Genomic DNA, 56848 nt, shown 5'->3' on the forward strand with positions numbered 1-56848 from the left:
AACCTCGATGTCGCCGAACAGGAAGTCCAGGCGGCGATCAACACCGCGCAGAGCCTGCTGCCCAAGGACCTGCCGAACCAACCGGTGTACAGCAAGGTCAACCCGGCCGATGCGCCCATCCTGACCCTGGCGGTGATGTCGCCGGACATGCCGCTGCCGAAGATCCAGGACCTGGTCGACACCCGCCTGGCGCAGAAGATTTCGCAGATTTCCGGCGTCGGCCTGGTCAGCATCAGCGGCGGCCAGCGCCCGGCCGTGCGCATCCGTGCCAACCCTTCGGCGCTGGCGGCGGCGGGGCTGAGCCTCAGCGACCTGCAGACCACCATCACCAACAACAACCTCAATGGCCCGAAAGGCAGCTTCGACGGTCCGACGCGCTCCTCGACCCTGGACGCCAACGACCAGCTGAAATCGGCGAGCGCGTACCGCGACCTGATCGTCGCCTACAAGAACGGCTCGCCGCTGCGCGTGCGCGACGTGGCCAGCGTCGAGGACGATGCCGAGAACGTGCGCCTGGCCGCCTGGGCCAACGACGCGCCGGCGGTGGTGCTGAACATCCAGCGCCAGCCGGGCGCCAACGTCATCGAAGTGGTCGACAGCATCAAGAAGATGCTGCCGCAGTTGCAGGCGAGCCTGCCGGGCAACCTCGAAGTCACGGTGCTGACCGACCGCACCACGACCATCCGCGCCTCGGTGAAGGACGTGCAGTTCGAACTGTTCCTCGCCGTCTGCCTGGTGGTGATGGTCACCTTCCTGTTCCTGCGCAACCTCTCGGCGACCCTGATCCCCAGCTTCGCCGTGCCGCTGTCGCTGATCGGCACCTTCGGCGTCATGTACCTGGCCGGTTTCTCGATCAACAACCTGACGCTGATGGCGCTGACCATCGCGACCGGTTTCGTGGTCGACGACGCCATCGTCATGGTGGAGAACATCGCGCGTTACCTGGAGCAGGGTGACTCCCCGCTGGAAGCTGCGCTCAAGGGCTCGAAGCAGATCGGCTTCACCATCATCTCGCTGACCTTCTCGCTGATCGCCGTGCTGATCCCGCTGCTGTTCATGGGTGACGTGGCCGGCCGGCTGTTCCGCGAGTTCGCCATCACCCTGGCGGTGGCCATCCTGATTTCCGGCTTCGTCTCGCTGACGCTCACACCGATGCTCAGCGCCAAGCTGCTGCGCCACATCGAGCCGGAGCAGGAGGGCCGCTTCGCCCGCGCTGCCGGCCGCTTCATCGAACGCATGATCGAGCGCTATGCCGCTGCCTTGCGTGTGGTCCTGCGCCACCAGGGGCTGACCCTGCTGGTGGCCGTCGGCACGCTGGTGGTGACCGCCGCGCTGTACGTGTTCATGCCCAAGGGCTTCTTCCCGGTGCAGGACACCGGGGTGATCCAGGGCATCGCCGAAGCGCCGCAGTCGATCTCCTTCCAGGCCATGGCCAACCGTCAGCAGGAGCTGGCCAAGGTGGTGCTGGCCGACCCGGACGTGGCGAGCCTGTCGTCCTTCATCGGCGTCGACGGCACCAACGCCACGCTCAACACCGGGCGCCTGCTGATCAACCTCAAGCCGCACGCCGAGCGCGACCTGTCCGTCAGCGAAGTGATCCGCCGCCTGCAGCCGCAACTGGACAAGGTGCCGGGCATCAAGCTTTACCTGCAGCCGGTGCAGGACCTGACCATCGAAGACCGCATCGCCCGCACCCAGTACCAGTTCACCTTGCAGGACGCCGACCCCGACGTGCTCGCCGAGTGGGTACCGAAACTGCTCGACCGGCTACAGCAGTTGCCGCAGTTGGCGGACGTTGCCAGCGACTGGCAGGACAAGGGCCTGCAGGCCTACATCGATATCGACCGCGACACCGCCTCGCGCCTGGGCGTGAGCCTGTCGAACATCGACAGCGTGCTCTACAGCGCCTTCGGCCAGCGGCTGGTCTCGACCATCTTCACCCAGGCCACGCAGTACCGCGTGGTATTGGAGGTGGCGCCGGACTTCCAGATCGGCCCGCAGTCCCTGGAGAACCTCTACGTGCCGGCCAGCGACGGCACCCAGGTGCGCCTGTCGAGCCTGGCGAAGGTGGAGGAGCGCCACACCCTGCTGGCGATCAACCACATCGCCCAGTTCCCGGCGGCGACCCTGTCGTTCAACCTGGCCAAGGGCGTGTCCCTCGGCGAGGCGGTGCAGGCGATCCGCGACGTCGAGGCGCAAATGAACATGCCGGCGAGCCTGGAGGGCAACTTCCGTGGCGCGGCCTCGGCCTTCGAGGCGTCGCTGTCCAACACCCTGCTCCTGGTGCTGGCCTCGATCGTCACCATGTACATCGTGCTGGGCATCCTCTACGAGAGCTTCATCCACCCGGTGACCATCCTTTCCACGCTGCCCTCTGCAGGTGTGGGCGCATTGCTGGCTCTGATGCTGGCGGGGCAGGACATCGGCATCGTGGCGATCATCGGCATCATCCTGCTGATCGGCATCGTCAAGAAGAACGCGATCATGATGATCGACTTCGCCCTGGACGCCGAACGCAACGAGGGCAAGCCGCCCCATGAGGCGATCTACCAGGCGTGCCTGCTGCGCTTCCGGCCGATCCTGATGACCACCATGGCCGCGCTGCTCGGTGCCTTGCCGCTGATGCTCGCCGGCGGTGCCGGCGCCGAATTGCGCCAGCCGCTGGGCGTGACCATGGTCGGCGGCCTGCTGCTGAGCCAGCTGCTGACGTTGTTCACCACCCCGGTGATCTACCTGTACTTCGACCGCCTGGCGCGGCGCTGGGCGGCCTGGCGGCTGCGCCACGGGCTCGATGTGAACACCCCCGACGAAGGCGCGGAGCGCGGCTGATGAACCTTTCGCGCCCGTTCATCCTGCGCCCGGTGGCGACCATCCTGCTGACCCTGGCATTGCTTCTTGCCGGCGGAATGTCGTTTGGATTGCTGCCGGTGGCACCGCTGCCCAACGTCGATTTCCCGACGATCATGGTGCAGGCGTCGCTGCCCGGTGCCAGCCCCGAGACGATGGCGTCCACCGTGGCGACGCCGCTGGAGCGTTCGCTGGGCCGGATCGCCGGGATCACCGACATGACTTCCAGCAGCTCGCTGGGCAGCACTACGATCATCGTCCAGTTCGACCTGTCGAAGGACATCGACGGAGCGGCCCGCGAAGTGCAATCGGCGATCAACGCGGCCATGAGCCTGTTGCCCACCGGCATGCCGAACAACCCGACGTACCGGAAGGCGAACCCGTCGGACATGCCGATCATGATCCTCACGCTCACCTCCGACACCTACACCCGCGGCGAGCTGTACGACCTGGCCTCGACCATCGTCTCGCCCAAGCTTTCCCAGGTGAAGGGCGTCGGCCAGGTGAGCATCGGCGGCTCCTCGCTGCCGGCGGTGCGGGTCGACGTCAACCCGGACCAGCTCAGCCACTACGGCATCTCCCTCGACACGCTGCGCACGGCAATCGCCAACACCAACTCCGACGGGCCCAAGGGCGCCCTGGAGCTCGGCGACCGGCACTGGCAGGTGGACGCCAACGACCAACTGCGCAAGGCCAGCGAGTACGCGCCGCTGATCGTCCACTACAACGCCCAGACCGGTGCGGCGGTGCGCCTGAAGGACGTGGCCAAGGTCAGCGACTCGGTGGAAGACGTGCGCAACGCCGGCTTCTCCGACAACCTGCCGGCGGTGCTGCTCATCGTCACGCGCCAGCCCGGCGCCAACATCATCGAGGCCACCGACGCCATCCACGCGCAGTTGCCGGTGATCCAGGACGTACTCGGTCCGCAGGTCAAACTCAGGGTGATGGACGACCGCAGCCCTTCGATCCGCGCCTCGCTGGACGAGGCCGAGCTGACCCTGGTGATCTCCGTGCTGCTGGTGATCCTGGTGGTCTACCTGTTCCTGCGCAACGGCCGCGCCACGCTGATCCCCAGCCTGGCGGTGCCGGTGTCGCTGGTCGGCACCTTCGCCGTCATGTACCTGTGCGGCTTCTCGCTGAACAACCTGTCGCTGATGGCGCTGATCATCGCCACCGGCTTCGTGGTCGACGACGCCATCGTGGTGGTGGAGAACATCGCCCGGCGCATCGAGGAGGGCGACAAGCCGATCCCCGCGGCGATCCGCGGCGCCCGCGAGGTGAGTTTCACGGTGCTGTCGATGACCCTGTCGCTGGTAGCCGTGTTCATCCCGTTGCTGCTCATGGGCGGCATCACCGGGCGCCTGTTCCGCGAGTTTTCGGTGACCCTGGCGGCGGCCATCCTGGTTTCGCTGATCGTGTCCCTGACCCTGACGCCGATGCTCTGCGCGCGCCTGTTGCGCCCCGTCGGCCGGCCGCAGAAGGCATCGGTGGCGCGGCAGACCAACCGCTATTTCGTCGCTTTCATGCTGCGCTACCGCGCCAGCCTTAGCTGGGCGCTGGAGCATTCGCGGCTGATGGTGGTGATCATGCTCGGCTGCATCGCGCTGAACTTCTACCTGTTCGCCATCGTGCCCAAGGGCTTCCTGCCGCAGCAGGACTCCGGGCGCCTGCGCGGCTTCGCGGTGGCCGACCAGAGCATTTCGTTCCAGGCCCTGAGCCGCAAGATGGCCGAGTACCGCACCATCCTTTCTGCAGACCCGGCGGTGGAGAACGTGCTCGGGTTCGTCGGTGGCGGCAAGTGGCAGTCGAGCAACACCGGTTCCTTCTTCGTCACCCTGAAGCCGATTACCGAGCGTGACTCGGGCGAGGTGATTGTCGCGCGGCTGCGCAAGAAGCTGGCGCAGATTCCCGGCGCCACCCTCTACCTGCAGGCGGGCCAGGACGTGCGCATCGGCGGACGGCAGAGCAACGCGCAGTACGAGTTCACCCTGCGCAGCGACGACCTGACCCTGCTGCGCGACTGGGCGCCGAAGGTCGAGGCGGTGCTGAACAAGATCCCGCAGCTGGTCGACGTCAACAGCGATGCCCAGGACAAGGGCGTGCAGAGCCGCCTGGTGATCGACCGCGACCGCGCCGCCAGCCTGGGCGTGGATGTTGCGGCGGTGGACGCGGTGCTGAACAACTCCTACGGCCAGCGCCAGGTCTCGACCATCTTCAACCCGCTGAACCAGTACCACGTGGTGATGGAGGTTGATCAGCCGTACCAGGAGACCCCGGAAGAGCTGCGCCAGGTCTACGTGATCGGCAGCGATGGGCAGCAGGTGCCGTTGTCGGCCTTCACCCACGTCGAGCCCAGCCGCGCACCGCTGACGGTGAACCACCAGGGCCAGTTCGCCGCGACCACCTTCTCCTTCAACCTGGCGCCCGGCGCGCTCATCGGGCCGGCGCGCGATGCGGTGATGGCGGCTCTGGAACCGCTGCACCTGCCACTGGACATCCAGGCGACCTTCGAGGGCAACGCCGGTGCGGTGCAGGACACGCAGAACAACATGCCCTGGCTGATCCTGCTGGCGCTGGTGGCGGTCTACATCGTCCTCGGCATTCTCTACGAGAGCTACGTACACCCGCTGACCATCCTCTCCACGCTGCCCTCGGCGGGCGTGGGGGCGCTGCTCACGCTGATGCTGTTCCGCACCGAGCTGTCGCTGATCGCGCTGATTGGCGTGATCCTGCTGATCGGCATCGTCAAGAAGAACGCGATCATGATGATCGACTTCGCCCTGGACGCCGAACGCACCCTCGGCCTGACCCCGCGCGAGGCGATCCTCGAAGCCTGCATGAAGCGCTTCCGGCCGATCATGATGACCACCCTGGCCGCCATCCTCGGCGCGCTGCCGCTGATCTTCGGCATCGGCAGCGACGCCGCGCTGCGCCGCCCGCTGGGCATGACCATCGTCGGCGGCCTGATCGGCAGCCAGCTGCTGACCCTCTACACGACCCCCGTGGTCTACCTCTATCTCGACCGCCTGCGCCACTGGGTCAACAAGAAGCGCGGCGTGCGCACCGACGGCGCCCTGGAGACACCGCTATGAACCGCCCGAACCTTTCCCCCGGCCTGCTCGCCCTGGCGCTCTGCGCCGCGCTTGCCGGCTGCGCCGTCGGCCCCGACTACAAGCGTCCGCAGGTCGCGGTGCCGGCCGCCTTCAAGGAAGGCGAGGGCTGGCGCATGGCGCAACCGGCCGATCTGCAGAACCACGGGCAGTGGTGGTCGCTGTACAGCGACCCGATCCTGAACGACCTGCAGCAGCGCCTGCTCAAGGCCAACCAGACCCTGGCCGAGTCCGAGGCCTCGTACCGGCAGTCCGTGGCGTTGGTGAAGGGCGCGCGCGCGTCCTTCTTCCCGAGCGTGACCGGCAACGTCGACAAGACCCGTTCCGGGCAGGGCGGCAGTAGCAGCAACGTGCGCCTGGCCGATGGCTCCACGGTGTCCAGCGGCGGCAGCGGCGGGGTGAGCAACAGCTATTCGGCGAGCCTCGGCGTGAGCTGGGAGCTGGACCTGTGGGGCAAGCTGCGCCGCCAACTGGAAGCCGACAGCGCCACCCGTGACGCCAGCGCTGCGGACCTCGCCGCTTCGCGCCTGTCCCTGCAGTCGCAACTGGCGCAGAACTACCTGCAGCTGCGCGTGATGGACCAGCAGATCAAGCTGCTCAACGACACCGTCGAGGCCTATCAGCGTTCGCTGAAACTCACCGAGAACCAGTACAGCGCCGGCATCGTCACCAAGGCCGACGTGGCCCAGGCGCGTACCCAGCTGAAGAGCACCGAGGCCCAGGCCATCGACCTCAAGTACCAGCGCGCCCAGCTCGAACACGCTATCGCGGTGCTGGTCGGCCTGCCGCCGGCGCAGTTCAGCCTCGCCGCCAACGGCCAGGTGCCCAGGCTGCCGGAACTGCCTGCGCTGGTGCCGTCGCAGTTGCTGGAGCGGCGCCCGGACATTGCCTCCGCCGAGCGCAAGGTGATCTCCGCCAACGCGCAGATCGGCGTGGCCAAGGCCGCCTGGTTCCCCGACCTGACCCTGAGCGCCACCGGCGGCTACCGCAGCGGCAGCTTCCAGAACTGGATCGAGACGCCGAACCGCTACTGGTCGATCGGCCCGCAGTTCGCCATGACCCTGTTCGACGGCGGGCTGATCGCCTCGCAGGTGGAGCAGGCCGAAGCCAGCTACGACCAGACCGTGGCGACCTATCGGCAGACCGTGCTCGACGGCTTCCGAGAGGTGGAGGACTACATGGTCCAGCTCAAGGTGCTGGAAGAGGAGAGCGGGGCGCAGAAGGAAGCCCTGGACGCCGCCCGCGAAGCGCTGCGCCTGACCACCAACCAGTACAAGGCCGGCACCGTCGACTACAACAACGTGGTCACCACCCAGGCCACGGCGCTGTCCAACGAGCGCAGCGTGCTCACCCTCTACGGCAACCGCCTGGTCGCCAGTGTGCAGCTGATCGCCGCCATGGGGGGTGGCTGGGACAGCGCGCAGATCGCCAGCGAAGGGCAGAAGGCCAAGACGCCGTAAAGCTCGGATATCTCCGCGTCGGAGTTCCCTTTTGGGAGCCCGGCCTTGTGCCGCGCTCTCGCGCCATTGACGATGGTGCGTTTACAGGGTGCGGAAGCGCCGCGCGGTGCGGTAATGCCGCTTCCAGTAGCCGTTGTCCAGCGAATCGATACGCACGGTCTTGCCGGTGCTCGGCGCATGGATGAAGCGGCCGTCGCCCAGGTACAGGCCGACATGGCTGGCGCGCTGGCTGCCGTTGTGGCTGAAGAACACCGCGTCGCCTGGCTTCAGCGCCTGGCGCGACACCTGGCGATGACGCTGGCGGATCATGCCGTGGGTGCTGCGCGGCAGCTCCATCCCGGCGTCCTGGCGGAACAGGTAGACCAGCAGGCCGCTGCAATCGAAACCGGTGCGTTCCGACGCGCCGCCCCAACGGTAGGGCATGCCCTGCAACTGCTGGGCGTGCCGGAGCAGCCGGTTCAGCTTTTGCCGTTCCTTGGCCGAACGCTGCCATCCCCCTGACGGAGGTCGCTCAGCGCGAGAGGCAGTCACCTTGGTGGTGGAAGCATGGCGTTCTGCGGCGCCGGCCTGGCCGGTGGCCAGGCTGGGCAGCAGGATGAGGAAGAGCAGCAGGAAGATTTGCACGACGGAAAACCACGGGCTGTTCGGAAAGCGCGGACATGCTAGATGCCGCACCTTGTGCGATCAGTCGGAAATTCCTTAATTAACGTGTGGGAATTGTCCTAATCAAAAGGCGCCCGTGACTCGCAAAACAGCAAGAACGTTCAAGGCGCCCGCCGCCATTTCTGCCAAGCTCGCCCGACCTGATCCTCAAGCCGTCTTCCCCATGTCCCACGATCTGCTTCCCGCCCGCGCCTTCCTGCGCGGTGCCATCGCCATCATGCCGCTGTCCATCGCGGTCCTGCCCTGGGGCCTGCTCGCCGGCTCCCTGGCCATCGAGGCCGGCCTTTCGCCGCTGCACGGCCAGGGCCTGTCGGCCATCGTCTTCGCCGGCGCCGCGCAACTGGTGGCGATCGGCATGCTCAAGGGCGGTGCCGGGTTCCTCTCGATCATGCTGACCACGCTGCTACTGACCTCGCAGCACCTGCTCTACGGCATGAGCATGCGCCCGGTGATCGCCGACCTGCCGGGGCGCTGGCGCGTCGGCCTGGGCTTCCTGCTCACCGACGAGTTCTTCGCCCTGACCAGCCAACACGACCGCGAAGCCTTCAACCGCTGGTACGCCCTGGGCGTCGGGTTGACCTTCTACATCGCCTGGAACCTCTTCACCCTGGCCGGCGTGCTGCTGGGCAGCAGCATTCCGGGGCTTGAGCACCTGGGCCTGGACTTCTCCGTCGCCGCGACCTTCGTGGCGTTGATCGCACCGGTTGTGCGCAGCGTGCCGACGGTGGTCTGCGTGGCTGTCTCGCTGTTCTGCTCGGTGCTGTTCAGCTACTGGCACCTGGGCTCGGCCCTGGTGCTCGCGGGCCTCGCGGGGATGACCGCAGGCTTCGTCTGCAACAAGTTCAGTGGGAGGTCGGCATGATGGTCTGGGCCGTGATCGTCGGCATGGGGCTGATCGTCTTCTTCAACCGCTACGTGTTCCTCGAACCACGCCTGCCGATCCGCCTGGGCAGCAACATCCGGCAGTTCCTCGGCTTCGCCGTGCCGGGAATGCTCACGGCGATCTGCGGGCCGATCGTGTTCCTGCCCGAGCACCAGCTGAACCTCCGTCTGGACAACCCCTACCTGCTCGGTTCGCTGGTGGCGGTGGGGCTGGTGCTGTGGACGCGCAATACGCTGGTCAGCGTCTTGCTGAGCATGGGGGTGTTCTTCCTGCTGCGCTGGTGGCTGTAGACGCGGATCTCATCCGCGAACCGCATGGCACGACATTTCCCCTGTAGGAGCGGCCCATGGCCGCGATTCGCGCGCATGGCGCGCTCCTGCAACGAGGTATTGGCTCGGAGATTTTCGCGGATGAGATCCGCTCCTACAGGTCGCTGCTGTCGAATCCGTAGGCCCGCTCGACCTTAGCCACGCGCACCTGGAACTGCCGATACCACTCGCGCCGGCCGCTTTCGCGGGCCAGTCGGTGTTCGGCGTCGTCGCGCCAGTGGCGGATGCTTTCTTCATCGCGCCAGTAGGACACCGTGATACCCAGCCCATCTTCTCCGCGCGCCGACTCCACGCCGAGGTAACCCGGCTGCTCGGCAGCGAGTTCCAACATGCGATCTGCGGTTACGCCGTAGCCGGCGTCCTGCGCAGTGCGCAGGGAGGTGAAGATCACGGCGTAGTAGGGCGGTTCAGGCGTCTTGGCGATCATTGGGGGCTCCTGGCGTGTTGCTCGACGGCGCGCAGGAAGGCTTCGGCCAGCGGCACGCTGACGCCGGCCAGAGCCTTGCGCTCGGGTTGGAACAGGGTGGCGACGAAGAAGGGATGATCTTCGGCTTCCAGCGCGCGGATGCTGCCGTCTTCGCCGTGGGCGCTCGCCGTCAGTGAGTCGCCGAACAAGGCTTCCTGGTACTCGGGGTTGATCCCGTAGCTGCAGCGATAGCCTTCGCGAATGCTCGGCTTGCCATAGGCGCTGGCCAGGCGTGAGCCCGGGCGCAGGCGGATTTCTTCGCGCACTTCGACCAGCGCGCAGGGCAGGGCGTGGATCACCGGGCGTTGCGCTTCGGGGTCCAGCTCCGCGTGGGCGGCATCGTCCCAGCCCAGGACATTGCGGGCACGCTCCAGCAAGGCGTGCTGGAAGCCAGCGCAGGTGCCGAGGTAGGGCGTGCCGCTGGTGCGGGCGTGATGAATGGCGCGCAGCGCGCCCTCGGTGTCGCGGTAAGGGCTGCCGGGAATGCACCAGAAGCCGGCGTAGCCTTCCAGCGGCAGGCCCTGGGCCAGGCGCTCGGTGTGCAGCCATTCCAGGCGCAGGGTGCCGGCGTGGGGCAGCAGTGACTGCTGCAGCGCCAGGGGGATGGCCCAGTGCGCCATGACCTGGCTGTCACGATCACCGATCAGGCCGATACGTAGAACCTTGCGCAGTTTCCGCATCTCTTGCTCCCCAGCGTCGACGCCCATTGGCGGGCTACGGAGAGCAATTTATAGTTGCGCAGACGCAATAATAATTGGCGATTACGCAATTCATGAATGCATCGATGCAATATCGGTTGGAATATGCCGACCTTTCCCTGGTACTCGCCCTGGTGCGTGGCGGCAACCTGGCGCGAGCCGCGGAATTGCTGGCCGTGGACGTGTCCACCGTGTTCCGCGCCATCCGCCGGCTGGAGAAGGCGCTGGGCACCGCGTTGTTCGAGAAGGGCCGTGCCGGCTACCTGCCGACCAACCTGGCGCAGCAACTGGCGCGCCAGGCCGAGCAGGCCGAACAGGCGCTGGAGGCGGCGAGGGTCGGCCTGGAGCAGGGCCGCGAAGTGCTCAGCGGCACCGTGCGTCTGACCTGCACCGACGCGGTGCTGCAGGGAATCCTGCTGCCGGCATTGGGGCGCTTCATGGGCGACTACCCGGGCTTGCACCTGGAGCTGTCCACCTCCAACGCCTTCGCCAACCTTAGCCGGCGCGACGCCGACATCGCCGTGCGCCTGACCACCGCGCCCCCGGAATACCTGGTTGGCCGCTGCCTGGGGGAGGTGCGCTATGCGCTCTGTGCGCACCGCGACTATCTAAGCGCCAATGCCGGTCGCGACTGGAGCGAGCTGAGCTGGATCGCCCCGGACGAGTTCATGCCCGACCATGCCAGCGTGGCCTGGCGTCGCCAGAGTTTCCCGGCGGTGATCCCGGCCTATCGCTGCAACAGCATCGTCTCGGTGCTCGAACTCTGCCGCGGCGGCCTGGGCCTGGCTGCGCTGCCCGACTATCTATTGCGCGACGGTGACGGCCTGCAGGTGCTGCAGGGCGACCTGCCTGGTTGCGGCAACGCCCTCTGGCTACTGACCCGCCCCGACTGCCGTGCCCTGCGCAGCGTGGTGACGCTGTTCGAGGAACTGGCGCGGCACATCCGCTTGCCGATGCCGGTACAAGGCTAAGGGCGGGTCAGCCTTCGGGCAGCGGCGATTCCTCGACGATACCGGTGACGGTGATGCCGTAACGGCGCAGCAACTGCCCGACCGGCCCTTCCGGGGCATCGCGGGCAGTGCCGTACTCACCGGGCTTGAGGTTCTCGGTCGCCCACTGCAGGACGTGCTCGGCCGCTTCTTCCGGGCTCGGTTGCTGCGCCGACTGCAGTTGCAATTGGTCGGTGTTGTTGTGCCGCGTGAAGGTGATTTTCCAGGTTGGCATGTCGATTTCTCCTGCCGCTGACTGGTCTGCGGATGACTGCATCCAGTGCGCAGGATTCGAACGAACCGACGGGCTGCCAGCGTGATGGCCAAATGATCTGACGAAGTCCGTTTCCTACAAGCCGGCTCTCCCTTAGACTGCGCGCCATTCTGTCAGAGGGATGGACGATGGTTAGGGATGTGTGCTGGACGGCGCTGGTCGCCATGGGGATCGTGGGCAGTCTGCAGGCGGCGCAGGAGCCGGTGGCGGACCCGTTGTTGCCGGTGGCGGCGTCGAGCGCGTCGACCAACGATTCGCGCGAGGTGCGCGGCGTGTTGCATGCCCGTGAGCAGGCGATGCTGTCCAGCGAACTGGCCGGGCGCATCCTCGAAATGCCATTCAGCGAAGGCCAGGCCTTCCACAAGGGCGATGTGCTGGTGCGCTTCGACTGTTCGGCCTACCAGGCCCAGCTGAACGCCGCCCAGTCCGGCGTGCGTGCGGCCAGCGAGGAACTGGCGCACAACCGCCAGCTGGCGTCGCTGAATTCCGTCGGCCGCTTCGAGGTTGCCCTGGCCGAGGCCAAGCAGGCCGAAGCCCAGGCCCAGGCCCAGGTCTACCAGGTGCAGGTGCGCCGCTGCGCCGTGCAGGCGCCGTACGACGGCCAAGTCGTGCAGCGCAAGGCGCAGCCGTTCGAGAGCGTCGCCAGCGGCGCGCCGCTGCTGGAGATCGTCGACAACCGCAGCCTGGAAATCCGCCTGTTGGTGCCGTCGCGCTGGCTGTCGCGGCTCAAACCGGGCCAGCAGTTCAATTTCGTTCCGGATGAAACCGGCAAGCCGCTGCAGGTCGAGGTGAAGCGCCTGGGCGCACGCATCGATGAGGCCAGCCAGACCCTCCTGTTGATCGCCAGCGTGCCGGCCGACGCCGGGCTGGTGGCGGGCATGAGCGGTACCGCGCGGTTCGCGGAGCAGCCATGAACGCCGCTGCCGGCAGCGAGGTCGCCTTCGCCCAGTTCATCGCCGTGCAGCGCCAGGCGCGCGCGGCCGACAGCATCGAGCGGCTGGGCTTCGCCATGGTCAACGACGGCCAGGCGCTGTTCGGCTTCCGCCATGCCGCGCTGGTCATCGCCGGCAAGGTTCGCGCGCTGACCGGCGTCAGCGTGGTCGAGCCCAATGCACCTTTCGTTTCCTTCATCGAGCGTGCCTGCAGCGAGCTGGACCAGGGCGATGCGCTGGATCAGCCGCATGTCGTGGACAGCGCGCAGTTCAGCGAGTCGACCCGCCAGGACCTGCTGGAACTGAGCGTGCCGCAGGCCTTCTGGGTACCTCTTAAAGACCGTGCCGGCGTGCGCTTCGGCGGGCTCTGGCTGGCGCGCCAGCAACCCTGGAACACGGCCGAGAAGACCCTGCTCGGCGAGCTGGGCGAGACCTACGCCCACGCCTGGTGCGCCCTGCAGCCGCGCCTGCCGTGGCGCCTGCGCTGGCCGAAGCGGCGTGTGGCGATGGTGCTCGGCGGTGCTGCATTGCTGCTGTTGCTGCCGATTCGCCAGTCCGCGCTGGCGCCGGCGGAAGTGGTGCCCAAGGGCGGCATGGTGATTGCCGCGCCGCTGGACGGTGTGATCGCGAAGGTCGAAGTGCGACCGAACCAGGCGGTGAAGCGCGGCGACCTGCTGGTGCGCTTCGACGCCACCACGCTGAAGGCCCAGGCGGATGTCGCCGAGCGCGCCCTGGCGGTGGCCGAGGCCGAGCTCAAGGCCAATACCCAGCGCGCCTTCCAGGATGCGGAGTCGGCCGCGCGCCTCGACCTGCTGGCTGCGCGCGTCGAGCAGAAGCGCGCTGAGCGCGACTACGCCAAGGACCTGCTGCAACGCAGTGAAGTGCGCGCCGAGCAGGACGGCATTGCGGTATTCGCCGACGCCGAGCGCTGGACCGGCAAACCGGTACGCACCGGTGAGCGACTGATGGAAATCGCCGACCCGCAGCGTGCCGAGTTGCGCATCGAACTGCCGGTGGGCGGGGTCATGAGCCTGGAGCAGGGCGCAAGCGTAGCGCTGTTCCTCGACAACCAGCCGCTGACCTCGGTGCCGGCGCAGCTCGAACGCATCGGCTACCAGGCCGAGCCGGTTCCCTCCGGCGGCCTGGCCTACAGCCTGGTGGCCGGCTTCGAAGGCGCGTCGCCACGCATCGGTCTGCGTGGCACGGCGAAGCTCTACGGGGCGCGTGCGCCCCTAGCCTATTACCTGCTGCGCCGGCCGCTGACCGCGCTGCGCCAGACCCTGGGGCTCTGACATGAGCCTGCCAGTGCTGCGCGACGACCTGCAGCTTTCCGAGTCCGCGCCGACCTTCGACGGCGCGCCGCAGTGGGTGCTCAACGATCCCTTGCGCGGCCGCTACTTCAAGCTCGGCGAAGCCGCCGTGCGCTTGCTGCGCCAATGGAGCCGGGGCGAGGGCGCGGCAGTGCTGGCGGCGGCCAACGCCGGCGGAGGCCGAGCCCTGGGCGAGACCGAGCTGGAGCAGTTGCTGCGCTTCCTGCGCGAGCACGACCTGATCGCCCCGAGCGATGCAGAGCAGCGCGCCAGCTACGCCGGCAAGGCCGCGATGAAGAAGCACAGCCTGTGGCAGCAGGCGCTGCACCAGTACCTGTTCTTCCGCATCCCGCTGTGGCGCCCCGATCCCTTCCTCAACCGCACCTGGCCCTGGCTGGCGCGCAATGGGCGCACCTTGCTCACCGTTGGCCTGCCGCTGGTGCTGAGCCTGGGGCTGTTCCTGGTGGCGCGCGACTGGGACCGCTTCATCGGCAGCTTCTCCTACCTGTTCAGCTGGTCCGGGGCCGCCGCCTTCGGCGTGGCGCTGTGGTTCGCCAAGCTCTGCCACGAACTGGGCCATGCCTACATGGCCAAGCGCGCCGGCTGCCGGGTGCACAGCATGGGGCTGGCGTTCGTGGTGCTGGTGCCGATGTTCTACACCGACGTATCCGATGCCTGGCGCGTCAGCGACAGGCGCAGCCGCCTGCTGATCGGCGCCGGCGGCGTGCTGGCGGAGATGCTCCTGGCCTGCGTGGCGTTGCTGGTCTGGTCGCTGCTCGATGACGGGCCGTTACGCACCGCGGCCTTCCTGCTGTCCAGCGCGACCTGGCTGACCACCCTGGCGATCAACCTCAACCCGTTGATGCGCTTCGACGGCTACTTCCTTCTCAGCGACCTGCTCGCCGTCGACAACCTGCAGGGCCGCGCCTTCGCCCTGTGCCGCTGGCGCCTGCGCGAGCTGCTGTTCGGCTACGGCGCGCCGATGCCCGAGCCCTGGCCGCCACGCCTGCAGCGGCGCCTGCTGCTGTGGGGCTATGCCTCCTGGGTCTGGCGCGCGGCACTGTTCTTCGGCATCGCCCTGGCGGTCTACCACCTGTTCTTCAAGGTGCTGGGCATTGGCCTGATGCTGGTCGAGCTGGGCTGGTTCATCGCCTTGCCGGTGTGGCGCGAGCTGCAGTTCTGGTGGAAGTACCGCGAGCACGCCGAGCCGCGCAAGGCGCTACCGACCCTGGCTGTCGGCGCGCTGGTGCTGCTGGTCCTGCTGGTGCCTTGGCGCACCTCGGTGGAAGTGCCAGCGGTGCTGGAGGCATCGCAGATGAGCGAGGTGCATACGCCGGTCGGCGCGCGAGTCGCGCAAGTGATGGTGCGCGAAGGTCAGGCGGTGAAGGCGGGCGATCTGCTGCTGGCCCTGGAGTCGCCGGACGTGGACGCCCACCTGCGCATCGCCGGCAGTGAAATCCGCGCGCTGCAACTGCAGATCGCACGGGCCACCGCCAATCAGCAGACGGTGGCCGATGCCGGCGTGCTGGAAAGCCAGCTGGCGCAGCAACTGGCCGATTACCGTGGCCTTGCCGCGCAGCGCGAGCGCCTGCAACTGCGCGCCGGGCAAGACGGCGTGGTGCGCGACCTGGGCGCCGACCTGCGGGCCGGCGAGTGGCTGTCGCCGGAGCGCGTGCTGCTGCGCGTGGTTGGCACCCAGAAGCCCAAGCTGCGTGGCTACGTCGAGCAGCAGGCGCTGGCACGCCTGAACCCGGGCGACGAGGGTCACTTCGTCGCCGAACAGCCCGGCTCGCCGGCGCTGGCGGTGCGCCTGATCGAGCTGGACACCGCCAGCAGCGCGGCACTGGCCTTGCCGTTGCTGGCCTCGGACAACGGCGGCCCGCTGGCCGTGCGCCGCGATATCGAACAGCGCGCGATTCCCGAGCACGCCCAGTACGGCGCGCGCCTGGAGGTGCTGGACGACGCGGCAGCACCGGTTCAGGCGGTGCGCGGGATGGTCACGTTGCAAGGGCGTAGCGAGTCGATCCTTGGCGGCTTCCTGCGTCGGCTGGCGGCGCTCGGCGTGCGCGAGAGCGGTTTCTAGGAGAACGGACGATGCTCAATTTCCATTCCAGCGGTCTTGGCCTGCGCCCTGCGCGGGCATCCGACCAGGCCTTTCTCGAGGCCTTGTATCGCTCGGCCCGACCTGAACTGCAGTTGATCGATGGTGAGCAGGACCTCATCGAGACCATCGTCCAGCAACAGTTCCAAGTCCAGGCGGCGGGGCTGGGCGAGCAGTTTCCCGATGCCCAGCACTACGTGATCGAGCGGATCGACACACGCATTGGCGAGCTGGTCTTCGTGGCGGGGGTGGGCGAAATACGCCTCCTCTATCTTGCATTCCTGCCCGAAGCCCGCGGGCTGGGCTTCGGCAGCACCATCATCCGTGGCCTGCAGCAGGCCGCCGAGCAGGCCGGTTGCGCACTGACCACGGTGGTATGGGCCAGCAACCAGGGGGCTCGGCGCCAGTATCTGCAACTGGGTTTCGAAGTGCAGCAGCGTGACATCGCGGCCGAGCGCCTGGTGTGGTGGCCGGAGGCGCTGCGTCCGCCGCTCAGTTGAAAATGATGCTGTAGTAGGCCAGGTTGGGGTCGCGTCCCAGCGGCGGGTTGCGCGTGACGAACAGGTCGCGGATCGCGCCGGTGCCGGGTAGGTCGAGGCAACAGAGGCCATCCACGAAGTCGGTGGGGTCCGAACTATGCAGGGTCACGCAGAACGGTATTCGAGTGCTGCCGGGCACGGCTGAACGCGGTGCCTGGGTCACCGTGTCGATCACGATGGGCAGCGTGTTGCCGTCAGGCAGTTGCAGCGTCAGGGACTGGTCGAGAAAGGCTCGGAAGTGATCGCTGTGTAGCAGGTCCAGCATGTGAGGCTCCGGAAACGGCGCCTGTGTGCCAGGCGCCGGCTCGTGGTCAGTCGCGCGAAGGGAAGATGCCTTCCAGGCAGATGCAGAAGTTCAGCGCCAGGAAGGGGCTTTGGATCGACACCGGCACGCCGCCGCCGGTGAAGGTTGCGCTGGCGCCCTTCAGCGCGACCGGGTTTGCGCCCTGGGCGTCGGAATAGATGGTTGCTGTTCCTTGGCCGCCGCCTGATGCGCCCAGATAGCTATTGGCGCTGCTGGGGACACTTGCAGGGGAACTGGCGGTAGTGGCGAGTTGCACGTTTACGTTGAGGCTGTGCGGGGGCAGGTTGCTGGAGAGCAGGGTGACGCTCTCCGTGCCGCCGACCTGGCCCAGCTCATAGTTGCTCAGGCCAAGGCCCTGGCCATAGCTCAACGGGGTGCGTCCACGCAAGTCGGGGAGGCCGAAGTTGGTCTGGCCATTGCCGCCGTACATGGTGCCCAGCAGCGCAAAGACGGCCGAGTACTGGGAGATGGGTAGCAACTGGCCCGAACAGGTTGCCCACCCCCTGGGCGCGAAGTTGAAGCCGAACGGAATGATGGTGCCGATGAATACTTCCATGCTGTGTCCTTTCGTTGTTATGCGTGATGGGACCGGTACTGCCTGGCGCTCCGGCCGGGGGCCACTCTAGCGGGCTTTTTTTGCCAGAAGAAGTTTTCGGAATATTTCGATGACTATGCGCATTGCACTGTACGAAAATTCCTAGCTGACTTAGCATGCGCTAATTGCATTGTGCCAGTGGGTAGTGTCGCAAGGATGCCAGGATTCCACTTCATTTCCGGTTTGCCGCGTTCCGGCAGTACCCTTCTGGCGGCTATCCTCCTGCAGAACCCGCGCTTCCACGCCGGCATGTCGAGCCCAGTGGGAGGACTCTTCAGCAGCGTGCGCGAGCACTGCAGCGCCGGCAGCGAATTCGCGCCTCTGATCACCCATGAGCAGCGTCGCAACCTGCTACGCGGCCTGTTCGATTCCTATTACGCCGACCAGGCCGACAAGTCGGTGGTGTTCGACACCAACCGCCTGTGGTGCGCCAATCTGCCAGCCCTGCGCGAACTCTTCCCGCAGTCCAAGGTGATCGCCTGCGTGCGCAACGTCGCCTGGATCATGGACAGCCTGGAGCGGCTGTTCCGCGCCAATCCCTTCGAGAACACCAAGCTGTTCGCCGATGCCAGCGAGCGCAATTCGGTGTACAGCCGTGTCGAGACGTTGGCCCAGCGCAACCGCCTGGTCGGATTCGCCTGGAGCGCGCTGAAGGAAGCCTATTACGGCGAGCAGGCCGATTCGCTGCTGGTGATCGACTATGACCTGCTGGTGCAAAACCCGGAGCAGGTGATGCGCCTGGTCTACCAGTTCATCGACGAGCCCTGGTTCGAACACGACTTCGACAACCTGTCCTACGACGCCCCGGACTTCGACGAATCCCTGGGCGTGGCCGGCTTGCACCATGTGCGTCCGCAGGTGGCCCGGCGCGAGCGGCGCACGCTGCTGCCGCCGGACCTGTTCGAACAGTACAGCAAGCTTTCCTTCTGGGAAGACGGCAGCGGCAGTGCAGCCAACGTCATTCGCATCAAGAACAACTGAATAACATCGCCGGCCTGCGAGTTGCCGGAGCGAAAGGGTACATGCCATGCAATGGATGAAGCGCGTGTTCGGCGAGACGGTGCGCCGCCAACAGGAAACCCCGGGCGTGCAGCCGACGCTGATCATGGCGCTGGAGCCGCGCATGATGTTCGACGGCGCGGTTACCGCGAGCGTCGGCGAAGCGGCCAAGCCGACCGATACCCAGGATGCCGTCGCCGACAAGGGCGCCGCGGCCACGCATAGCAAGGACAGCGACAGCAGCCATGCCGCCGCCACTGGCGACGTCCGCAGCAGCGATGCGGGGCAGGGCGCCCAGGCCGGCAGTGGACGCAACGTGGTGTTCGTCGACTCGCGCGTTGAGGATGCCAAGCAACTGCTGCAGGGTGTCGCGTCGAATACCGACGTGGTCTTCCTCGACCGCAACGGCAACGGTGTGCAGCAGATGGCGCAGTACCTGGCTGCGCATCCGGGTGCCGCTTCAGTGCAGATCATCGCCCACGGTAATGCCGGCGACTTGTGGCTGGGCAACAGCTATGTCAGTGCGGAGAACATCGCTGACTACGGCGCCTCGCTGAACCAGCTCGGGGCTAACATGCAGGCCGGCGGCGACATCCTCGTCTACGCCTGCAGCACCGCCCAGGGCGAGCGCGGGCAGACCTTCGTCGATGAGCTGGCGAGCCTTACTGGGCGCGATGTCGCAGCGTCGAATGACCGGACCGGCGCCGGCTCGGACTGGGACCTGGAAGTCACCACCGGCAACATCGAAGCCCGCTCCGTGCTTTCCCAGGCATCCGAGGCCGCCTATGGCCACGACCTGGCGATCATCACCGTGACCAGCAATGCCGACAGCGGTGCCGGGACGCTACGCAACGCCATTGCCAGCGCCCAGGCTGGCGACACCATTACCTTCAGCAGTGCGATGACGGTAAACCTGAGCAGCGGCCAGCTCAGTATCGGCAAGAGTCTCACCATCGAGGGCGATATCGATGGAAATGGCACGGCCGACGTCACTATCGATGCGCACCAGACCAGCCGCGTTCTGGTGATCACCACCGGCACCGTCAAGCTCGACGGCCTGGTGCTGACCGGGGGCTTGCTCTCGGGCAACGGGGGTGACTACAACTCGGTCAACGGCAAGGACGCCCTGGGCGCAGGTCTCGCCGTCACGGGCGGTACGGTTACCCTGACGCATTCGAGTGTCACGGCCAACGCTGCCGCAGGGGGTGGCGGCAACGGTGGAGGCGCGGGCTACGGTTACGGTGGCGGGGGCGGGGGCGGGTTCAACGGCGTCGGTGGTGCTCGCGGGGGCAACTACAGTCCGGCTTACGCGGGGCAATCCGGTGGCAGCGGCGTCGGTGGACGTGGCGGCTTCTACGTGGGTATTTCCAACGGCGTGAATTACGTCGGCAAGGGCGGGAATACCAGCGGGGGCACAGGCGGTGCAGCCAATACCGGATTTGCCGCCGGCGGGAGTGGCGGACGGGCGGGAAGCGCCGGCAGTGGCTACATCGGTGGCGGTGGCGCGGGCTCCGGCGCATCGCTGGCCGCTAGCGTAGGAACGGGGGGGAATGCAGCAGGCGGTATTTATATCGCCAGTGGTGCCACCCTTTATGTGGCGACCACCTCCATCACGAAAAACCTGGGGGCCGGCGGTGGCGGGGCGGGCAGCAGTTACTCGGTAGCCGGTGCCAATGGAGGTATCGGCGTCGGCGGCATCCTCAACAAGGGCACGCTGCATTACGACAGCACTTCCGTGAACCTGCTCTCCGGGCAGCAGAACTACGGTCAGGGAGGCGCTGGTGGGGGCGCGCAGCATGGGCAGGCGACGGGGTCGGCAGGCTCGGGCACCAACACCGGCAACGAGAACTTGACCACGGCGGGCGCCGGTACGGTCGATTCGAGCTGGAGTCCGGATATCGCTCCGACCAATACCACCAGCGGCGGCACCACTGCCTTCATCGAAGGCAACAACACCGTGAGCACTCCGGTGGTTGTCGACAGCGGCTTCACCGTGTCCGACCCGGACAACACCTCCCTGGCCAGTGCCACTGTCAGCGTCACCGGCAACTTCCACAGCGCCGAAGATGTGCTGTCGTTCACCAACAACGGCAGCACCATGGGCAACATCGTCGGCAGCTACAACAGCGCCACGGGCGTGCTGACCCTGACCTCGGCCGGCGCCAGCGCGACCTTGGCGCAGTGGCAGGCCGCGCTGCGTTCGGTCACCTATACCGATACCTCCGACACGCCGAATACTTCCAGCCGTACCATCAGTTTCGTGACCAACGACGGCACGCGGAACAGCAATTCCGCGACCAAGACGGTCAGCGTGACCGCCGTCAACGACACGCCGATCGCCACGGCATCGGGCGGCAGCACCGCCTACGTCGAGGGTAACAACGTCACCGCGAGCGTGGCCGTCGACAGCGGTATCACCGTCAGCGACCTCGACAGCACCAGCCTGGCCAGCGCCACCGTCAGCATTACCGGCGGTTTCCGCAGTGCCGAGGATGTGCTGTCGTTCACCAACAACGGCAGCACCATGGGCAACATCGTCGGCAGCTACAACAGCGCTACCGGCGTGCTGACGCTGACCTCCGCCGGTGGGTCCGCCACCTTGGCGCAATGGCAGACGGCGTTGCGCGCGGTCACGTATTCCGACACCTCGGATACGCCCGACACCGGCAATCGCACCGTCAGTTTCACCGTCAACGATGGCAGCAGCGACGGCGCCGTCACCAGCAAGACGCTGACCGTCGCCAGCACCGACGACACCCCGGTAGTGACCACCAGCGGCGGCACCACGGCGTTCGTCGAAGGCAACAACGCCACCAGCACTCCGGTGGTCGTCGACAGCGGCATAACGGTAAACGATCTCGACAACCCAACGCTGTCCAGTGCCACCGTCGCCATCACCGGCAACTTCCATAGCGCCGAAGACGTGCTGGCGTTCAGCAACGACGGCAGCACCATGGGCGATATCGTCGGCAGCTACAACGCGGCGACCGGTTTGCTGACCCTGACCTCGGCCGGCTCGGCGACGCTGGCGCAATGGCAGGCTGCGCTGCGCGCGGTCACCTACACCAACAGCTCCGAGTCGCCTAATACAGCCACCCGCACCCTCAGCTTCGCGGCCAACGACGGCACCGCCACCGGCAATGCCGCGACCCGGACGGTAGGCGTCACTTCCGTCGACGACACCCCGATCGCCACGGCCAGCGGCGGCGCCACAGCGGCGAGCGAAAACCTTCCCGCGGTTATCGACGCCGGTCTGGTCCTGAGCGATCTCGACAACACGACCTTGGCATCGGCCACGGTCAGCATCACAAGCAACTTCCACATCGGCGAGGACGTGCTGGCGTTCAGCAATGACGGCAGCACCATGGGCAACATCCTCGCCAGCTACAACGCCACGACCGGCGTCCTGACCCTGACCTCGGCCAGCGCCAGCGCAACCCTGGCGCAATGGCAGGCGGCTCTGCGCTCCGTCACCTATACCGATACCTCTGACGCGCCAAACACCGCCGACCGCAGCGTCAGCTTCACGGTCTACGACGGCACCACCAATAGCCTGGCCGCCACCAAGACAGTCAGCGTGACCGCGGTCAACGATGCGCCCCTGGTCACCGCCAGCGGCGGCAGTGCCGCCTTCGTCGCCGGCGACAACAGCGTCAGCACGCCGGTGGCGATCGACAGCGGCATCACCCTGTCCGATCCCGACAACACCACGCTGGCCAGCGCCGCCGTGGCGATCACGGGCAATTTCCATTCCGGCGAGGACGTGCTGTCGTTCACCAACAACGGCAGCACCATGGGCAACATCACCGCCAGCTACAACGCGGCGACCGGCATCCTCACCCTGACCTCGGCCAGCGCCAGCGCAACCCTGGCGCAATGGCAGGCCGCGCTGCGCTCGGTGACCTATACCGATACAGCGATAACGCCGAACACCAGCACCCGGACCATCAGTTTCACGGTCAACGACGGTGCCGCCGACAGTGTCGCGACCTCGCGTACCGTCACCGTGGCCGCCACCGACCAGACGCCGATTCTCGCTACCAGCGGCGGCACCAGCGCCTTCACCGAGGGCGACAACGTGGCCAGCACGCCGGTGGTGATCGACGCTGGCCTGACCGTCAGCGATCTCGACAACGGCACCTTGGCCAGCGCCATCGTCGCCGTCACCGGCAACTTCCAAAGTGGCGAAGATGTGCTGTCGTTCACCAACAACGGCAGCACCATGGGCAACATCGTCGGCAGCTACAACGCGGCGACTGGAATCCTGACCCTCACTTCAGCCGGCGCCAACGCCACCCTGGCGCAATGGCAGGCCGCGTTGCGCGCGGTCACCTACGGCAACGCCTCCGATACCCCCAGCACGGCCAGTCGCGTCGTCAGTTTCAGCGTGAGCGACGGCAGCAAGACCAGTGCGGCCGCTACCCGGACGGTCAGCGTCACGGCAGTCGACGATGCGCCAGTACTCACCGCCAGCGGCGGCACGGCGGCGTTCACCGAGGCCAACAACACCGCCAGTACGCCCGTCGTGATCGATGGCGGGCTCACCGTCAGCGACCTCGACAACGGCACCTTGGCCAGCGCCACCGTCGCCGTCACCGGCAACTTCCAAAGTGGCGAAGACGTGCTGTCGTTCACCAACAACGGCAGCACCATGGGCAACATCGTCGGCAGCTACAACGCGGCGACTGGCATCCTGACCCTCACCTCAGCCGGCGCCAACGCCACCCTGGCGCAATGGCAGGCCGCGTTGCGCGCGGTGACCTATACCGACACATCCGACTCGCCGAACACCGGCAACCGCAGCATCGGGTTCTCGGTCAACGACGGCAGCAAAGACAGTGCACCGGTAACCCGGACGGTGAGCGTCACGGCGGCCAACGATACGCCGGTGTTGGGCGTGGACAGCGGCAGCGCGGCCTTCGTCGCCGGCGACAACACCGCCAGCACGCCCGTCGCGATCGACAGCGGTATCACCATCAGCGACCTGGACAACACGTCCCTGGCCAGCGCCACGATTTCGATCACCGGCAACTTCCACCCCGGCGAAGACGTGCTGTCGTTCGTCAACGACGGCAGCACCATGGGCAACATCGCCGCCAGCTTCAATGCGGCGACCGGGGTGCTGACCCTGACCTCGGCCGGCGCCAGCGCCACCCTGGCGCAATGGCAGGCGGCGCTGCGCTCGGTGACCTACACCGATACCGCTGTGACCCCGAACACAGCCACGCGGACCGTCAGCTTCCAGGTCAACGACGGCACCGATGGCAGCAACGTCGGTACGCGGACGATCACGGTCAGCGCCGTCGACCAGACGCCCATCGTCACCGCCGGCAGCGGCAGCAGCGTCTTCACCAAGGGCGGTGCTCCGGTCGCGATCGACAGCGGCATCACCGTCAGCGACCTGGACAACACCACCCTTGCCACTGCCACGGTGGCGATTACCGGCAACTTCCACAGTGGGGAGGATTTGCTGGCGTTCACCAACAGCAACTCGGCCCTTTTCGGCAACATCGTGGCCAGCTACAACGTCGGCACGGGCGTGATGACCCTGAGCTCGGCCGGCGCCACCGCGACCTTGGCGCAGTGGCAGAATGCGCTGGAGGCGGTGACCTACTCCAACGGTTCGAGCACTCCCAATGCCGCGACCCGTACCATCAGTTTCGCGGTCAACGACGGTAGCAAGACCAGCGCGGCGGCGACCCACGCCGTCGACGTCCTGGTCAACCCGTCGGTGCTGAGCGTCAGCGCGACCACGGCCAACGGCGCCTACAAGGTCGGCGATACCATTTCCATCACTGTCACCTTCGACCAGGCGGTGAACGTCGATACCTCCGGCGGTTCGCCGACCCTGCTGCTGGAGACCGGTGCTACCGATCGAACCGCGACCTACCAGTCGGGCAATGGCACCAATACGCTGATATTCACCTACACGGTGCAGGCAGGCGACCAGAGCGCCGACCTCGACTTCGCCTCGACCTCGGCGCTGTCGCTCAATGGCGCCACCATCCGCAACGCCACCAGCGACGATGCGATCCTGACCCTGGCCAGCCCGGGCGCAGCGGGTTCGCTGGGTGCCAACAAGGCCATCGTCATCGACGGCGTGGCGCCCACGGTGAGCAGCGTCTCCGTGCCCGCCAACGGTACCTACCCGGCGGGCGGCAACCTCGACTTCATCGTCAACTACAGCGAGAACGTTACGGTAGACACCAGCGGTGGCACGCCGTACATCGACGTGACCCTGGATACGGGTGGCACTGTTCGTGCCCAGTACCTCGCCGGTTCCGGCACTTCGGCGCTGACCTTCCGTCTGGTGCTCGCCAGCGGCCAGGTCGACAGCAATGGCGTCAGCCTGGGCTCCAGCGTGCAGCTAAACGGTGGCGCGCTGCGCGACCTGGCCGGCAACGCTGCGGTGACGACGCTGAACAGCGTCGGCTCGACCGCCGGGGTGCTGGTCGATGGCGTAGCGCCGACCCCCAGTGGCATCGCCCGCGTCGAGGCGGCGAGCAACAACGCCACCTCGCTGCACTACACCGTCACCTTCGACGAGGCGGTGAGCGGCGTGGACGCCAGCGACTTCACCCTGGTGGGGACCGGCACGGCTGCCGGCAGCATCAGCTCCGTCACCCAGATCGACGCGCGCACCTACACCGTGCTGATCGGTTCGGTGAGCGGCGACGGCACCCTGCGCCTGGACCTCAATGCCAGCGGCACGGGCATCACCGACCTCGCCGGCAACCCAGTGTCCGGCGGCCTGCAGGGCGGGGTCTATACGCTCGACCACACGGCTCCCGACGTGACCTCGGTCGCGGTGCCGTCCAACGGTTACTACCGTGCCGGCGACCTGCTCAGCTTTACCGTCAATGCCAGCGAAGCCGTGACCGTCGACACCTCGGGTGCCACGCCGCGCCTGGCGCTGACCATCGGCTCGAGGACCGTCTACGCCAACTATGTCTCCGGCTCGGGCAGCACGGCCCTGGTCTTCCAGTACCAGGTCCAGGCTGGCGACAACGATGCCGACGGCATCACCGTGGGCGCGCTGCAGACCAACGGCGGCAGCCTGCGCGATGCGGTTGGCAACGACGCCGTCACTACGCTGAACAGCGTGGGCAGCACCGCAGCCGTGCTGGTCGACACCACGGTGCCGACCGTCGCCAGCGTCAGCGTGCCGGCGGCAGGCGACTACAAGGCTGGCGCGTTGCTCGACTTCACCGTCAACGCCAGCGAGGCGATCACCCTCAATACCCTCGGCGGCGTTCCTCGCCTGGCCCTGGATATCGGCGGGCGGACCGTCTATGCCAACTACGTTTCCGGCTCCGGCACTTCGGCCCTGGTGTTCCAATACCAGGTGCAGGCCGGCGACAACGACGCCGACGGCATCGCCGTGCTGGGCCTGGACGCCAACGGCGGTAGCCTGCACGACGTCGCCGGTAACGCGCTGGCGCTGGGCCTGAACAACGTTGCCGATCCCTCGGGCGTGCAGGTCGACACCCGTGCGCCGCAGGTAAGCAGCGTCACTGCGATTGCCGCGGGCGACTACAAGGCCGGCCAGGTACTGACATTCACCGTCGATACCGACGAGCCGATCACCCTCGATACCAGCGGCGGCGCACCGCGCCTGGCACTGGATATCGGAGGGCGCACCGTCTATGCGGACTACGTTTCCGGTTCCGCAACTACCTTGCAGTTCCAGAACCAGATCCAGCCGGGCGACAACGACGCCGACGGGATCCAGATTCTCTCGCTGCAGAGCAACGGCAGTACCCTCCGCGACGCCGCGGGCAATGACCTGCAAGCGGGGCTGCGTAACGTTCGCGACACCAGCTCCGTGCTGGTCGACACCACCGCACCCACGGCCACCACCCTCGTGCGGGCCAATCCGTCGCCGAGCAACGCCGGGACGGTCGACTTCGACGTCAGCTTCTCCGAGCGGGTCGACGGACTGGCGGCGACTTCCTTCACCCTGCAGGCCACGGGCACGGCCAACGGGCAGATCCTCTCGGTGACCCGACTCCACGACCAGACCTGGCGGGTCACCGTCGGCAATGTCGGCGGCGACGGCAATCTGACCCTGTCGCTGCGCGCCGACAACCAGGTGCAGGACCGTGCCGGCAATTCCCTGCAGCAGGGCCTGCAAGGCCCGGCCTATGCGCTGGACCACAGCAGCCCGCAGGTGAACGGCGTGCAGGTGCCGGCCGACGGTCGCTACAGCGTCGGCCAAAGCCTGCAGTTCACCGTCGACTACAACGAAGCCGTGGTGGTGGACACCAGCGGCGGCGTGCCGCGCATCGCCATTACCCTGGCACAGGGCGGTACCGCATACGCGAACTACGTCTCCGGCTCCGGCACGCAACAGTTGGTGTTCGCCTATACCGTGCAAGCCGGCCAGGCGGACAACGACGGCATCCAGCTGGGCGACCAGATCCTCACCAACGGCGGACGCCTGTCCGACGCCGTGGGCAACGCCGCCAGCCTGCAGCTGGGCGCTCTGCCGTCCACCGCTGGGGTACTGGTGCAGGGCTCGCTGAGTGACGGCGATCCGCAGTTCCGCACCGACCAGGGTACGCGCCCGGTTGTCATCGTGAATAGCGGCAGCCCCAGCAATGGGCCGTTCGTGCCGTCACCGCTACAACACGCCGGTCCGCCGGTGCTGGGTATGCCGCCGCTTCTGGACAGCTCCAACCTCGGTCAGGCGCAGTCGGCCTTCACCAGCCTGTTCCGCGAGGCTCCGAGCCAGAGCCAGTTCGCCCTGATCTTCTCCAATGCCAGCAGCAGCGGGCATGGCGATGGGGCAGGGATGGGCTTCCTCGGTTTCGGCGGCGGCGATGCCGGGGTATTCGCTACCAGCACCTTGTCGTCGGTATTCGACGCTGCCCAGCAAGGGACGGAGGAAGCGCTGTCCGCGTTCGACCACCGCGGCGGCAATGTTTTCGGGGGGCTGCATGGCGCCTTCGCCGCGCCCGGCCTCGGGCAGCAGTTGCATGAGATGAATCAGCGCGAACAGCGCCAGGTCGCGGACCTGGCGAAGGCCTTCGGCGAACTCGGTCAGGAACGGCCGGCAAGCTGAGGGTGGCGGGGAAAGGGATTAACCGAAGCCGTACAGGGGGCGGCTCGAACACAATGAACAGGCATTTCCGATTCTTCAGCGTCAGCCTGCTGGCGCTGGCCATCAGCGGCTGCGCCGTGACTACTGATCCGATCACGCGCGCAGCGAGCGAGCAGCGCGCCCGTGACGACATGGCGCAGATGTTCAAGGCGCAGGAGCCGCTGCAGGCGCCGCTGACCCTGAACGACGCCACCGCGCGCGCCATCAAGTACAACCTCGAAGGCCGCCTGAAGGTGATGGAGCAGGCCCTGGCGCAGCGCCAGGTCGAACTCGCCACCTTCGACATGCTACCGCGCATGGCCGCTTCGGCCGGCTACGCCGGGCGCAACAACGTCAGCGCCGAAAGCAGCAAATCCGTGCGCACCGGCCAGCAGTCGCTGGAACCGTCCACCTCGCAGGACCGCGACCGCGACGTCGCCGACCTGACCATGGTGTGGAACGTGCTCGACTTTGGTGTCAGCTACGTCAGCGCCAAACAGCAGGCCGACCAGAAGCTGATCGTCGAAGAACGCCGGCGCAAGGTGCGCCAGACCATCGTCCAGGACGTGCGTTCGGCCTACTGGCGCGCCGTTGCCGCCGAGCGACTGCTGGGCCGCATCGACGGCCTGATGAGCCGCGTCGACCAGGCCCGCAAGGACAGCCAGCAACTGGGCAACCAGCGCATCGGCGACCCGGTGCAGGCGATGAACTACCAGCGCTCGCTGATCGAGGCGACCCGTCAGCTGGAAGAGCAACGTAAAGCGCTGTCGCTGGCCAAGACCGAGCTGGCCACCCTGATCAACCTGGCGCCGGGCACCGAGCTGAAGCTGGCAATGCCGGCTGACGATTATCCGGTGCCGGAACTGAAGGTCGGCATGGACAGCCTGGAACGCGAAGCCCTGGCCTCGCGCCCGGAACTGCGCGAGCAGGACTACCAGGCCCGCATCAGCGCCGCCGAGACCAAGAAGGCCATGCTGCGCCTGCTGCCGGGCCTGGAGTTCTCCGCCGGCGGCCACTACGACAGCAACAGCTACATGGTCAACCAGAGCTGGGCCGACTACGGCGTGAAGGTGACCTGGAACCTGTTCAACGTGATGTCCGGCCCGGCGGCGATCAAGGTCGCCAAGGCCGGCGAAGAGCTCTCCACCGCACGCCGTCAGGCGCTGTCGATGGCGGTTCTCGCGCAGCTCTACGTGGCCAACGCCAACTACCAGGAAGCGCGCCGGCAGTTCCAGACCAGCGAAGAGCTGGCCAGCCTCGACGGGCAGATCACCCAGGAGCTGCGCAACCGCCACAGCGCCCAGGGCATCGGCGAGCTGGAGCTGATCCAGGGCGAGCTGAACAACCTGCAGGCCGACCTGCAGCGCGACCTGGCCTACGCTGAACTGCGCAACGCCTACGGCCAGGTGTTCAGCAGCGTGGGCCTCGACCCGCTGCCGGACACCCTCAAGTCCGATTCGCTGAGCGACATCAGCCAGGCCCTGGCCAGCCGCGAAGCGCAATGGCAGCGCGGCGAGATCGCGCCGACCGCTCCGGGTTCGCGCTAAGCCACATGGCAGAGGAGGGCGGGCGCCACGTGCGCCCGCCGTCGTCGTCAGCGGTTGAGGAAGGCCAGCAGGTCTTCGTTGACCTGGTCGGCCTGCGTCGTGCACATGCCGTGGGAGCCGCCCTTGTAGACCTTCAGGGTGGCGTTGCGGACGATCTCGGCAGAGCGCCGGCCGGCCGCGTCTATGGGCACGATCTGGTCGTCGTCGCCGTGCAGGATCAGCGTCGGCACGTCGATCTTGCGCAGGTCCTCGGTGTAGTCGACCTCGGAAAACTCGTGGATGCACAGGTACTGGCCAAGGTGGCCGCCGAGCATGCCCTGCAGCCAGAAGTTGTCGATCACCCCCTGGGAGGCCTTGGCGCCGGGGCGGTTGTAGCCGTAGAAGGGCAGCGCCAGGTCCTTGAAGAACTGCGAGCGATCTTCCCGCACGCCCTTGCGGATGCCGTCGAACACCTCCAGCGGCAGGCCGCCGGGGTTGTCGGCGTTCTTGATCATGATCGGTGGCACCGCGCCGATCAGCACCGCGCCTGCCACCCGCTTGGTGCCGTGACGGCCGATGTAGTGCGTCACCTCGCCGCCGCCGGTGGAGTGCCCGACCAGGGTCGCGCCCTTGAGATCCAGCGCTTGGATCACCGCCGCCAGGTCGTCGGCGTAAGTGTCCATGTCGTTGCCCTGAGCAGGTTGCGCCGAGCGGCCGTGGCCGCGGCGGTCGTGGGCAATCACGCGGTAACCCTTCTGCACCAGGAACAGCATCTGTGCGTCCTAGGCGTCGCCGGTCAGTGGCCAGCCGTGGGAGAACACCACGGGCGCGCCGCTGCCCCAGTCCTTGTAGAAAATCTCGGTGCCGTCTTTCGCTTTCACGATGCTCATGCGGTATGTCCTCGGGCCAGTTGTCGAGAAGGGCCGTACCACTGGCGTCCACTGCTTACTCCGAGGCGCTCCACGGCGAACTGAGAAGCTTAGTAAAGGCCGGTTGGCGGTCAGGCTCGGCTTGGCGCTGGCCGACGAGCGGGGCGGGGGGGGAGGCGGGACTAGGCGTTGGTGCCGCGATATTGCTGGCTGGCGACCGACCGTCAGTGGATTAGCGGTAGAGGGGGCGAGGAGCCCGCTGAAGCGGCGTGTCGGTTTGGCCGATGGATCTCATTTCTGGCCCACCTGGTCTGCGCCGTGCCAGTCGAGTTGCGCGGAAACTCGTTGGTAAGTGCAAATAAGAAGTCTTCGTTTTAAGTTTTAGAAGAATTTATAAAGTTATCGCACTGCTTTTTATTAACAATTTTTTCACATATTTTTGTCGCCTGTTTGACGACATGAATGATCCGCGTTAATGGCGAAAAATATAATTTTCGTTAGTGTGACTCGATATATGAAATTTACTTCTTGTAGACATTGAGCTGGAGCTGAAAGTTCGATTAGATTTTTCATGAATCCTGCGGGCTGCCTGGCTCGCAGGATTTTTTTGCGATTAAGGCGATTGCTCTTCGTAACTTTCGCATTAGTCGGATTGGGCGAGTCGATTCTCGTTCAGATGTGGCCGTCGACAGGCGGTGATAAATATCTGAGCAATGGAGTGGCAGAACGCCACTTTGGCAATAGAGTTGATTTGAAGTGGTACTCACTCGCGAGTATGCATCATGCGCAAAAGGTCGCAGGGCTTCACCCTGATCGAATTGATGGTTGTTGCTGCGATCGTCGCCATTCTGGCGGCCATCGCCTATCCGAGTTACCAGCAATACATCATTCGGGGCAAGCGCTCGGGCGCCCAGGCGCAGATGATGGACATCGCCAACCGGGAGCAGCAGTACCTGCTCGCCAACCGGGCCTATGCGAGCAAATCCGCGCTGGAGGCTGGCGGCTATTCCCTCCCCAGCGAAGTGGCCAGCGACTATAGCTATGACGTCACCGTTGGCAGCGGCTCGCCGCCCACCTTCACCATCACCTTCACCCCCTCCGGCTCGCAGGCCAGCGACGGCAACCTGACCCTGACCAGCGACGGCACCAAGACGCCGTCGAGCAAGTGGTGACCAACATGGAATGCTCTCGACAGCGTGGTTTCACCCTTATCGAGTTGCTGGTCAGCATCCTGATCATTTCCTTCGGCCTCCTTGGGCTGGCCAAGCTGCAGGCGCGCATGCAGTTGTCAGACATGGAGTCCTACCAGCGGGCCCAGGCGCTGCTGCTGCTCAACGATATTTCCAGCCGGATGACGGCAAACCCGAAAAACGCCGCCAGCTATGTGACGGGCACCACTGCGGCGGTCAGCACCGGGGCGAGCTGCCCGACCAGCAGCGGTACGCGCCAGCAGGCAGACATCGCCGACTGGTGCAACAACCTGCAGGGAGCGGCCGAGCTCGGCGGCGGCAACGTAAAGGCAGGGGCCATGCTGGGCGGACGCGGCTGCATCCAGTCGCTGGGCAGCAACCAGTACCTGATCACCGTGGCCTGGCAGGGCATGAGCCCGATCTCCGCCCCGCCGGCGAGCGTCACCTGTGGCGCCGGGGCGTACACCGGCGGCAATGGCTGCAGCGGCGACTTGTGCCGACGCGTGGTCACCACCGTCGTTCGGGTGGCCACGCTATGAGGAGCCATCGTCATAGAGAAAGCGGCTTCACCCTGGTGGAGCTGATGGTGGCGATGACCATCAGCCTGCTGATCATGGTCGGGGTACTGACCCTCTACCTGAACCTGCGTCGCTCCAACGACGACATGGCCAACACCAACTCGTTGATCGAGAACGGCCGCTTCGCCATCCAGGTGCTGCAGGAAGACCTGGCCCATGCCGGCTTCTGGAATGGATTCATACCGGCGTTCGACGATCTCTCTCTGACCTCCGTGCCCGGTGATGTGCCCACTGCGTTGGCGCCGGTTTGCGCAGATATTTCCAGCTGGACGGCGCAGGACAAGACCAATGCCGTCGGCATTGCACTGCAGACCTATTCGGGCGTGCCCTCGGGGTGTTCGGCGATCGTTACCAACTTGGCGGCCAACAGCGACGTGGTGGTGATCCGCCATGCCGATACCTGCTCGCCGGGCGTGGGCACCTGCGATGCGCTGGCGGCCGGCAAGGTGTATTTCCAGCCGTCTTTCTGCGACACCGATACCGCGTCCTACGTGTTGGGAAGCGGTGGCTTCACCATGCACCAGCGCGACTGCGCAACCGTTGCCGAGCGGCGCAAGTTCGTCAACAACATCTATTACATCCGTGACTATGCCGTGACGCCCGGCGACGGCATTCCCACACTGATGCGCTCGCAACTCGACGGGAACAGCCAGCAGGCGGCCGTGCCGCTGATCGAAGGCGTCGAAGCCTTCCGCATCGAACTGGGGGTCGACAACGTCAGCCGATCCGGTGCGACGCTCACCGCCACGAGCTATCAAAGCGCGGTGAACTGGAGCGACCCCGACACCAAGACGACTCCCACCAACCGCGGCGACGGCTCGGCGGACACTTTCGTCCATTGCGGTGCGGCCTCCTGCGGCGTGGACAATCTGATGAGCGTGGTGGATGCCAAACTCTATGTGCTGGTTCGCGGCCGCTCGGCCACGCCGGGCTACAGCTCGGACAAGACTTACGTGCTGGGCGGCGCCACGCTCGGCCCCTTCACCGATGGCTACAAGCGTCACCTGTTCACCTCCGGCGCAACGCTGGTGAACGTGTCGCGGCGGAGGCAGACACCATGAGCCTGAACGCGAACCCCGCCAGCCAGCGCGGTGCGACCCTGGTGATCGCCCTGGTGATGCTGCTGATGCTGATGCTGATGGTGGGCAGCGCCTACACCCTCAGCGGTTCCAACCTCAAGGCGGTGGGCAACATGCAATTCCGCAACGAGGCCATCGCCGCCGCCAACGTCGGCATCGAGCAGGTGCTCAGTTCTTCGTTTACGGCAGCGCCCACTGCTGAACAGATCGCTGTCGACCTCAATAACGACGGTACGACCGACTACACGGTGTCGATGGCTGCGCCGGTGTGCATGCGGGCCACGACCAGCTCGCCGAATGGGCCGACGAGTTTGAATCTGCCTGGGATGAGCGCCACCAACTGGAACACCGTCTGGGACCTGGATGCCACGGTCAACGATGCGGTGAGCGGTGCGGCGGTGAAAGTGCGTTCCGGCGTGCGCGTGCAGCTCAGTGATGCACAGAAAAACCTGGTTTGTCCGTGATGGGCGAGGGCAGAGAAATGACGAAGACCAATCCCAAGAGCGCTCCTATGCGCCGCCTGTTCGCTCTTTGCGCCCTGTTGCTGCTGCAGGGTACTGCCCGAGCCGAGGACATCGATCTCTTCGTCGGCACGCCGCCGAATTCGGCCGATGCGCCGAACGTGCTGATCGTCCTGGACAACACCGGGAACTGGACCTCGCCTTTCTCCAATGAGCAGGCTGCGCTTGCATCGGTAATCAATGCCCTGCCAGTAGATAAATTCCGCGTTGGCCTGATGATGTTCACCGAGACGGGAACAAGCAGCATCAGTAGCAGCACTAGCACCAGTGGCAGTAGCGGCAACGGCAAGGGTAATAGCGGCAGCAGTGGCGGTGGCACTACCACCACGACCACCTCAAGCAGCAACAGCGGTAACGATGGCGCCTATGTTCGCGCGGCCATCCGCCTCCTGGATTCCAGCACCAAGACCAAGTACCAGGCGTTGGTTAACAGCCTGGATAGCATTGCCGACAAGTCGAACAGTGGTAAGGCCGCCAAGACCATGGAGGAGGCCTGGCTCTACTACTCCGCTGGCGTTCCTTATGCCGGCAATCAGAAGGCCAAGACGGACTACACGGGCAACACCTTTGGTAGCACCGCCTCTACCGATATCTACGCACTGACTGGCAATGCTCTTTCAGCGATGGCCGGGACTCGCTACAACAACCCAATCGTCACCGGCTGCGCGAAGAACTTCATTATCTTCATCAGCAACGGCGCCACGCAGGACAGCAACAGCGATAACCAGCAGGCGAGTGACGCACTGGCGGCTGCGGGCGGCAGCATTACCGCCGTCCCGATCTCGCCCAGCGGCTCACAAGACAACTTCGCTGACGAGTGGGCTCGCTTCATGAAGAAGAGCAGCCTCGGCATCACCACTTACACCGTGGACGTCAACAAGGTCACTACGGGGCAGGGACCGGGTTGGACCGCGTTGCTCAAGAGCATGGCCAACGTCAGCAGCGGCAAGTACTTCGATGTGACCTCCTCGGGCACCCAGATCGCCGACGCCCTGAACGCCATATTCTCCGAGATTCAGTCGAAGAACAGCGTGTTCGCCTCGGTCAGCCTGCCCGTCAGCGTGAACACCCAGAGCACCTACCTCAACCAGGTGTTCATTGGCATGTTCCGTCCCGACCAGGATTCCTTCCCGCGCTGGGCCGGTAACCTCAAGCAGTACAAGCTGGGGAACATCGATGGGGTGTTGAAGACCCTGGATGCCGATGGCGCGAGCGCGATCAACAACACCAAGGGTTTCATCACCGAGTGCGCGCGCAGCTTCTGGACGCCCTCGACGAAAGATACGTACTGGGCCTTCAAGCCGCAGACTGATTGCTTGCAGATCACAGGTGCGGATGTTTCCAACTATCCGGACGGCAACATCGTCGAAAAGGGCGCTCAGGCCTATATCCTGCGCCAGGGCGGCAGCCGGAACGTGAAAACCTGCACGGCCAGCGGCTGCACCGCGCTGACCAACTTCAACGACGCCAACACGGACATCACCCAGACCGCCCTGGGGGCCGCCGACGCCACCGAGCGCACCAGCCTGATCAACTGGGCAGCGGGGGCGGACAATCTGGACGAAAACCTCAACGCCAACCTCACCGAAGTGCGCTCGTCGGTCCATGGCGATGTCGTGCACTCGCGTCCGGTCGCGCTCAACTTCGGCAGCAGTACGTTGCCCCAGGTGGTGGTCTTCTACGGCGGCAACGACGGGCTCCTGCGTGCCGTCAACGGCAACCGCACAACCAGTTTCGGCACCTTCGGCGCGGGCACCGAACTGTGGTCGTTCATGCCGCCGGAGTTCTATCCGAGCATCAAGCGCCTGCGCGACAACACGGTGAGCATCAGCTTCCCGGGCCACACGACCGGCACCCCTACGCCGCAGCCGAAATCCTATGGCATGGACGGTTCCGTCACCGCGGTGCGCCAGGGCAGCACCAGCTGGATCTACGCCACCATGCGCCGCGGCGGACGACAGCTGTATGCCTTCGACGTGACCACTCCCGGGACACCCTCGCTGAAGTGGCGCCTGGGCTGCCCCAGCCTGGGCGACGACACCGGTTGCAGCACTGGCTTCGAGGGTATCGGCCAGACCTGGTCGACGCCGGTTCCCTTCAAGGCCACCGGGTACAACGGCGGCGCTTCCGCGCTGCTGGTCATGGGCGGTGGCTACGATAAGTGCGAGGACGCCGATCCCAACACCTGCACCTCGACCAGCAAAGGCAACAAGATCTACGTGGTGGATGCCGATACCGGCGCGCTGCTGAAGACCTTCACCACTGATCGCGGCGTGGTCGGCGACGTGACCATGATTTCCGACAACAGCGGCATGGCCGTCTATGGCTATGCGTCCGACCTGGGCGGCAACGTCTACCGGATCTCCGGCAACAGCGCCAACACGGCCATCGGCAGCACCGCCCCGAGCGGCTGGACACTGACCAAGATCGCCTCCTTGGGCTGTGATACGCAGAGCAGTTGCACGGCCAATCGCAAGTTCATGTTCGGCCCGGACGTGTCGCTCTACAACGGCCAGTACCTGATCATGCTGGGCTCCGGCGACCGCGAGAAGCCGTTGCTCAGCTATACCTCGGCGGCTAGCGTGGCGAACCGCTTCTACACCTTGTACGACAAGCCCGGCGATGCCACCTGGCTGGCTGCAGAATCTGGAGTCTGTGGCGCCAACCTGATCTGCAATGCCTCGCTGTTGCCCATCACCACCACGGCCACGCCGACCAGCACCGAGCTGGCGGCCTATCCGAAGGGCTGGTACCTGGGCCTGGCCTCGACCGAACAGGTGGTGACCTCGTCGATCCTGGTCTACGGCACCATCACTTTCAGTACCCACCAGCCTCAGGTAGCCAGCTCAACCAGTTGCACCGGTCTGGGCACGGCGCGCGTCTACAACATCAACTACCAGAACGCGGCGGGTTATACCGATCGCTACGGGGTGATCGCCGGCGGCGGCCTGCCGCCCTCGCCGGTGGCCGGCATGGTGACCCTGGACAATGGCGCGACGGTGCCCTTCATCATCGGCGCCAACCCCGACTCGCCGTTGGAGGCCAAGACCCCGCCGCCACCGCCGGGGACCAACCAGCCCAAGTCCTGGGTCTTCTGGAACATCGAGCGATAGGAGCGCGGCATGGCAGTGCAGAATCGCCGGGCGGCCGGCGGCTTCACCCTGGTGGAGCTGATGGTGACCATCGCCGTGGCCGCCATCCTGATCTCGATCGCGGTGCCGTCGCTGAACGATGCCACCGTGGCCGGCAAGCTCAGCGCCAGTGCCAACGACCTGGTGGCCGGTGCCGTGGTCGGGCGTAGCGAGGCGATCAAGCGCAACGCCGTGGCCAGCATGTGCGTGTCCACTGACGGCAGCACTTGCGGCTCCGGCGGCTGGGAGCAGGGCTGGATCGTTGTCGTCGGCTCGACCGTCATCCAGGCCCACGCAGCGGCGCCGACAGGCTACAAGGTCACCTCCAGCGTCGCGCGTATCGACTTCCAACCCTCGGGAGTGGGCAGCACCCAGGCGAGCATCACGGTCTGCCGCGCGACACCCACGGCGGGTTCGCAGGAACGGGTAGTCACGGTCAGCGCGACCGGGCGTGCCTATGTCACCAGGACCGAGACCGGCAGCTGTTCCTGACGCCCGCGCGCGGTTCGGTCGCCCCGCGCCTCACTCGATCTCGAACAGACCGTTGTAGATCGGCCCGACGTCGAGCCGTTCGCGGACGTCGTCGTCGATGCGCGGATCGTCCGGACGGTACAGCTTGACCTGGCGGTAGGCGCTGATGCGGTTGATTTCCGGGCCCAGGTACTCCCAGACCACGCGGGTGCACGCCGGGGTGCGGCGGTCGCCGCTGGAGACGCCGGTCTTCAGGCCGTTGAGGCGGGTGATGCGGCTCTTGAAGCTGGGGATGAGGATGGTCTGGCTCATCTCGTTGACCGTGAGCGACTCGTAGTCGATCAGGAACACCCGGTCCTGCAGCTGGAAGGCCGCACCCAGGTAGCGGCAGCGCACCCAGTCCTCGGCCTGCACGTTGGTGCTGCTGGAGCGTTCCTGGCGCTCTTGGCGCTCGAACAGGAAGTTGCCGTCTTCCTCCCACAGGTGCACCAGCGACAGCAGGATCGAGCCGGGCACCGACATGCAGTTGGAATATTCGAAGTAGTAGCCGCAGTAGCGCGACAGATTGCCGGCCTGCTCGCGCAGCGGGCGCAGCATTTCCATCAGCGGATCCTGGCGCTGGGCGGCGGCCCGGACGGCGCCGCGCGCGCCGATCAGGCGAGCGAACTGCTCCGGCGGCAGGCCCAGCTCGTAGTCCTCGACACCGAAGAAATCGCCTATGCGCTTGAGGTTGTACGGAGTGGGGCGGCTCTGCCCGTTGAGGTACTTGTTGAACTGCCCGCGATTGATCTGCAGCTGCCGGCAGACCTCGGAAATTGAGCGGTAGTGGCTGCAGGCGAGCTTGAGATTCTCGACCAGATGGTCAGACATGGCACGGTCCGGGGGTGATGCGAATGATGCGATTCTAGCATCAGGTCGCATCAAAACCGAGCAAGACGCGAAATTGTCACAAACCGTTGCCTTGGCCAACCTTGCCCGCCATCGCCAGGCCCGACCCGGGACCGGGCGGTTCTCTTCCCATCCGAAGAACAAGAATCGAGGTCACACCCATGCTCGACGCGCTCAACGACTTCCTCTCGGGGAAGGTGCTCATCGTCCTCATCGTCGGACTCGGCAGCTACTTCACGCTGCGTTCCCGCTTCGTCCAGTTCCGCCACTTCGGCCACATGTTCGGTGTGTTCAAGGAGTCGATCCGCGGCCAGGCTGGGCAACTGAGCTCCTTCCAGGCCCTGATGCTGAGCCTCGCCGGCCGCGTCGGCGCGGGCAACATCGCTGGTGTCGGCATCGCCGTGACCCTGGGCGGCCCGGGCGCGGTGTTCTGGATGTGGGTGACCGCGCTGGTCGGCATGTCCAGCAGCTTCTTCGAGTGCACCCTGGCGCAGGTCTACAAGCGCGCCGACGGTGACGGCCTGTACCGCGGCGGTCCGGCCTACTACATCGAGCACGGCCTGAAGCTGAAGACCATGGCGGTGGTGTTCTCCGTCCTGCTGCTGGTGACCTACGGCTTCGCCTTCAACGGCCTGCAGTCCTACACCGTGACCCATTCGCTGCAGAACGCCTTCGGCTTCGCCCCGCAGCACACCGGCATCGCCCTGGCTGTGCTGCTGGCCATCGTCTTCGTTGGCGGCATCAAGCGCATCGCATCGGTGTCCGACCTGCTGGTACCGGTCAAGACCCTCGCCTACATCGGCGTGACCCTGTACGTGATCGGCACTCAGATCGAACACGTGCCGGCCATGCTGGAAACCATCTTCAAGAGCGCCTTCGGCCTCGAGCCTGCTTTCGGCGGCCTGCTGGGCAGCGCCATCGTCATGGGCGTGAAGCGTGGCGTGTTCGCCAACGAAGCGGGTCTGGGCAGCGCGCCGAACGTCGCCGCCGTGGCCGCTGTGCGCCACCCGGCCGCGCAGGGTGTGGTCCAGGCCTTCAGCGTGTTCCTCGACACCTTCGTCATCTGCACCTGCACCGCGCTGCTGATCCTGCTCTCGGGCTTCTACACCCCGGGCTTCGAAGGCGATGGCATCACCCTGACCCAGAACTCCCTGGCCGCGGTGGTCGGTGACTGGGGCCGCCTGTTCGTCAGCGTCGCCCTGTCGCTCTTCGTCTTCACCTGCATCCTCTACAACTACTACCTGGGCGAGAACAGCCTGCAGTTCCTGACCCGCAACCGCCTGGTGCTGATCGGTTACCGCGCGCTGGTCCTGGCGCTGATCGTCTGGGGCTCGGTGCAGAACCTGTCCACCGTGTTCGCCTTCGCCGACATCACCATGACCTGCCTTGCGTTCGTCAACCTGCTGGCCCTGGCGCTGCTGTTCAAGGTTGGCCTGCGGGTGATGCGCGATTACGATGCTCAGCGCAGTGCCGGCATCGATCAGCCGGTGTTCGACTCGGCGCAGTTCGCCGACCTCGATCTGGACCGCAATGCCTGGCCGGCCGGCCAGCAAGCCGAAGCCGAGCGCGAAGAGCCTGTAGGCCTGCCGCAGACGCACCGCTGACGGCCAGGTACGAGCCGGCCTCGCGGCCGGCTCGTACCCGATAACAAGAATCCGCAGGACCCCGACATGCGTGCAGTACAGAACCTCTTCGTCCTCTATACCGGCGGCACCATCGGTATGCTGCAGACCGCCGAAGGCCTGGCCCCGGCGAGCGGTTTCGAGGCGCGCATGCGCGGCTGGCTGGCCGACAGCGGCCGCACCCCGTCCTTCGCCTGGCGCCTGCAGGAAATGCAGCCGCTGCTCGACAGCGCCAACATGCAGCAGTCCAATTGGCTGGCCATGCGTGACGCCATCGTCGAGGCGGTGGACCAGGGCGGCCATGACGGCGTGCTCGTGCTGCACGGCACCGACACCCTTTCGTACACCGCGGCGGCGCTGTCCTTCCTGCTGCTTGGCCTTGACGTGCCAGTCCTGCTGACCGGTTCCATGCTGCCGGCCGGCGCGCCTGGCAGCGATGCCTGGGCCAACCTCGGTGGCGCTCTGGATGCGCTGGGGCGCGGCGAAGTCTCCGGCGTACAGGTCTTCTTCGGAGGCCAGCAATTGCACGGCGCACGGGTCACCAAGCGTCACAGCGAAGCCTTCGACTCCTTCTGCGAACCGCACCGTGACCGCCACGGCGTGCGCGCGGAGCAGATTCCCCAGCAACTGCGCTACAACCAGCCGCGCCAACCGGTGCGTTTAGCGGTACAGCCGCTGTTCCCCGGCCTGCAGGCCGAGCAACTCGACGCCGTGCTCAAGAGTGGCGTTCAGGCTGTATTGCTGGAGTGCTACGGCAGCGGCACCGGCCCGTCGGACAACCAGGCGCTGCTCGACGCCCTGGGCGCGGCACGCAAGCGCGGCGTGCTGCTCGCGGCGATCAGCCAGTGCTATGAAGGCAGCGTGGTCTTCGACATCTACGCCGCCGGCAGCCGCCTGCGCGATGCAGGGCTGGTGTCCGGTGGTGGCATGACCCGCGAAGCGGCCCTTGGCAAGCTCTTCGCCCTGTTGGGCGCGGGGCTGGACGTGGCCGAGGCGGAGCGCTGGTTCGCCCTGGACATGTGCGGGGAATTGGTGGAGTAGCCGATTCCGGGATGAATAAGAAAGCGGGCCTTTTGGCCCGCTTTTTCGTTCTCCTCTGCGTTGGATTAGCTCGGCCTCCTGTAAGGGGCGGTCTGGAGTGCGTGGATGTTTCTCTGGAAGCCTAAGAGCCGCCTGCGGCGGCTTTGGTAGGGCGAATAACCCCGAGGGGGTTATCCGCCGCCAGGCATCGTGCTAGTGCAACAACGCATCCAGCTCGCCCTTGTGCTCCAGGGCCGCGAGGTCGTCGAAGCCGCCGACGTGGTGCTCGCCGATATAGATCTGCGGCACGGTGCGGCGTCCGGTGCGGGCCAGCATTTCGCGCAGCAGCTGTGGGTCGCTGGCGACGTTGTATTCGATGGCCTTCACGCCCTTGCGTTCGAGCAGCGCCTTGGCGTTGCGGCAATAGGGGCAGTGGTCGCTGGTGTACAGGCTCACTTGCTTCATGGCGTTTGCTCCTGCTCAGGCCTCGACCGCGGGGAAGTCGAGGTCGGTCTTGGCGAGGTTGTTCAGGTAGTTGGTCAGGGTCAGCGCGGCGACCTGGGCCACGATGTCGACGATCTTCGCGTCGCTCAGGCCGGCATCGCGTGCCGCCTGCAGGTAGCCGTCGGCGATTAGCCCGCGGTTCTCGGTGATCTGCCGGGCAAGCACAGCCACGGCGTTGAGGCGGCCATCTCGGGCGTTGCGAATGTCCTGTCCGGTCAGCCCGACCTTGCTGGCGAACAGGCTGTGCGCGGCGAGGCAGTAGTCACAACCGTTGACCTGGGACGCGGCCAGGGCCACGACCTCGCTTTCGGCGGCGCTCAGTGAGGATTTCTGCAGCGCTTGCGTCAGCGCCAGGTAGCCGCCCAGTGCGGCGGGCGAATGGGCCAGGGTGGCGATGGCATTGGGTACCCGGCCGAGGCCTTTCTTTACGGCTTCCAGCAGCGGGCGGGAGGCTTCGGGGGCTTGTTCCAGGGACAGATGGGTGATGCGGCTCATGGCGGTTCTCCTGTGGAGGTAAGTGGGTTGTTGCGTTTGAGCGTGGAGCCATGATGCCCAGCGGTACTTTCCTTTTGGGTTCGAATCGTCGAGATTATGCGACAGATCGTCTAAAGCGGAGACCGTCCCCATGGATCGCCTGTCCACCTTGCTCACACACTTCAGCGCGCATGCCAGCACCTATTTCAGCGGCGCCTTCTGCGCCACGGAGCGCTTCCCCGCGGCCGAGGGGCGGGGCCATGTGCACCTGCTGCGCAAGGGCCGGGTGAGCTTCCGCACCGAGGATGGCCAGCGCATCCGCGTGGAGGAGCCGAGCCTGCTGCTGGTACCCAGGCCCTACGGCCACGAGCTGCAGGCCGACGAAGCCGATGGCGCCGAGCTGGTCTGCGCCAGCCTGGCCTTCGATGGCGGCATGGACAATCCGCTCACCCGCGCGTTGCCCAGCTACAGCCTGGTGCCGCTTTCGCAATTGCCGAGCCTGGCCGGCAACCTGGACTGGCTGTTCGCCGAAGCCTTCGGCGCCGAATGCGGCCGAGACGCCATCCTCAACCGCCTGTTCGAGCTGATGCTGATCCAGCTGCTGCGCCACCTGATGGCCACCAGCGGCCTGTCCGCCGGCATGCTCGCCGGCCTTGCCGAACCACGCCTGGCGCGCGCCCTGACGCTGATGCACGACGAGCCTGCGCGCAGTTGGTCAGTGGAGGAACTGGCGCAGGCCTGCCACATGTCGCGCGCCAGTTTCGCCGCGCTGTTCCGCAAGGTGATAGGCGCTACACCGGCGGATTACCTGGTGGGCTGGCGCGTCAGCCTGGCGCAGAAACGCCTGCGCGAAGGCCGCCCGGTGGCGCTGATCGCCGACGAAACCGGCTACGAAAGCCCGTCGGCGCTGGCCCGTGCATTCCGCCGCAAGGTAGGTGCCAGCCCGCGGGAATGGCTGCAGGGCGCCCAGTGAATCCAGGCCCTGAAGGCGAGTGGAGGTAGCTTTGTATCGCTTCTGATGCAATGTGAATGATTCGCAACTGCAAATGAGTGTGATCTAATGTTGCGATAAATTCTTACAAGCTAATCAGGAGTGTCCTTCGTTCATGTTCAAACTGGCCCCCTTGACCGCACAGATGCTTGCGGTCGTCGCCGCAGGCGCCATGGGCAATGCCCTCGCCGCTGAAAACCCAGTGGAGTTGCCGACCGCCACCGTCAGCGCCTCGCCCGACACCGTGGAAGCCCCGGCCAAGGGCTACCAGGCAAAACCTGCCAGCACCAGCACGCGCCTGAACATGACCGCCAAGGAGACACCCCAGGGCGTCACCAGTGTCACCCGCGAGCAACTCGACGACTTCCACATGGACAGCATCAGGGACGTGCTGAGCAACACCCCGGGGGTCAACGTGCAGAAGGTCGAGACCGACCGCACCTACTTCACCGCGCGCGGCTTCGACATCAACAGCTTCCAGTACGACGGCGTGGGCATGCCGCTGACCTACGGCCTGCTGGTCGGCGACGTGGACACCGCGCCCTACCAACAGATCGACATCGTGCACGGCGCCAACGGCCTGATGGGCGGCACCGGCAACCCCTCGGCGACGGTCAACTTCGTGCGCAAGCGCCCGACCTATACCCCCGAGGCTTCCGTCACGCTCAGCGCCGGTTCCTGGGACAAGCGCCGCGTCGACGTCGACGTTTCCGGCCCGCTCACCGAAAGCGGCAACGTCCGTGGCCGGGTGATCTACGCCAACGAGAACGGCAACTCCTACCTCGACCGCTACTCGCGCGAGAAGAACATCTTCAGCGGTGAGCTGGCCTTCGACCTCTCCGACAGCGACGTCCTGACCCTCGGCTTCGAGGACCAGAAGACCAACGCCAACGGCGCCAGCTGGGGCGCGCTGCCGCTGGTGGATGCCAACGGCAAGCCGATCCACTACGGCAGCACCCACTCGAACATCTCGCAGCCCTGGGTCTACTGGGATGTGCACGTGCAACGCGCGTTCGCCGAGTGGACCCACGACTTCGCCAATGACTGGCAGTCGAAGCTGACCGTCACCGGCGTCGACCACCGCGAGGACTCCCAGATGTTCTACATGTACAGCGACGCGACCTCGCCGACCGGCTACACCGGCCTGGGCTCGAAGTACAAGGGCAAGTACCGCGAGCTGGTCGGCGACGGCTCCCTGAGCGGCCCGTTCAGCCTGCTAGGCCGCGAGCACGAGCTGACCCTCGGCGCCAGCGCCGCGCGCTCCAACGGCAGCGAGCGCTCCCTGTACGGCTCGGCGCTTTACTACATGCCGGTCTCGCTGGAAGACGCGCTGCACGGCAGCATCCCGCGGCCGACCTACGACATCGCCAACGACAGCGACACCGCCGACTTCACCGATCGCCAGAAGAGCCTCTACAGCGCCGCGCGCTGGAGCCTGACCGACGACCTGCACCTGATCACCGGCGCGCGCATGCTCAGCGCCGACAGCGACGGCGACAACTACGGCTCGCCGCGCGATGTGCGCATCCACGGCAAGGTCACGCCGTACTATGGCGTGGTCTACGACCTGACCCCGGAGTACTCGCTCTACGCCAGCTACACCGAGGTCTTCAATCCGCAGTACTACCTCGACTCGCACGCCCAGGTGCTCGATCCGCTGGAAGGCAAGAGCTACGAGGCGGGCATCAAGGGCCTGCTGCTGGACAAGAAGCTGAACGTCTCGGCGGCGGTGTTCCACACCAAGCAGGACAACGTCGCGGAATACGCCGGCTACGACGCCAGCGTCGGCGGCTCCTACTACGAAGGCATGAGTTTCGAGAGCCAGGGCGTCGAGCTGGCGGCCGCGGGCGAAGTCGCCCCGGGGCTGGAGCTGAGCGGCGGCTACACCTACGTCTACATCACCGACGCCGACCACGACCGCGCGCGCCTGTACATCCCGCGCCACCAGCTGAACTCGGCGCTCACCTATCGCTTGCCGATGGCGCCGAAGGTCAAGGTCGGCGGCAACCTGAGCTGGCAGAGCAAGACCACCAGCGACGCCGCGCCGGAAGCCACCCAGGACGCCTACGCACTGGTCGGCCTGATGGCTTCCTACGAAATCGACAAGAACTGGAGCACCCAGCTCAACCTGAACAACCTGACCGACGAGAAGTACCTGCAGAGCCTGCGCTACGCCCAGAGCAACTTCGGCGACCCGCGCAACTTCACCGCGTCGGTGACCTGGAAGTACTGATCGAGAGGTTGATCCTGCGGCTTCCGCGATCAGCGCTAGCCGGCGGATAACCCCGAAGGGGTTATCCGCCGTTCCGTGCAGGGCTGCGGCGCATAACCGCGAACGGTTATGCGCCCTACGGATGCATCGGTGCGGGTATATCGAGGGCAGGGGACCTTCACGGGAAATGCCCGCAGGTGGTCGTTCGCGGATAAGATCCGCATCCTGCAGATGCCCCATCTCTTTTCGCTTTCGAGGAATCCCCATGGCCTCCTTCCAGGAACTCTTCAGCATCGGTGAAGGCTTCGACGCCTTCGTCGCCCACGGCCTGCCGGCGGAAATCGCTGCTGTGCGCGCGGTCCAGGACAAGCTCGGGCAGCCGGCAGCCATGGGCACCGAAACCCTGCAGCGACTGGCCGCCGTGCAGGGTCGTTACCACCTGCTGGTGGTCGGCGAGATGTGGTGCCCGGACTGCCAGATCAACGTCACGGTGCTGGACTGGATGCAGCGTCGCCAGCCGCTTCTGCAATTGGCCGTGATCTCCAAGGGCCGCGCCGAGGACGACCTGCAGGAACGCCTCGGCCTGGACCGCATCGCCATTCCCGTGGTGCTCGTGCTCGACGCCGACTTCCATCTCGTCGGCCGCTTCATCGAGCGGCCGCAGGCGGTGATCGCCGGCTGGGACGCGGTGAAGCCGGACTACCGCGCGGGCCTCTACCTGGAAGAGACGGCGCGCGATTTCCTCGACCTCATCGAGGCCGCCGAAGGCCGCGCCTGAGCCGGGCGGCGACCGGGTGCGCCGGCCGCCGCTTCGCTCTTACTGGCCGTCCAGGCTGCGCGGCAGGCCCAGCGGGTTGGCCGCGCGCAGCGCCTCGGGCAGCAGCTCATCGGGAAAGCCCTGGTAGCAGACCGGCCGCAGGAAGCGCTCGATGGCCGTCATGCCGACCGAGGTGAAACGGCTGTCGGTGCTGGCCGGGAAGGGGCCGCCGTGGATGGAGGCGAAGGACACTTCCTGTGGGTGCGAGAAGGCGTTGACCACGATGCGCCCGGTGCGTCTTTCGAGGATCGGCAGCAGCCGGCGCGCCAGCGGCAGGTCGCCGTTCTCCAGCTGCAGGGTCGCCGAGAGTTGCCCGCGCAGGGAGCGCGCAACGGCCAGCATTTCCTCGGTGTCCCTGACCGTCACCAGCAGCGCCGCCGGGCCGAAGACTTCGCCGGCAAGCACCGGTTCGGCGAGGAAGCGGCGGCCGTCCACTTCGAGCAGCGCGGCGGCGCCGTCGTTTGCCGCCTCTGCGGGCGAGCCCTCGGCGATGCGTTGCGCGCCTGCACTTAGCAATGCATCGAGCCCTTCGCCGTAGGCCGCATGAATGCCGGGCGTCAGCATGGTTCGGGCTGGCGACGTGCGTAACCGCTGGATCATCGCCTGGCGCAGCGCATCGAGCCCGTCGCCTTCGACGGCGACGAGGATGGCCGGCTTGAGACAGGCCTGGCCGACGTTCACCAGCATCCGTTCGATGAAGCCGTCGCCGATAGTCGCGCCGCGTTCTTCCACTGCATGGGGCAGGACGAACGTGGGGTTCACGCTGGTCATCTCGCAGAACACCGGGATCGGCTCCGGGCGCAGTTGCGCGCGCCGGTAGAGGGCCATGCCGCCGCGCTCCGAACCGGTGAACGCCACCGCCTTGACCAGCGGATGCTCGACCAGTGCTTCGCCCAGGGCATTGCCGCCGCCGCGCAGCATGGAAAACACGCCTTCGTGCAGGCCGCTGTCGCGGACGGCCTGGCGAATCGCCCGGGCCATGATTTCCGAGGCGCCGGGGTGCGCGTTGTGCGCCTTGAGGATCACCGGCGCGCCGGCGGCCAGCGCCGAGGCGGTGTCGCCGCCGGCTACCGAGTAGGCGATCGGGAAGTTGCTCGCGCCGAAGATCGCCACCGGGCCGATCGCCATCTTCTTCAGGCGATGGTCCATGCGCGGGCGCGGTTGCCGCTCGGGCTGCTCGGGGTCGATGGCGAGGTGCAGGAAGCGGCCCCGGCGCACCACCTCGGCGAACTGGCGGAACTGCGTGGCAGCCTTCGCCGCTTCACCTTCCAACTGCGCCTGGGGCAGTCCGGTTTCCAGCGCGGCGCGCGCGGCGAGGGGCTGGCGCACGGCGTCGAGGTTGTCGGCGATGCGTTCGAGGAAGGCCGCGCGTTCGGCGAGGCAGGTGTGGCTGTAGCTGTCGAACGCCTCGTCCGCCAGGGTTGCGGCGCGTTCGACCTCCGCGCTTCCGCCAAGGGCGAAAGGCGGTTCGATGAGTTCGTTAGTGGCAGGGGCGAGGGCCTGGAGGGTCCCTTCGCTGGCGGCGACCTCATGGGCGCCGATGAACAGGTTGCCGGTCAGCTGCATTGCGCTTCACCTCGGATGGCGGGCACCGGCGCGCCTTGCGGCGCGCGGTAACGAAGGATGGTGGTCAGTGGGCTTCCAGCGTTGCGATCAGCTCGCTGGTGGTGAGGATGGCGTGGGCGAAGGTCGGGCCGTTGAGCTCATGGGCGGCATGCATCATTTCCGCTTTGAAAGCGGCGGTGGCGTCACGCACCAGGGTCACGTGGTAGCCGAGTTCAGTGGCGTAGCGCGCGGTGGACTCGATGCAGGTGTTGGCCAGCAAGCCGACGATGATCACGTGGGTGATGCCTTTCTGCTTGAGGCGGAAGTCCAGGTCGGTATTGGCGAAGCCGCTGGAGCCCCAGTGCTCGGCGACCACGGTGTCGCCTTCGCGCGGGGCGAAGTCGGGGTGCCACTCGCCGCCCCATTCGCCACGGGCGAAGTGGTGGCCGTGCATGATCTTGCACTGGGTGGGCGAGGGGTGCGCCCAGTCCTCGTAGTCGCCGGCTTCCCAGCGGCGGTGCGGTACGATGAACACCGGCAGGCCGATGCTGCGCACGCTGCGGTCCAGAGCGCGCAGGTTGTCGAGCAGGCCGACCTGGTTGGCGATGGGTTCGATGTGCGGATAGATCAGCCCGCCTTCGGACAGGAAGTCGTTGTACGGATCGACCAGCAGGTAGGCGGTACGGTCGAGGGGATAGCTGTGCTTCGACATGGACGTTCTCCGGGGTGGCATGCCGTCCGCTGGCGGTGGACGGGCAGGTGTTTTTAGTTACTATGAAAATCATATCAACAGATTTTGCCAAGGGAACGACCTTATGTCGGGAAGCAAGAACACGGCGCCGACGCTCTGCCCGATAGCGCGGGCGGAGGAGCTCGTGGGTGATCGCTGGACCGTGCTGGTGCTGCGCGAACTGTTCATGGGCAACCTGCGCTTCGACGAGATCCAGGCGCAGACCGGCGGCACGCCGCAGATGATCGCCGCGCGCCTGAAGAACATGGCCGCTGACGGCCTGATCGAACGCCGCGCCTACAGCAAGCGACCGCTGCGCTACGAGTACGTGCTGACGCCCAAGGGCGAGGCCTTCTATCCGGTGATCCTCGCCCTGCGGGCCTGGGGTGAAACCTGGTGCAAGACGCCGGAGGAGGGTGTGGCGGTGAACATGCTGCACCGCGCCTGCGGGAAGCCGGCCGGGCTCGGAACGGTGTGCGAAAGCTGCGGCGCGCCGCTGAAACGGGGCGACCTGATCAGCCAGCCCAGCGCGGCCTACGTCAGCGAGCGGGACACCCGCCGCGAGACCTTCAAGGCCGGCCGCGCGGCGGGTGCTGCGGACAAGGCGTGAAAGGCGGGATGACTACAGCGGCGCTTCCCTGAACGCCTCGACCAGGTCGTCGAAAAGCGAGCGCGCCTCGCGGGTCAGCAGTTCGGTGGGCCGCGACACCAGCGAGATGCCCGAGCGCGGCGTGCTCTCGGCGATCTCCAGCGGCACCAGCGCGTCGGAAACCACCGGCAGGTTGAACATGCGCCGCGACCAGAAGCTCACCGCGTCGGTGCTGCCGGCCAGTTCGACATAGAGCACCACCGAGTCGCACTCGATGATGCGTTGCGGTGGCTCGACCTGATGCGCGCGGAACAGCTCGCGGGCCTGGGTCAGTTCCAGGGGGTCGGAGAGCAGCCATTCCTGGTCGAGCAGCTGGTGCAGCGAGCGGGCACCGCTCAAGGGGTGGCCCTTGCGTACCGCCAGGGTGGTGACGTGGGTGTAGAGCTGCTGCCAGTGCAGGCCGTCCAGTTCCTGGGGCATGGGTTGCGAGGTCAGCGCCATGTCCAACTGGCCCTCGCGCACGCCTTCCAGCAGCTTCGCCGGGCGCAGCTCGACAATCTGCAATTGCACCTCGGGATGACGCTTGCGGTACGCCTGCACGCAGTCGGCGAATTGCCGGCTGGGCGTGACCGGCGACACGCCGATGGCCACGCGGCCGCCGATGCTGCCCTTGAGGGTGTCGATCTCGACTTGCGCGCGCTGCACTTCCTCCACCGCCAGGCGTGCGCTGCGCACCAGGCGCTCGCCGTAGCCGGTGATGGTGATGCCACGGTTGGAGCGCACGAGCAGCGACACGCCCAGCTCGGTTTCCAGCTCCTTGATGCTTTTCGACAGGGCCGGCTGGGAGATGCCCAGCAGGCGCGAGGCTTCCTGGATGCTGCCGTTCTCGCTGATGGCGAGCAGGGCGCGCAGTTGATGCAGCTTCATGATTGGGGGACGACGGGCTTCGGTAATTGGCGCGCACGTTAAAGCAAAAATGGAGCCAGCCGAAAGCGCCGAGTGTGACCGACCGGTACTGTCCTGAGCATCGATGGAGCGCATCCGGAGGTCCGCAGGCGCCGCTGTTCTGCGATAATCGGCGGCACCTGCAACGGCGGTGTTCGCCGTCCTTCTTCGTACCGAGACTGCCATGTATCCCAATGCCCTTTGCTTGCCGTGCCCGCGCTTCATCGAGGAGCCCCGGCCATGAGCGGCGGCACCGTCGAGTTGCTGCGCACCAGTGCGGAGCAGGCCGATATCATCCGCAACCTTTACCAGTACTACGCCTACGAATCGTCCGACTGGGAGCAGGAGGACGTCGAGGCCGACGGCCGCTTCTACATCCACGAGGAGCACCTGGTGCGTTACTGGCAGGACCCGCAGTGGAGCGCCAACCTGATCCTGGTCGATGGCTACATCGCCGGTTTCCTGCTGATCGAGAGCAACGACCTGAGCGGTCTGGGCGCGCTGGAGCTGGCCGACCTGTTCGTGCTCAAGAAGTACCGCCGCATGGGTGTCGGCAGTGCGGTGGCCTTGCAGGTGCTGGGCAACGGCAACGATGCCTGGCTGGTGCGCTTCTATCGCCAGGACGAAGCCGCCCAGGCGTTCTGGCGCGCGGTGTTCGCCGAGCTGCCGCGCCCGGTGCGCGACATAGTGCTGGACGACGAGCCAGAGCTGCAGACCTTCCTGGTCACCCCGGCGCACCACTGATCCGCGCGCTTGTGCGCCAGGATCATAGGTCTGTCATTTCCGATCATTGAGCGAGGCCTGGGCGGGTCGTATCGTCGGTTCCCGTCACCGCGCCAGGGGCGCGGCAATCACAAGAATCGGAGGAACCGACGATGTCCGAACTGCAACTGCACCCCCAGGCCGCCGCGTCGCTGCAATGCTGGCACGCGATGGTCGAGCGCAAGGACCTGAGCAAGCTGCCCGAACTGCTGGCGCCCGACGCGGTGTTCCGCTCGCCGATGGCGCATACGCCGTATCCCGGCGCGCCGGTGGTGTCGATGATCCTCAACACGGTGCTGCAGGTCTTCGAGGGCTTCACCTACCACCGCGAACTGGCCACCGCCGATGGCCTGAGTGTGGTCCTGGAGTTCTGCGCCCAGGTCGGCGGTAAGCAGCTCAAGGGCATCGACATGATCCGCTTCGACGAACAAGGCAAGATCGTCGAGTTCGAAGTCATGGTCCGCCCCATGAGCGGCCTGCAGGCCCTGGGCGAAGAAATGGGCCGGCGCCTGGGCGCCTACCTGGCTGCGGCCAAGGCCTGAAGCGGTTGTCCAGAGGATGGGGCCGAAGCTGCCGTAGGCCCTTTCCGAACTTGATGTAACAAAAGCTTGCGTGTCTCCAGGGTCTCCCGCGGCACAAAATCCCGTTGCACAGACGTATTCGGGATCGCGGGAGGCGCGCCATGGAGCACGGTATTTCTCTGATCAGCACGCTTGCCGCGGGCTTCGCCATCGCGCTGGTGCTGGGCTTCCTGGCCGAGCGCTGCAAGGTGCCGGCGCTGGTCGGCTACCTGCTCGCGGGGATCATCATCGGCCCGGCCACGCCGGGCTTCGTCGCGGACGTGCACCTGGCTTCGCAGCTCTCCGAGATTGGCGTGATGCTGCTGATGTTCGGCGTCGGCCTGCATTTCTCGCTCAAGGACCTGCTCGCGGTTAAGCGCATCGCCGTGCCCGGCGCCATCGTGCAGATGGGCCTGGCCACCGCGCTGGGCGCAGTGGTCGCGCATTGGTGGGGCTGGAGCTGGGGCGCCGGCCTGGTGTTCGGCCTGTCGCTGTCCTGCGCGAGCACCGTGGTGCTGCTCAAGGCGCTGGAAACCCGCGGCCTGCTCGACAGCATGAACGGCCGAATCGCCGTCGGCTGGCTGGTGGTGGAAGACCTCGCCACCGTGCTGGTGCTGGTCCTCCTGCCGGCGCTGGCCGGGGTGCTCGGTGGCAACGCCAGCGCTGCGGCGGAGGCGAGCGGGCCTCTGTGGCTGACGATCTGCCAGACCCTGCTGCAGGTCGGCGCCTTCATCGCCTTGATGCTCGTCGCCGGACGCCGCCTGCTGCCCTGGATGCTCTGGCAGGTGGCGCGCACCGGCTCGCGCGAGCTGTTCACCCTGGCGGTGATCGCCGCCGCCATCGGCATCGCTTTCGGTGCGGCGAAGCTGTTCAGCGTGTCCTTCGCCCTGGGTGCGTTCTTCGCCGGGATGGTGATGCGCGAGTCGCAGTTCAGCCACCGCGCGGCGCAGGAATCGCTGCCGCTGCGCGACGCTTTCTCAGTGCTGTTCTTCGTCTCGGTGGGCATGCTCTTCGAGCCGGCGATTCTCCTCGAACAGCCGCTGCGCGTGCTTGGCGTGGTCGCCATCATCATGCTCGGCAAGAGCCTGGCCGCCATGGTCCTGGTGCTGGGCCTGCGCTATCCGCTGAACACCGCGCTGACGGCCTCGGCTAGCCTGGCGCAGATCGGCGAGTTCTCCTTCATCCTCGTCGGCCTTGGCGTGGCCCTTGGCCTGTTGCCGCAGGAAGGGATGAGCCTGGTGCTGAGCGGCGCGCTGCTGTCGATAGCGCTGAATCCGCTGCTGTTCGCCGCCGTCGGGCCGCTCAATCGCTGGGCGGTGGCGCACTCGGCGCTGGCCCGGCGCCTGGAGCAGCGCACCGACCCCTATGCCGAGCTGCCGATGAGCACCGACCGCAAGTACCTCGAAGGGCAGGTCGTGCTGGTCGGCTACGGCCGGGTCGGTCGGCGCATCGCGCGGGCCCTGCTGCAACAGGGCATCCCCTTCGTGGTTGCCGAGCAGAACCGCGAGCTGGTCGAGCAACTGCGCTGCCAGGGCCTGGCTGCGGTATCGGGCAATGCGGTGGAGCCCGGGGTGTTGATCCAGGCGCACATCGTCAACGCCGCGATGCTGGTGGTGGCCTCGCCGGATGCCATGAGCGCCCGGCACATGGTCGAGATCGCCCGCACGCTCAACCCGGATATCGAGATCGTGGTGCGCACCCACACTGACGATGAAACCGAGCTGATGCGCCAGGAAGGCATAGGCACCATCTTCTTCGGCGAGGAAGAGCTGGCGCGGGGCATGGCCGATCACGTGCTGAACCGCTTCGCGCCAGCGCCAAATGCGGGCGCTGGCGCAGGGCAGGTGGCGCACTCCTGACAGGCTCCGAGTCAGGACGCCGGCAGCGCCTTTTCGTAGCGCCAGGCGTCCGCGCCGTCGGCGTAGTAGCCGGTGTGGCTGCCGAAGCGCCGGTAGCCGCGCCGCTCGTAGAGGCCGATGGCGGGGGCGTTGTCGATCCGCACTTCCAGGCGCAAGGCGCGGCAAGCGCGGTCATGGGCGCAGCGTTCAGCTTGTTCCAGCAGGCCGGCGCCCAGGCCCAGCCCGCGCGCGCCGGGCGTGATCGCCAGGGAGTACAGACGCGCCACATGGGTGTTCCGGCGGAACAGCACCAGCGCATATCCGAGCAATCCTTCCGCCGCTTCGGCGACGACCACTCGGGCGCTTTGACGCTGGAGCAGGGTGCGGAAACTGCGTTGGCTCAGGCGGTCGCCTGTGAAGGTCTGGTTTTCCACCTGCAGCAGTGCCGGAAGATCGGCTGAATTGGCAATTCGATATAAGAAGTCCATGGGTTCCCGTAAAGCTTGCGTAATGAACGAAGACATTTGTCGGCGATAGTGATTAATAGCAACACGTCACTTCTCGATGGGTACGAGACAGATGTCTTCGTTGCAAGCTAACTTCCGCGAAAGTTCCTCCGCAAGTCCTCTTGAAGCATTCGATAAAGTGCCACTGGTGAACAACCCGGAGCGCCGTTCAAGCCAGGTCCTGATCATTGTCGAACGCAAGGAAGACTGGTCTTCCTATTTGCCCAGCGAAGACATGCTGACGGCGCGGGAATACCTCGAACAATCGCCCAGTTGCGACAGCAGCAAGCGCGTGCAAGTCATCAACCTGTGCCGCAACTTCAAATACCTCGGCCATGGCTATTACTGCTCGCTGCTGGCCGAGGCGCGCGGGCACAAGGTGATCCCGTCGGTGCGGACCTTGAGCGAGCTGGCGCGCAAGTCGCTCTACGGCCTGGCCCTGGAAGACCTGGAACGGTCGCTGGAAAAGGCCCTGGGCAAGCATCCCTTTGCCACCGCCGAAGCCTTCACCCTCAGCCTGTACTTCGGCCGCACCGACCTGGAGCCGCTGCAGGACATCGCCCGGCAGCTGTTCGAGGCGTTTCCGTGCCCGATCCTGTTGGTGGAATTCCGCAAGGGCGACACCTGGCAGATCGCCGGGATTCGCCCCGGCTCGCTGCACAAGCTGCGCGAGAGCCAGGAAGACCAGTTCGCCAACGCCCTCGACGCCTTCAGCCGCAAGGTCTGGCGCGCGCCGCGCTCGCGGCACCTGGCGCGCTACGACCTGGCCATCCTGCACAACCCCGACGAGCGCCTCCCGCCGTCCAACGCCCGCGCGCTGGAGAACTTCATCCGCGTCGGCAAGGGCCTGGGCATCGACGTCGAGCTGATCGAGAAGAAGGACTACGCGCGGCTGGCCGAGTACGACGCGCTGCTGATCCGTGAGACCACGCGGGTCGAGGACCACACCTACCGCTTCGCCAAGAAGGCCGAGAACGAGGGGCTGATCGTCATGGACGACCCGACCTCGATCCTGCGCTGCACCAACAAGGTCTACCTGACCGACCTGCTGCGCAGCCACGGCCTGAGCATGCCGGCCACGGAGATCCTGTACCGCGACAACCCCCACGAGCTGGAAAAGGTCGGCGAGCGCCTGGGCTTCCCGCTGGTGCTGAAGATCCCCGACGGCTGCTTCTCGCGCGGCGTGATCAAGGTGGAAAACCCGCAGCAGCTGGCCGCCGCCAGCGCCGAGCTGTTCGAGCACTCGGTCCTGCTGCTGGCCCAGGAATTCCTCTTCACGCCCTACGACTGGCGTATCGGCGTGCTCGACCGCAAGCCGGTGTTCGCCTGCCAGTACTTCATGTCCAAGGGCCACTGGCAGATCGTCAATCACCGCGCGCAGGGGGCGGAAGTCATCGGCGAATGCCGCACCGTGCCCATCGACGAAGCCCCGCGCGAGGTGGTCGAGCTGGCGGTGAAGTCGGCCAGCCTGATCGGCGACGGCCTCTACGGGGTGGACCTCAAGGAAGTCGACGGCAAGGTCGTGGTGATCGAGGTGAACGACAACCCGAACCTGGACGCCGGCATCGAGGACGCCTGCCTGCAGGACGACCTCTACGCCCAGGTGCTGCAAGCCTTCATCAGCCGTCTCGAGGCCAAGCGCCGCGGACGGGCGAACTGAGCCGGGGACCGCGACGATGCGCCAGCGCCATGTGCTGTTGGAAGGCAAGTTGCTGCCCTGCGCCGACGAACAGGCGCCGATCCAGCTCTGCGTCGCCCCCGACGCGGCGGAGCGCGCCTGGCTGCAGGAGCGCTTCGGCCTGGATGGCCACGCCCTTGCCTCGGCGCTGGACCCGGACGAGGTGGCGCGCGTCGAGTTTCACGGCACGTCGCTGTTCGTCATCTGGCAGCGCCCGCAGAACTACACCGGCGGCGACAGCTTCGCCTTCGAGGTGTCGTCCTTCGGCATGTTGCTCGACGCACGCGGCCTGCTGCTGATCGCCAATTCCGACTCGCTGCTCGGCGGCCTGGCCGCGCGGCACGACCTGCGCCAGCCGCTGGATGTGTTGCTGGCGGTGCTGCTGGACAACATCCACCACTATCAAGGGCACCTGAAGGTGATCAAGTTGGTGGCGCGCGAACTGCAACAGCGTTTCAACCAGTCGATGCACAACAAGCACCTGCTGCAGATGTTCAATCTCAGCGAAAGCCTGGTGTATTACCTCAATGCCATCCAAAGCAACGGAAGTGTATTGACCCGCCTGCGCAATCACGCGGAAAAGTTGCACTTGAGCGAGCAGCAAGTTGCCTTGCTGGATGATTTGCTGATCGAGAACAACCAGTGTTTCAAGCAGGCGGAAATCTATTCTTCGGTTTGCGCCGGATTGATGGATGCTCGCGGCAACTTATTGAACAACAGCATGAATGAAATGCTGCGCAAGTTGACGCTGATAAACGTCGTCTTCCTGCCATTGAACCTGATCGCCGGCATTGGCGGCATGTCCGAATACAGCATGATGACCCACGCCATTCCCTGGTGGATTTCCTATCCGCTGTTCGTGCTCGCCCTGGCCCTGCTGGCCGGGCTGATGCTCCTGGCCTTGCGCCGCCTGCTCGCCAACGGGCCGCCGCGAACCACCGGCTGAAGCCGTTTCCCGCTCACCCCGCCAACCGTCCTGGCTGCGCTCACCGCGTGGCCAGCGCTGGCCATCGTCCTCAAGGAGATTCCATGGACTCGTTCGATATCGGCCTGACCATAGTCGTCGCCATAGTGGTGCTGGGCACCCTGATCAACTTCTTCGACCGCGGCTATCGCCCGGCGGACGTGCGCGAACCCACCGACTCGGCGAGCTCGCACAAGACCATGCGGACCAAGCGTCGCTAGGTTCAGTCGGCTTTGGCCGGCTTCAGCGCCAGGGCGCCGTCGCCCAGCAGGGCCACGACCAGCGCCGCGACAGCGAGGAACACCGGGTATTCCCAGCCGCCGTTCGGATTGGAGAAGCCCCAGCCGTTGCCGAAGTGCACGCTGGACGCGGCCAGCAATTGCACCACCGCCACGGCGCCGACCCAGCGGCCGTAGACGCCCAGGACCAGCATTGCGCCGCCGAGGATCTCGAAGGCGATCACCGGGTAGGCGAGGAAGCCGGGGAAGCCCACCGACTGGAAGAAACCGGCGGTGCCGGCCGGGGTGAACACCAGCAGCTTGGTCAGGCCGTGGGCCAGGAACATCACGCCGAGGGCGACGCGCAGCGCGAGGGCCGCGTAGGGAGCAGTACCGTTGTCGATCATGGTGGTCTCTCTTGGTGGGTTATTCGAGGGGCAGGGTGGCGCGCAGCCAGTCGGCGAGGTCGGCGACTTCTTCGGCGACGATTTCATGGCCCATGTCGTAGCGGTGCGAGCTGTGCCGTACCTGCAGGCGCTGCAGCCAGGCATCGGCGCGCTCGGCCCAGCTCGGCGGCAGCTTGTCGTCGTGGTGGCCGTGGGCGATGAACGCGGACAGCGAACGCAACGCCTCGGGCGCGGCGATGTGCGGCTCCAGCTCCGGCAGGATGCGTCCGCTGAGCAGCGCGAAACCGGCGACCAGATGCGGCGCGCTGAGGCCGACGCTGGCACTGAGAATGCCGCCCTGGCTGAAGCCGCCGATCACCGTCGGCACTTTCGGCAGCGCCTCGATGAAGCGCAGCAGCTGCACGCGGCTGGCGTCGGCCTGCTCGGCAACTATCACCGGCCCGTTGGCGGTGAAACTCACCTGGAACCAGGCGAAGCCTTGTGGGGCGATTTGCAGCGGCGCGCGCAGCAACAGCACTTCCAGGCCCTTGGGCAGATGCGGCGCCAGCGCGGCAAGGTTGCTCTCGTTGCCGCCCACACCGTGCAGCAGCAGTAGTCGCGCGCGGGGCTCGCCGACGGCGGATATGCGGCGG

The 56848-nt window shown here is 66.2% G+C and carries 46 protein-coding genes and 1 pseudogene (2 of these 47 only partly in view); 31 read left to right on the forward strand and 16 right to left on the reverse strand.

What is annotated here, in order from left to right:
• The 3 genes in view from ACA097_RS25105 to ACA097_RS25115 are tightly spaced (each overlapping or abutting the next) and all read left to right on the forward strand, a layout consistent with a single transcriptional unit that may run on beyond the window.
• Positions 1 to 2829: the 3' portion of an MdtB/MuxB family multidrug efflux RND transporter permease subunit gene (locus ACA097_RS25105; RefSeq protein ID WP_160287446.1), read on the forward strand. Its footprint begins 297 nt before the window's first position; 2829 of the gene's 3126 nt are visible here — the last part of the coding sequence; its start codon lies beyond the left edge, outside the window; it ends in the stop codon at positions 2827 to 2829.
• On the forward strand, positions 2829 to 5939 hold the full coding sequence (locus ACA097_RS25110) for a multidrug efflux RND transporter permease subunit (RefSeq protein ID WP_371366706.1): 3111 nt from the start codon (positions 2829 to 2831) through the stop codon (positions 5937 to 5939). The genes ACA097_RS25105 and ACA097_RS25110 overlap by 1 nt, the downstream gene beginning before the upstream one ends.
• Positions 5936 to 7417 (forward strand): efflux transporter outer membrane subunit, encoded by a 1482-nt coding sequence (locus ACA097_RS25115; protein WP_371366708.1) that lies wholly within the window; start codon positions 5936 to 5938, stop codon positions 7415 to 7417. The genes ACA097_RS25110 and ACA097_RS25115 overlap by 4 nt, the downstream gene beginning before the upstream one ends.
• Before the next feature lie 81 nt (positions 7418 to 7498).
• Here the strand turns inward: ACA097_RS25115 and ACA097_RS25120 are convergent, their stop codons facing one another.
• The gene (locus ACA097_RS25120) at positions 7499 to 8041 is read right to left on the reverse strand and encodes a C40 family peptidase (RefSeq protein WP_052355301.1); all 543 of its coding nucleotides are present in this window, start codon (positions 8039 to 8041) and stop codon (positions 7499 to 7501) included.
• Between the two features lie 202 nt (positions 8042 to 8243).
• On the opposite strand from ACA097_RS25120, the gene ACA097_RS25125 reads away from it, so the two are divergent.
• Positions 8244 to 8942 (forward strand): AzlC family ABC transporter permease, encoded by a 699-nt coding sequence (locus ACA097_RS25125; RefSeq protein ID WP_371366710.1) that lies wholly within the window; start codon positions 8244 to 8246, stop codon positions 8940 to 8942.
• The gene (locus ACA097_RS25130; protein WP_043253033.1) at positions 8939 to 9253 is read left to right on the forward strand and encodes an AzlD domain-containing protein; all 315 of its coding nucleotides are present in this window, start codon (positions 8939 to 8941) and stop codon (positions 9251 to 9253) included. The genes ACA097_RS25125 and ACA097_RS25130 overlap by 4 nt, the downstream gene beginning before the upstream one ends.
• 133 nt (positions 9254 to 9386) lie before the next feature.
• Here ACA097_RS25130 and ACA097_RS25135 read toward each other — a convergent pair whose 3' ends face one another.
• Both ACA097_RS25135 and ACA097_RS25140 read right to left on the reverse strand, forming a co-directional pair.
• A complete protein-coding gene (locus ACA097_RS25135) occupies positions 9387 to 9719 on the reverse strand; it encodes an antibiotic biosynthesis monooxygenase (protein ID WP_371366712.1) in 333 nt (110 codons plus the stop codon).
• Positions 9716 to 10438 carry a CTP synthase gene (locus tag ACA097_RS25140; RefSeq protein WP_371366714.1) on the reverse strand — a complete coding sequence of 241 codons (723 nt, stop codon included), beginning with the start codon at positions 10436 to 10438 and terminating at the stop codon, positions 9716 to 9718. The genes ACA097_RS25135 and ACA097_RS25140 overlap by 4 nt, the downstream gene beginning before the upstream one ends.
• A 104-nt stretch (positions 10439 to 10542) precedes the next feature.
• Between ACA097_RS25140 and ACA097_RS25145 the strand changes: the two genes are divergently transcribed.
• Positions 10543 to 11427: a LysR family transcriptional regulator gene (locus tag ACA097_RS25145; RefSeq protein WP_371366717.1), complete on the forward strand. Its 885-nt coding sequence runs from the start codon at positions 10543 to 10545 to the stop codon at positions 11425 to 11427.
• A gap of 7 nt (positions 11428 to 11434) precedes the next feature.
• Here the strand turns inward: ACA097_RS25145 and ACA097_RS25150 are convergent, their stop codons facing one another.
• The gene (locus tag ACA097_RS25150; protein WP_371366719.1) at positions 11435 to 11680 is read right to left on the reverse strand and encodes a hypothetical protein; all 246 of its coding nucleotides are present in this window, start codon (positions 11678 to 11680) and stop codon (positions 11435 to 11437) included.
• A gap of 167 nt (positions 11681 to 11847) precedes the next feature.
• On the opposite strand from ACA097_RS25150, the gene ACA097_RS25155 reads away from it, so the two are divergent.
• Genes ACA097_RS25155 through ACA097_RS25170 form a run of 4 tightly spaced genes read left to right on the forward strand, consistent with a single transcriptional unit; the run spans position 11848 to position 16562 of the window.
• Complete coding sequence (locus tag ACA097_RS25155) at positions 11848 to 12633, forward strand: efflux RND transporter periplasmic adaptor subunit (protein WP_371366721.1); 786 nt, start codon at positions 11848 to 11850, stop codon at positions 12631 to 12633.
• Complete coding sequence (locus ACA097_RS25160) at positions 12630 to 13943, forward strand: efflux RND transporter periplasmic adaptor subunit (RefSeq protein ID WP_371366723.1); 1314 nt, start codon at positions 12630 to 12632, stop codon at positions 13941 to 13943. Before ACA097_RS25155 ends, ACA097_RS25160 begins: the two co-directional genes overlap by 4 nt.
• Before the next feature lies 1 nt (position 13944).
• Positions 13945 to 16044 (forward strand): biotin/lipoyl-binding protein, encoded by a 2100-nt coding sequence (locus ACA097_RS25165; protein ID WP_371366725.1) that lies wholly within the window; start codon positions 13945 to 13947, stop codon positions 16042 to 16044.
• 11 nt (positions 16045 to 16055) lie between these two features.
• Entirely contained in the window at positions 16056 to 16562 is a 507-nt protein-coding gene (locus ACA097_RS25170; RefSeq protein WP_043253016.1) for a GNAT family N-acetyltransferase, read from the forward strand.
• On the opposite strand, the gene ACA097_RS25175 is transcribed toward ACA097_RS25170, so the two are convergent.
• Both ACA097_RS25175 and ACA097_RS25180 read right to left on the reverse strand, forming a co-directional pair.
• On the reverse strand, positions 16555 to 16866 hold the full coding sequence (locus ACA097_RS25175; protein ID WP_043253013.1) for a hypothetical protein: 312 nt from the start codon (positions 16864 to 16866) through the stop codon (positions 16555 to 16557). The two genes, ACA097_RS25170 and ACA097_RS25175, sit on opposite strands and share 8 nt — an antisense overlap.
• A gap of 46 nt (positions 16867 to 16912) precedes the next feature.
• Positions 16913 to 17461, reverse strand: a complete 549-nt coding sequence (locus tag ACA097_RS25180) for a phage tail protein (RefSeq protein WP_371366728.1) — start codon at positions 17459 to 17461, stop codon at positions 16913 to 16915.
• A 195-nt stretch (positions 17462 to 17656) separates the two neighbouring features.
• Between ACA097_RS25180 and ACA097_RS25185 the strand changes: the two genes are divergently transcribed.
• From ACA097_RS25185 to ACA097_RS25195, 3 genes are read left to right on the forward strand one after another with little or no spacing between them, the layout of a single operon-like run.
• On the forward strand, positions 17657 to 18481 hold the full coding sequence (locus tag ACA097_RS25185; protein ID WP_371366731.1) for a sulfotransferase: 825 nt from the start codon (positions 17657 to 17659) through the stop codon (positions 18479 to 18481).
• 46 nt (positions 18482 to 18527) lie between these two features.
• Entirely contained in the window at positions 18528 to 27563 is a 9036-nt protein-coding gene (locus tag ACA097_RS25190) for a DUF4347 domain-containing protein (protein WP_371366733.1), read from the forward strand.
• Between the two features lie 53 nt (positions 27564 to 27616).
• The gene (locus tag ACA097_RS25195) at positions 27617 to 29128 is read left to right on the forward strand and encodes a TolC family protein (protein WP_043253011.1); all 1512 of its coding nucleotides are present in this window, start codon (positions 27617 to 27619) and stop codon (positions 29126 to 29128) included.
• Positions 29129 to 29175: 47 nt separating this feature from the next.
• Here the strand turns inward: ACA097_RS25195 and ACA097_RS25200 are convergent.
• Positions 29176 to 29997, reverse strand: a pseudogene (locus ACA097_RS25200) (alpha/beta fold hydrolase).
• Positions 29998 to 30758: 761 nt separating this feature from the next.
• On the opposite strand from ACA097_RS25200, the gene ACA097_RS25205 reads away from it, so the two are divergent.
• Genes ACA097_RS25205 through ACA097_RS25230 form a run of 6 tightly spaced genes read left to right on the forward strand, consistent with a single transcriptional unit; the run spans position 30759 to position 36967 of the window.
• Complete coding sequence (locus tag ACA097_RS25205; protein WP_371366735.1) at positions 30759 to 31148, forward strand: type IV pilin protein; 390 nt, start codon at positions 30759 to 30761, stop codon at positions 31146 to 31148.
• 5 nt (positions 31149 to 31153) lie between these two features.
• Positions 31154 to 31705 carry a type IV pilus modification protein PilV gene (pilV, locus tag ACA097_RS25210; RefSeq protein ID WP_160287432.1) on the forward strand — a complete coding sequence of 184 codons (552 nt, stop codon included), beginning with the start codon at positions 31154 to 31156 and terminating at the stop codon, positions 31703 to 31705.
• Positions 31702 to 32805 carry a PilW family protein gene (locus tag ACA097_RS25215; protein WP_371366737.1) on the forward strand — a complete coding sequence of 368 codons (1104 nt, stop codon included), beginning with the start codon at positions 31702 to 31704 and terminating at the stop codon, positions 32803 to 32805. Before pilV ends, ACA097_RS25215 begins: the two co-directional genes overlap by 4 nt.
• Positions 32802 to 33287, forward strand: a complete 486-nt coding sequence (locus tag ACA097_RS25220; protein ID WP_371366739.1) for a hypothetical protein — start codon at positions 32802 to 32804, stop codon at positions 33285 to 33287. The genes ACA097_RS25215 and ACA097_RS25220 overlap by 4 nt, the downstream gene beginning before the upstream one ends.
• Before the next feature lie 47 nt (positions 33288 to 33334).
• Positions 33335 to 36457, forward strand: coding sequence for a pilus assembly protein (locus ACA097_RS25225; RefSeq protein WP_371366741.1), 3123 nt, complete (start codon positions 33335 to 33337; stop codon positions 36455 to 36457).
• A 9-nt stretch (positions 36458 to 36466) separates the two neighbouring features.
• Complete coding sequence (locus ACA097_RS25230; RefSeq protein WP_371366743.1) at positions 36467 to 36967, forward strand: GspH/FimT family pseudopilin; 501 nt, start codon at positions 36467 to 36469, stop codon at positions 36965 to 36967.
• Positions 36968 to 36997: 30 nt separating this feature from the next.
• Here the strand turns inward: ACA097_RS25230 and ACA097_RS25235 are convergent, their stop codons facing one another.
• Complete coding sequence (locus tag ACA097_RS25235; protein WP_160287427.1) at positions 36998 to 37816, reverse strand: helix-turn-helix transcriptional regulator; 819 nt, start codon at positions 37814 to 37816, stop codon at positions 36998 to 37000.
• Between the two features lie 179 nt (positions 37817 to 37995).
• Here ACA097_RS25235 and ACA097_RS25240 point away from each other — a divergent pair, with 179 nt between their 5' ends.
• Together ACA097_RS25240 and ACA097_RS25245 are read left to right on the forward strand one after the other, a co-directional pair.
• On the forward strand, positions 37996 to 39438 hold the full coding sequence (locus tag ACA097_RS25240) for a sodium:alanine symporter family protein (RefSeq protein WP_043253008.1): 1443 nt from the start codon (positions 37996 to 37998) through the stop codon (positions 39436 to 39438).
• A 66-nt stretch (positions 39439 to 39504) separates the two neighbouring features.
• Positions 39505 to 40497, forward strand: a complete 993-nt coding sequence (locus ACA097_RS25245; protein WP_371366746.1) for an asparaginase — start codon at positions 39505 to 39507, stop codon at positions 40495 to 40497.
• Positions 40498 to 40689: 192 nt separating this feature from the next.
• On the opposite strand, the gene grxC is transcribed toward ACA097_RS25245, so the two are convergent.
• A complete protein-coding gene (gene grxC, locus ACA097_RS25250) occupies positions 40690 to 40941 on the reverse strand; it encodes a glutaredoxin 3 (protein WP_043253004.1) in 252 nt (83 codons plus the stop codon).
• 15 nt (positions 40942 to 40956) lie between these two features.
• Positions 40957 to 41475 carry a carboxymuconolactone decarboxylase family protein gene (locus ACA097_RS25255; RefSeq protein WP_371366748.1) on the reverse strand — a complete coding sequence of 173 codons (519 nt, stop codon included), beginning with the start codon at positions 41473 to 41475 and terminating at the stop codon, positions 40957 to 40959.
• Positions 41476 to 41605: 130 nt separating this feature from the next.
• Here ACA097_RS25255 and ACA097_RS25260 point away from each other — a divergent pair, with 130 nt between their 5' ends.
• The 3 genes from ACA097_RS25260 (at position 41606) to ACA097_RS25270 (ending at position 45435) form a co-directional block, all read left to right on the forward strand.
• A complete protein-coding gene (locus ACA097_RS25260) occupies positions 41606 to 42427 on the forward strand; it encodes an AraC family transcriptional regulator (protein ID WP_043253000.1) in 822 nt (273 codons plus the stop codon).
• Positions 42428 to 42560: 133 nt separating this feature from the next.
• A complete protein-coding gene (locus ACA097_RS25265) occupies positions 42561 to 44678 on the forward strand; it encodes a TonB-dependent siderophore receptor (protein ID WP_371366750.1) in 2118 nt (705 codons plus the stop codon).
• Between the two features lie 244 nt (positions 44679 to 44922).
• Positions 44923 to 45435 (forward strand): thioredoxin family protein, encoded by a 513-nt coding sequence (locus tag ACA097_RS25270; RefSeq protein WP_371366752.1) that lies wholly within the window; start codon positions 44923 to 44925, stop codon positions 45433 to 45435.
• A gap of 39 nt (positions 45436 to 45474) precedes the next feature.
• On the opposite strand, the gene ACA097_RS25275 is transcribed toward ACA097_RS25270, so the two are convergent.
• Both ACA097_RS25275 and ACA097_RS25280 read right to left on the reverse strand, forming a co-directional pair.
• Positions 45475 to 47040, reverse strand: coding sequence for an aldehyde dehydrogenase (NADP(+)) (locus tag ACA097_RS25275; RefSeq protein ID WP_371366754.1), 1566 nt, complete (start codon positions 47038 to 47040; stop codon positions 45475 to 45477).
• Positions 47041 to 47104: 64 nt separating this feature from the next.
• Positions 47105 to 47731 carry an isochorismatase family cysteine hydrolase gene (locus ACA097_RS25280; RefSeq protein ID WP_371366756.1) on the reverse strand — a complete coding sequence of 209 codons (627 nt, stop codon included), beginning with the start codon at positions 47729 to 47731 and terminating at the stop codon, positions 47105 to 47107.
• Between the two features lie 103 nt (positions 47732 to 47834).
• Here ACA097_RS25280 and ACA097_RS25285 point away from each other — a divergent pair, with 103 nt between their 5' ends.
• Positions 47835 to 48359, forward strand: coding sequence for a winged helix-turn-helix transcriptional regulator (locus ACA097_RS25285; protein ID WP_371366758.1), 525 nt, complete (start codon positions 47835 to 47837; stop codon positions 48357 to 48359).
• A gap of 12 nt (positions 48360 to 48371) precedes the next feature.
• Here ACA097_RS25285 and ACA097_RS25290 read toward each other — a convergent pair whose 3' ends face one another.
• Positions 48372 to 49265 carry a LysR substrate-binding domain-containing protein gene (locus tag ACA097_RS25290; RefSeq protein WP_371366760.1) on the reverse strand — a complete coding sequence of 298 codons (894 nt, stop codon included), beginning with the start codon at positions 49263 to 49265 and terminating at the stop codon, positions 48372 to 48374.
• A 258-nt stretch (positions 49266 to 49523) separates the two neighbouring features.
• Between ACA097_RS25290 and ACA097_RS25295 the strand changes: the two genes are divergently transcribed.
• The 3 genes from ACA097_RS25295 to ybaL all read left to right on the forward strand — a co-directional run bounded on the left by ACA097_RS25295 (position 49524) and on the right by ybaL (position 52464).
• Positions 49524 to 50027, forward strand: a complete 504-nt coding sequence (locus ACA097_RS25295; protein ID WP_043252985.1) for a GNAT family N-acetyltransferase — start codon at positions 49524 to 49526, stop codon at positions 50025 to 50027.
• 131 nt (positions 50028 to 50158) lie between these two features.
• Positions 50159 to 50587, forward strand: a complete 429-nt coding sequence (locus tag ACA097_RS25300) for a nuclear transport factor 2 family protein (protein WP_371366763.1) — start codon at positions 50159 to 50161, stop codon at positions 50585 to 50587.
• Positions 50588 to 50727: 140 nt separating this feature from the next.
• Positions 50728 to 52464: a YbaL family putative K(+) efflux transporter gene (gene ybaL / locus ACA097_RS25305; protein WP_371366765.1), complete on the forward strand. Its 1737-nt coding sequence runs from the start codon at positions 50728 to 50730 to the stop codon at positions 52462 to 52464.
• 11 nt (positions 52465 to 52475) lie between these two features.
• On the opposite strand, the gene ACA097_RS25310 is transcribed toward ybaL, so the two are convergent.
• Positions 52476 to 52931 (reverse strand): GNAT family N-acetyltransferase, encoded by a 456-nt coding sequence (locus ACA097_RS25310; protein WP_371366767.1) that lies wholly within the window; start codon positions 52929 to 52931, stop codon positions 52476 to 52478.
• 91 nt (positions 52932 to 53022) lie between these two features.
• On the opposite strand from ACA097_RS25310, the gene ACA097_RS25315 reads away from it, so the two are divergent.
• From ACA097_RS25315 to ACA097_RS25325, 3 genes are all read left to right on the forward strand, one after another.
• Positions 53023 to 54609 (forward strand): RimK family protein, encoded by a 1587-nt coding sequence (locus ACA097_RS25315; protein ID WP_160287415.1) that lies wholly within the window; start codon positions 53023 to 53025, stop codon positions 54607 to 54609.
• A gap of 16 nt (positions 54610 to 54625) precedes the next feature.
• Positions 54626 to 55573, forward strand: coding sequence for a magnesium transporter CorA family protein (locus ACA097_RS25320; protein WP_371366769.1), 948 nt, complete (start codon positions 54626 to 54628; stop codon positions 55571 to 55573).
• Positions 55574 to 55656: 83 nt separating this feature from the next.
• On the forward strand, positions 55657 to 55812 hold the full coding sequence (locus tag ACA097_RS25325) for a hypothetical protein (RefSeq protein WP_156958038.1): 156 nt from the start codon (positions 55657 to 55659) through the stop codon (positions 55810 to 55812).
• 2 nt (positions 55813 to 55814) lie between these two features.
• Here the strand turns inward: ACA097_RS25325 and ACA097_RS25330 are convergent, their stop codons facing one another.
• Together ACA097_RS25330 and ACA097_RS25335 are read right to left on the reverse strand one after the other, a co-directional pair.
• A complete protein-coding gene (locus ACA097_RS25330; protein WP_371366771.1) occupies positions 55815 to 56216 on the reverse strand; it encodes a DoxX family protein in 402 nt (133 codons plus the stop codon).
• A gap of 19 nt (positions 56217 to 56235) precedes the next feature.
• Positions 56236 to 56848 carry the 3' portion of an alpha/beta hydrolase gene (locus ACA097_RS25335; protein ID WP_371366773.1) on the reverse strand. Its footprint extends 59 nt past the window's final position, so the window shows 613 of its 672 coding nt (coding positions 60-672); its start codon lies beyond the right edge, outside the window; it ends in the stop codon at positions 56236 to 56238.

The sequence above is a fragment of the Pseudomonas sp. QL9 genome (assembly GCF_041409665.1).
In the GTDB taxonomy this organism is placed as follows: domain Bacteria; phylum Pseudomonadota; class Gammaproteobacteria; order Pseudomonadales; family Pseudomonadaceae; genus Pseudomonas; species Pseudomonas knackmussii.

Bases quoted from the DNA above. Each gene is read 5' to 3' on its own strand.
- ACA097_RS25110 (WP_371366706.1), top strand. From the start codon at position 2,829: ATGAACCTTTCGCGCCCGTTCATCCTGCGCCCGGTGGCGACCATCCTG.
- ACA097_RS25115 (WP_371366708.1), top strand. From the start codon at position 5,936: ATGAACCGCCCGAACCTTTCCCCCGGCCTGCTCGCCCTGGCGCTCTGC.
- ACA097_RS25125 (WP_371366710.1), top strand. From the start codon at position 8,244: ATGTCCCACGATCTGCTTCCCGCCCGCGCCTTCCTGCGCGGTGCCATC.
- ACA097_RS25130 (WP_043253033.1), top strand. From the start codon at position 8,939: ATGATGGTCTGGGCCGTGATCGTCGGCATGGGGCTGATCGTCTTCTTC.
- ACA097_RS25135 (WP_371366712.1), bottom strand. From the start codon at position 9,719: ATGATCGCCAAGACGCCTGAACCGCCCTACTACGCCGTGATCTTCACC.
- ACA097_RS25140 (WP_371366714.1), bottom strand. From the start codon at position 10,438: ATGCGGAAACTGCGCAAGGTTCTACGTATCGGCCTGATCGGTGATCGT.
- ACA097_RS25145 (WP_371366717.1), top strand. From the start codon at position 10,543: ATGCAATATCGGTTGGAATATGCCGACCTTTCCCTGGTACTCGCCCTG.
- ACA097_RS25150 (WP_371366719.1), bottom strand. From the start codon at position 11,680: ATGCCAACCTGGAAAATCACCTTCACGCGGCACAACAACACCGACCAA.
- ACA097_RS25155 (WP_371366721.1), top strand. From the start codon at position 11,848: ATGGTTAGGGATGTGTGCTGGACGGCGCTGGTCGCCATGGGGATCGTG.
- ACA097_RS25160 (WP_371366723.1), top strand. From the start codon at position 12,630: ATGAACGCCGCTGCCGGCAGCGAGGTCGCCTTCGCCCAGTTCATCGCC.
- ACA097_RS25165 (WP_371366725.1), top strand. From the start codon at position 13,945: ATGAGCCTGCCAGTGCTGCGCGACGACCTGCAGCTTTCCGAGTCCGCG.
- ACA097_RS25170 (WP_043253016.1), top strand. From the start codon at position 16,056: ATGCTCAATTTCCATTCCAGCGGTCTTGGCCTGCGCCCTGCGCGGGCA.
- ACA097_RS25175 (WP_043253013.1), bottom strand. From the start codon at position 16,866: ATGCTGGACCTGCTACACAGCGATCACTTCCGAGCCTTTCTCGACCAG.
- ACA097_RS25180 (WP_371366728.1), bottom strand. From the start codon at position 17,461: ATGGAAGTATTCATCGGCACCATCATTCCGTTCGGCTTCAACTTCGCG.
- ACA097_RS25185 (WP_371366731.1), top strand. From the start codon at position 17,657: ATGCCAGGATTCCACTTCATTTCCGGTTTGCCGCGTTCCGGCAGTACC.
- ACA097_RS25190 (WP_371366733.1), top strand. From the start codon at position 18,528: ATGCAATGGATGAAGCGCGTGTTCGGCGAGACGGTGCGCCGCCAACAG.
- ACA097_RS25195 (WP_043253011.1), top strand. From the start codon at position 27,617: ATGAACAGGCATTTCCGATTCTTCAGCGTCAGCCTGCTGGCGCTGGCC.
- ACA097_RS25205 (WP_371366735.1), top strand. From the start codon at position 30,759: ATGCGCAAAAGGTCGCAGGGCTTCACCCTGATCGAATTGATGGTTGTT.
- pilV (WP_160287432.1), top strand. From the start codon at position 31,154: ATGGAATGCTCTCGACAGCGTGGTTTCACCCTTATCGAGTTGCTGGTC.
- ACA097_RS25215 (WP_371366737.1), top strand. From the start codon at position 31,702: ATGAGGAGCCATCGTCATAGAGAAAGCGGCTTCACCCTGGTGGAGCTG.
- ACA097_RS25220 (WP_371366739.1), top strand. From the start codon at position 32,802: ATGAGCCTGAACGCGAACCCCGCCAGCCAGCGCGGTGCGACCCTGGTG.
- ACA097_RS25225 (WP_371366741.1), top strand. From the start codon at position 33,335: ATGCGCCGCCTGTTCGCTCTTTGCGCCCTGTTGCTGCTGCAGGGTACT.
- ACA097_RS25230 (WP_371366743.1), top strand. From the start codon at position 36,467: ATGGCAGTGCAGAATCGCCGGGCGGCCGGCGGCTTCACCCTGGTGGAG.
- ACA097_RS25235 (WP_160287427.1), bottom strand. From the start codon at position 37,816: ATGTCTGACCATCTGGTCGAGAATCTCAAGCTCGCCTGCAGCCACTAC.
- ACA097_RS25240 (WP_043253008.1), top strand. From the start codon at position 37,996: ATGCTCGACGCGCTCAACGACTTCCTCTCGGGGAAGGTGCTCATCGTC.
- ACA097_RS25245 (WP_371366746.1), top strand. From the start codon at position 39,505: ATGCGTGCAGTACAGAACCTCTTCGTCCTCTATACCGGCGGCACCATC.
- grxC (WP_043253004.1), bottom strand. From the start codon at position 40,941: ATGAAGCAAGTGAGCCTGTACACCAGCGACCACTGCCCCTATTGCCGC.
- ACA097_RS25255 (WP_371366748.1), bottom strand. From the start codon at position 41,475: ATGAGCCGCATCACCCATCTGTCCCTGGAACAAGCCCCCGAAGCCTCC.
- ACA097_RS25260 (WP_043253000.1), top strand. From the start codon at position 41,606: ATGGATCGCCTGTCCACCTTGCTCACACACTTCAGCGCGCATGCCAGC.
- ACA097_RS25265 (WP_371366750.1), top strand. From the start codon at position 42,561: ATGTTCAAACTGGCCCCCTTGACCGCACAGATGCTTGCGGTCGTCGCC.
- ACA097_RS25270 (WP_371366752.1), top strand. From the start codon at position 44,923: ATGGCCTCCTTCCAGGAACTCTTCAGCATCGGTGAAGGCTTCGACGCC.
- ACA097_RS25275 (WP_371366754.1), bottom strand. From the start codon at position 47,040: ATGCAGCTGACCGGCAACCTGTTCATCGGCGCCCATGAGGTCGCCGCC.
- ACA097_RS25280 (WP_371366756.1), bottom strand. From the start codon at position 47,731: ATGTCGAAGCACAGCTATCCCCTCGACCGTACCGCCTACCTGCTGGTC.
- ACA097_RS25285 (WP_371366758.1), top strand. From the start codon at position 47,835: ATGTCGGGAAGCAAGAACACGGCGCCGACGCTCTGCCCGATAGCGCGG.
- ACA097_RS25290 (WP_371366760.1), bottom strand. From the start codon at position 49,265: ATGAAGCTGCATCAACTGCGCGCCCTGCTCGCCATCAGCGAGAACGGC.
- ACA097_RS25295 (WP_043252985.1), top strand. From the start codon at position 49,524: ATGAGCGGCGGCACCGTCGAGTTGCTGCGCACCAGTGCGGAGCAGGCC.
- ACA097_RS25300 (WP_371366763.1), top strand. From the start codon at position 50,159: ATGTCCGAACTGCAACTGCACCCCCAGGCCGCCGCGTCGCTGCAATGC.
- ybaL (WP_371366765.1), top strand. From the start codon at position 50,728: ATGGAGCACGGTATTTCTCTGATCAGCACGCTTGCCGCGGGCTTCGCC.
- ACA097_RS25310 (WP_371366767.1), bottom strand. From the start codon at position 52,931: ATGGACTTCTTATATCGAATTGCCAATTCAGCCGATCTTCCGGCACTG.
- ACA097_RS25315 (WP_160287415.1), top strand. From the start codon at position 53,023: ATGTCTTCGTTGCAAGCTAACTTCCGCGAAAGTTCCTCCGCAAGTCCT.
- ACA097_RS25320 (WP_371366769.1), top strand. From the start codon at position 54,626: ATGCGCCAGCGCCATGTGCTGTTGGAAGGCAAGTTGCTGCCCTGCGCC.
- ACA097_RS25325 (WP_156958038.1), top strand. From the start codon at position 55,657: ATGGACTCGTTCGATATCGGCCTGACCATAGTCGTCGCCATAGTGGTG.
- ACA097_RS25330 (WP_371366771.1), bottom strand. From the start codon at position 56,216: ATGATCGACAACGGTACTGCTCCCTACGCGGCCCTCGCGCTGCGCGTC.